Origin of the sequence: Streptomyces boetiae (assembly GCF_031845405.1) — a bacterium.
Taxonomy (GTDB): domain Bacteria; phylum Actinomycetota; class Actinomycetes; order Streptomycetales; family Streptomycetaceae; genus Streptomyces; species Streptomyces boetiae.
Genome location: NZ_JAVREN010000025.1, coordinates 1 through 57091, shown reverse-complemented (window position 1 = coordinate 57091; position 57091 = coordinate 1). Strand labels below are relative to the sequence as shown.

Annotated in this window: 48 protein-coding genes, 1 tRNA gene and 1 pseudogene (1 of these 50 cut by a window edge); 24 read left to right on the top strand and 26 right to left on the bottom strand. The window is 75.7% G+C overall.

The window, feature by feature from the left end; genetic code table 11:
- Positions 1-442 carry the final stretch of a cytochrome P450 gene (locus RM780_RS17455; RefSeq protein WP_311631672.1) on the top strand. Its footprint begins 800 nt before the window's first position, so only the last 442 of its 1242 coding nucleotides appear in the window; its start codon lies beyond the left edge, outside the window; it ends in the stop codon at positions 440-442.
- Between the two features lie 190 nt (positions 443-632).
- On the opposite strand, the gene RM780_RS17450 is transcribed toward RM780_RS17455, so the two are convergent.
- The 4 genes from RM780_RS17450 to RM780_RS17435 all read right to left on the bottom strand — a co-directional run bounded on the left by RM780_RS17450 (position 633) and on the right by RM780_RS17435 (position 7577).
- Complete coding sequence (locus tag RM780_RS17450) at positions 633-2348, bottom strand: allophanate hydrolase (RefSeq protein WP_311631671.1); 1716 nt, start codon at positions 2346-2348, stop codon at positions 633-635.
- 167 nt (positions 2349-2515) lie between these two features.
- Positions 2516-6139, bottom strand: coding sequence for an urea carboxylase (uca, locus tag RM780_RS17445; RefSeq protein ID WP_311631699.1), 3624 nt, complete (start codon positions 6137-6139; stop codon positions 2516-2518).
- 8 nt (positions 6140-6147) lie between these two features.
- Positions 6148-6753 (bottom strand): urea amidolyase associated protein UAAP2, encoded by a 606-nt coding sequence (locus RM780_RS17440; protein WP_311631670.1) that lies wholly within the window; start codon positions 6751-6753, stop codon positions 6148-6150.
- Positions 6750-7577 carry an urea amidolyase associated protein UAAP1 gene (locus RM780_RS17435; RefSeq protein ID WP_311631669.1) on the bottom strand — a complete coding sequence of 276 codons (828 nt, stop codon included), beginning with the start codon at positions 7575-7577 and terminating at the stop codon, positions 6750-6752. Before RM780_RS17435 ends, RM780_RS17440 begins: the two co-directional genes overlap by 4 nt.
- Positions 7578-7760: 183 nt before the next feature.
- On the opposite strand from RM780_RS17435, the gene RM780_RS17430 reads away from it, so the two are divergent.
- Positions 7761-8432, top strand: a complete 672-nt coding sequence (locus RM780_RS17430; protein WP_311631668.1) for a TetR/AcrR family transcriptional regulator — start codon at positions 7761-7763, stop codon at positions 8430-8432.
- Positions 8433-8451: 19 nt separating this feature from the next.
- Here the strand turns inward: RM780_RS17430 and RM780_RS17425 are convergent, their stop codons facing one another.
- Both RM780_RS17425 and RM780_RS17420 read right to left on the bottom strand, forming a co-directional pair.
- Positions 8452-10044: an amino acid permease gene (locus RM780_RS17425; protein ID WP_311631667.1), complete on the bottom strand. Its 1593-nt coding sequence runs from the start codon at positions 10042-10044 to the stop codon at positions 8452-8454.
- 372 nt (positions 10045-10416) lie between these two features.
- Positions 10417-11487: a sulfotransferase family protein gene (locus RM780_RS17420; RefSeq protein ID WP_311631666.1), complete on the bottom strand. Its 1071-nt coding sequence runs from the start codon at positions 11485-11487 to the stop codon at positions 10417-10419.
- A 311-nt stretch (positions 11488-11798) separates the two neighbouring features.
- On the opposite strand from RM780_RS17420, the pseudogene RM780_RS17415 reads away from it, so the two are divergent.
- Positions 11799-12547: pseudogene (locus RM780_RS17415) on the top strand (SDR family oxidoreductase).
- 594 nt (positions 12548-13141) lie between these two features.
- On the opposite strand, the gene RM780_RS17410 reads toward RM780_RS17415, so the two are convergent.
- On the bottom strand, positions 13142-13813 hold the full coding sequence (locus RM780_RS17410) for an AIM24 family protein (protein ID WP_311631665.1): 672 nt from the start codon (positions 13811-13813) through the stop codon (positions 13142-13144).
- Between the two features lie 318 nt (positions 13814-14131).
- On the opposite strand from RM780_RS17410, the gene RM780_RS17405 reads away from it, so the two are divergent.
- The gene (locus RM780_RS17405) at positions 14132-14425 is read left to right on the top strand and encodes a hypothetical protein (protein WP_311631664.1); all 294 of its coding nucleotides are present in this window, start codon (positions 14132-14134) and stop codon (positions 14423-14425) included.
- Between the two features lie 296 nt (positions 14426-14721).
- Here RM780_RS17405 and RM780_RS17400 read toward each other — a convergent pair whose 3' ends face one another.
- Together RM780_RS17400 and RM780_RS17395 are read right to left on the bottom strand one after the other, a co-directional pair.
- Positions 14722-15483, bottom strand: a complete 762-nt coding sequence (locus tag RM780_RS17400; protein ID WP_311631663.1) for an SDR family NAD(P)-dependent oxidoreductase — start codon at positions 15481-15483, stop codon at positions 14722-14724.
- Between the two features lie 36 nt (positions 15484-15519).
- Positions 15520-15891, bottom strand: coding sequence for a DoxX family protein (locus RM780_RS17395; protein ID WP_311631662.1), 372 nt, complete (start codon positions 15889-15891; stop codon positions 15520-15522).
- A 423-nt stretch (positions 15892-16314) separates the two neighbouring features.
- Between RM780_RS17395 and RM780_RS17390 the strand changes: the two genes are divergently transcribed.
- Entirely contained in the window at positions 16315-16662 is a 348-nt protein-coding gene (locus RM780_RS17390; protein ID WP_311631661.1) for an ArsR/SmtB family transcription factor, read from the top strand.
- The gene (locus tag RM780_RS17385; protein WP_311631660.1) at positions 16659-17150 is read left to right on the top strand and encodes an SRPBCC family protein; all 492 of its coding nucleotides are present in this window, start codon (positions 16659-16661) and stop codon (positions 17148-17150) included. The genes RM780_RS17390 and RM780_RS17385 overlap by 4 nt, the downstream gene beginning before the upstream one ends.
- 481 nt (positions 17151-17631) lie before the next feature.
- Here the strand turns inward: RM780_RS17385 and RM780_RS17380 are convergent.
- Together RM780_RS17380 and RM780_RS17375 are read right to left on the bottom strand one after the other, a co-directional pair.
- A tRNA-Pro gene (locus tag RM780_RS17380) sits at positions 17632-17705 on the bottom strand.
- Positions 17706-17780: 75 nt separating this feature from the next.
- Positions 17781-19235 carry a lipase maturation factor family protein gene (locus RM780_RS17375; RefSeq protein WP_311631659.1) on the bottom strand — a complete coding sequence of 485 codons (1455 nt, stop codon included), beginning with the start codon at positions 19233-19235 and terminating at the stop codon, positions 17781-17783.
- A gap of 153 nt (positions 19236-19388) precedes the next feature.
- On the opposite strand from RM780_RS17375, the gene RM780_RS17370 reads away from it, so the two are divergent.
- The 7 genes from RM780_RS17370 (at position 19389) to RM780_RS17340 (ending at position 26491) form a co-directional block, all read left to right on the top strand.
- A complete protein-coding gene (locus RM780_RS17370) occupies positions 19389-20987 on the top strand; it encodes an ABC transporter substrate-binding protein (protein ID WP_311631658.1) in 1599 nt (532 codons plus the stop codon).
- 89 nt (positions 20988-21076) lie between these two features.
- On the top strand, positions 21077-22045 hold the full coding sequence (locus tag RM780_RS17365) for an ABC transporter permease (protein WP_311631698.1): 969 nt from the start codon (positions 21077-21079) through the stop codon (positions 22043-22045).
- A 6-nt stretch (positions 22046-22051) separates the two neighbouring features.
- Positions 22052-22966 carry an ABC transporter permease gene (locus RM780_RS17360; RefSeq protein ID WP_311631657.1) on the top strand — a complete coding sequence of 305 codons (915 nt, stop codon included), beginning with the start codon at positions 22052-22054 and terminating at the stop codon, positions 22964-22966.
- A gap of 44 nt (positions 22967-23010) precedes the next feature.
- Positions 23011-23934: an oligopeptide/dipeptide ABC transporter ATP-binding protein gene (locus RM780_RS17355; RefSeq protein ID WP_311631697.1), complete on the top strand. Its 924-nt coding sequence runs from the start codon at positions 23011-23013 to the stop codon at positions 23932-23934.
- A complete protein-coding gene (locus RM780_RS17350) occupies positions 23927-24661 on the top strand; it encodes an ABC transporter ATP-binding protein (RefSeq protein WP_311631656.1) in 735 nt (244 codons plus the stop codon). Before RM780_RS17355 ends, RM780_RS17350 begins: the two co-directional genes overlap by 8 nt.
- A complete protein-coding gene (locus RM780_RS17345) occupies positions 24658-25326 on the top strand; it encodes a response regulator transcription factor (RefSeq protein ID WP_311631655.1) in 669 nt (222 codons plus the stop codon). The genes RM780_RS17350 and RM780_RS17345 overlap by 4 nt, the downstream gene beginning before the upstream one ends.
- 25 nt (positions 25327-25351) lie before the next feature.
- Complete coding sequence (locus RM780_RS17340; protein WP_311631654.1) at positions 25352-26491, top strand: LLM class flavin-dependent oxidoreductase; 1140 nt, start codon at positions 25352-25354, stop codon at positions 26489-26491.
- 218 nt (positions 26492-26709) lie between these two features.
- Here RM780_RS17340 and RM780_RS17335 read toward each other — a convergent pair whose 3' ends face one another.
- The 8 genes from RM780_RS17335 to RM780_RS17300 form a co-directional block, all read right to left on the bottom strand.
- The gene (locus RM780_RS17335; RefSeq protein WP_311631653.1) at positions 26710-28038 is read right to left on the bottom strand and encodes a carboxyl transferase domain-containing protein; all 1329 of its coding nucleotides are present in this window, start codon (positions 28036-28038) and stop codon (positions 26710-26712) included.
- Positions 28035-29495, bottom strand: coding sequence for an acyl-CoA synthetase (locus RM780_RS17330; RefSeq protein ID WP_311631652.1), 1461 nt, complete (start codon positions 29493-29495; stop codon positions 28035-28037). The genes RM780_RS17335 and RM780_RS17330 overlap by 4 nt, the downstream gene beginning before the upstream one ends.
- Before the next feature lie 39 nt (positions 29496-29534).
- Complete coding sequence (locus RM780_RS17325; protein ID WP_311631651.1) at positions 29535-30305, bottom strand: bestrophin-like domain; 771 nt, start codon at positions 30303-30305, stop codon at positions 29535-29537.
- A 10-nt stretch (positions 30306-30315) separates the two neighbouring features.
- Positions 30316-31032, bottom strand: coding sequence for a hypothetical protein (locus RM780_RS17320; protein ID WP_311631650.1), 717 nt, complete (start codon positions 31030-31032; stop codon positions 30316-30318).
- Between the two features lie 108 nt (positions 31033-31140).
- On the bottom strand, positions 31141-31800 hold the full coding sequence (locus tag RM780_RS17315; protein ID WP_311631649.1) for an N-acetylmuramoyl-L-alanine amidase: 660 nt from the start codon (positions 31798-31800) through the stop codon (positions 31141-31143).
- A 158-nt stretch (positions 31801-31958) separates the two neighbouring features.
- Complete coding sequence (locus tag RM780_RS17310; RefSeq protein WP_311631648.1) at positions 31959-32258, bottom strand: SGM_3592 family protein; 300 nt, start codon at positions 32256-32258, stop codon at positions 31959-31961.
- Positions 32259-32379: 121 nt separating this feature from the next.
- Positions 32380-33354, bottom strand: coding sequence for a TerC family protein (locus tag RM780_RS17305; protein ID WP_311631647.1), 975 nt, complete (start codon positions 33352-33354; stop codon positions 32380-32382).
- 93 nt (positions 33355-33447) lie between these two features.
- Positions 33448-33918, bottom strand: coding sequence for an ATP-binding protein (locus RM780_RS17300; protein ID WP_311631646.1), 471 nt, complete (start codon positions 33916-33918; stop codon positions 33448-33450).
- A 180-nt stretch (positions 33919-34098) separates the two neighbouring features.
- Between RM780_RS17300 and RM780_RS17295 the strand changes: the two genes are divergently transcribed.
- The 4 genes from RM780_RS17295 to RM780_RS17280 all read left to right on the top strand — a co-directional run bounded on the left by RM780_RS17295 (position 34099) and on the right by RM780_RS17280 (position 37227).
- Positions 34099-34923 carry a helix-turn-helix domain-containing protein gene (locus RM780_RS17295; RefSeq protein ID WP_394812999.1) on the top strand — a complete coding sequence of 275 codons (825 nt, stop codon included), beginning with the start codon at positions 34099-34101 and terminating at the stop codon, positions 34921-34923.
- A 3-nt stretch (positions 34924-34926) separates the two neighbouring features.
- Positions 34927-35163 (top strand): DUF397 domain-containing protein, encoded by a 237-nt coding sequence (locus RM780_RS17290; protein WP_311631644.1) that lies wholly within the window; start codon positions 34927-34929, stop codon positions 35161-35163.
- Between the two features lie 282 nt (positions 35164-35445).
- Entirely contained in the window at positions 35446-36291 is an 846-nt protein-coding gene (locus tag RM780_RS17285; RefSeq protein ID WP_311631643.1) for an SAM-dependent methyltransferase, read from the top strand.
- A gap of 141 nt (positions 36292-36432) precedes the next feature.
- On the top strand, positions 36433-37227 hold the full coding sequence (locus tag RM780_RS17280) for an SGNH/GDSL hydrolase family protein (protein WP_311631642.1): 795 nt from the start codon (positions 36433-36435) through the stop codon (positions 37225-37227).
- On the opposite strand, the gene RM780_RS17275 is transcribed toward RM780_RS17280, so the two are convergent.
- Positions 37200-38510, bottom strand: a complete 1311-nt coding sequence (locus RM780_RS17275) for an SWIM zinc finger family protein (RefSeq protein WP_311631696.1) — start codon at positions 38508-38510, stop codon at positions 37200-37202. The two genes, RM780_RS17280 and RM780_RS17275, sit on opposite strands and share 28 nt — an antisense overlap.
- Before the next feature lie 49 nt (positions 38511-38559).
- Positions 38560-41520 (bottom strand): DEAD/DEAH box helicase, encoded by a 2961-nt coding sequence (locus RM780_RS17270; protein WP_394812998.1) that lies wholly within the window; start codon positions 41518-41520, stop codon positions 38560-38562.
- 220 nt (positions 41521-41740) lie between these two features.
- Between RM780_RS17270 and RM780_RS17265 the strand changes: the two genes are divergently transcribed.
- Positions 41741-42805, top strand: a complete 1065-nt coding sequence (locus RM780_RS17265) for a fatty acid desaturase family protein (RefSeq protein WP_311631641.1) — start codon at positions 41741-41743, stop codon at positions 42803-42805.
- Positions 42806-43003: 198 nt separating this feature from the next.
- Positions 43004-43396: a roadblock/LC7 domain-containing protein gene (locus RM780_RS17260; protein WP_311631640.1), complete on the top strand. Its 393-nt coding sequence runs from the start codon at positions 43004-43006 to the stop codon at positions 43394-43396.
- A gap of 84 nt (positions 43397-43480) precedes the next feature.
- Here the strand turns inward: RM780_RS17260 and RM780_RS17255 are convergent, their stop codons facing one another.
- Positions 43481-45994, bottom strand: coding sequence for a DEAD/DEAH box helicase (locus RM780_RS17255; RefSeq protein WP_311631639.1), 2514 nt, complete (start codon positions 45992-45994; stop codon positions 43481-43483).
- A 136-nt stretch (positions 45995-46130) separates the two neighbouring features.
- Between RM780_RS17255 and RM780_RS17250 the strand changes: the two genes are divergently transcribed.
- A complete protein-coding gene (locus RM780_RS17250) occupies positions 46131-46919 on the top strand; it encodes a metal-dependent hydrolase (RefSeq protein WP_311631638.1) in 789 nt (262 codons plus the stop codon).
- Between the two features lie 21 nt (positions 46920-46940).
- Here RM780_RS17250 and RM780_RS17245 read toward each other — a convergent pair whose 3' ends face one another.
- The gene (locus RM780_RS17245; protein WP_311631637.1) at positions 46941-47405 is read right to left on the bottom strand and encodes a PaaI family thioesterase; all 465 of its coding nucleotides are present in this window, start codon (positions 47403-47405) and stop codon (positions 46941-46943) included.
- A 105-nt stretch (positions 47406-47510) separates the two neighbouring features.
- Here RM780_RS17245 and RM780_RS17240 point away from each other — a divergent pair, with 105 nt between their 5' ends.
- On the top strand, positions 47511-48098 hold the full coding sequence (locus tag RM780_RS17240) for a TetR family transcriptional regulator (RefSeq protein ID WP_311631636.1): 588 nt from the start codon (positions 47511-47513) through the stop codon (positions 48096-48098).
- Between the two features lie 124 nt (positions 48099-48222).
- Here RM780_RS17240 and RM780_RS17235 read toward each other — a convergent pair whose 3' ends face one another.
- Positions 48223-50004 carry an ABC transporter ATP-binding protein gene (locus tag RM780_RS17235; RefSeq protein ID WP_311631635.1) on the bottom strand — a complete coding sequence of 594 codons (1782 nt, stop codon included), beginning with the start codon at positions 50002-50004 and terminating at the stop codon, positions 48223-48225.
- The gene (locus tag RM780_RS17230; RefSeq protein ID WP_311631634.1) at positions 50001-51854 is read right to left on the bottom strand and encodes an ABC transporter ATP-binding protein; all 1854 of its coding nucleotides are present in this window, start codon (positions 51852-51854) and stop codon (positions 50001-50003) included. Before RM780_RS17230 ends, RM780_RS17235 begins: the two co-directional genes overlap by 4 nt.
- 133 nt (positions 51855-51987) lie before the next feature.
- Between RM780_RS17230 and RM780_RS17225 the strand changes: the two genes are divergently transcribed.
- On the top strand, positions 51988-52338 hold the full coding sequence (locus RM780_RS17225) for an ArsR/SmtB family transcription factor (protein WP_311631633.1): 351 nt from the start codon (positions 51988-51990) through the stop codon (positions 52336-52338).
- A gap of 49 nt (positions 52339-52387) precedes the next feature.
- On the opposite strand, the gene RM780_RS17220 is transcribed toward RM780_RS17225, so the two are convergent.
- Positions 52388-53986: a phytoene desaturase family protein gene (locus RM780_RS17220; protein ID WP_311631632.1), complete on the bottom strand. Its 1599-nt coding sequence runs from the start codon at positions 53984-53986 to the stop codon at positions 52388-52390.
- Positions 53987-54174: 188 nt separating this feature from the next.
- Between RM780_RS17220 and RM780_RS17215 the strand changes: the two genes are divergently transcribed.
- Positions 54175-56016: an ABC transporter ATP-binding protein gene (locus RM780_RS17215; protein WP_311631631.1), complete on the top strand. Its 1842-nt coding sequence runs from the start codon at positions 54175-54177 to the stop codon at positions 56014-56016.
- A 196-nt stretch (positions 56017-56212) separates the two neighbouring features.
- Positions 56213-57070: an alpha/beta hydrolase gene (locus tag RM780_RS17210; protein WP_311631630.1), complete on the top strand. Its 858-nt coding sequence runs from the start codon at positions 56213-56215 to the stop codon at positions 57068-57070.
- Positions 57071-57091: the final 21 nt, after the last annotated feature.

The following is a 57091-nucleotide window of genomic DNA, read 5'->3' as shown; positions in this document are numbered from 1 at the left end:
CGAGCGCCCCGACCTCCACGCCGCCCTGCGCGCCGACCCCGGGCTGACGGACGCGGCCGTGGAGGAGCTGCTGCGGTTCCTCTCCGTCACCCAGCACGGGCCGCTGCGCACCGCCCTCCAGGACGTGGAGATCGGCGGGCAGGTGATCAGGAAGGGCGAGAACGTGATGATCTCGCTGAGCGCGGCCAACCGCGACCCCCGCCGCTTCGCCGACCCGCACCGGCTGGACCTCGGCCGGGCCAACGCCATGTCGCACCTGGCGTTCGGCTACGGCAGCCACCAGTGCCTGGCCCAGCAACTCGCCCGCACCGAGCTGCGGATCGCCCTGGCCGCACTCCTGCGCCGCTTCCCCGCCCTCCGCCCGGCCGTCCCACCCGGTGAGCTGAGCGTGCGCCCCAACCGCCCCTTCCACCGCCTCCAGGAGCTGCCCGTCGCCTGGTAGGGCCCGCGGGCCGGCGGACCCGCGAGAGGGCCGGGACGGCTCCGGCCGGCCCCGCGGGTGCGCGGTCCACCTCGCGAGGTCCTGCGTGCCGATGGCTGCCCCTCGGCGGCGGCTCGGCCTGGTCGCCCGGGATCGCCCGTTCCTCGCTGGTGCCGACGCAGTCCCAGGGGAGCGGCGCCGCGGTCCGGGGTCAGCGGTTGAGGTAGGCCCGCCAGCCGCCGTAGGAGGTGATGTCGAGGGCGTCGTCGAGGGCCGAGGGCTCGCAGAGGAAGCCGGGGACGGTGGTCGCGTCGGCCAGCGTGACCCGGCCGATCGTCATCGGGCGGGGCAGGGCGCCGGCCAGCTCCCCGAGGCCGGCCGGGGGAAGCTCCCAGATCTCGGTCTCGATGGCGGCGCCGCCCGCGCCGACGTGGACCAGACCGGGCTTGGCGGGCTCGGTGCGCAGCGCGTACAGCCGGTAGACCGGGGCGGTGGCCGTGGTGCGGAGCAACCGGCCGCCGAGGGCGAGGAGCTGGGGGTTGAGCGGCTGGCCGGTCAGGTGCGCGCCGACGACCGCGAGCCGGCTGGGCGGGGGGAGCAGGCCGGCGATGGCGGCCAGCCGGTCGTCGGTGCCGGCCGGGCCGATGAGCATGACGCCGAAGGGGCGGCCGTGCGGCTCCCCGGCCGGGACGGCGACCGCGGCGAGGTCGAAGAGGTTGGTGGAGTTGGTGAACCGGCCGAGCCGGGCGTTGACGCCCAGCGGGTCGGCCGCCACCTCGGCCAGGGTGGGGTGGTCCGGGGTGGTGGGCAGCAGCAGCGCGTCCGCGTCGCCCAGGGCGGCGAGCGCCGTGGCACGCAGGGCGGCGAGCCGGGCCTGGTCGGCGAAGAGGCGGTGGGCGGGGATGTCGCGGGCCCGGCCGATGATCCCCGCGACCACCGGGTCCAGGCCGGGGCCGCCCCGGTCGACGAAGGCACCGACGGCGGTGTACCGCTCGGCGACGAACGCGCCCTCGTACAGCAGGGCGGCGGCCTCGGTGAACGCGGTCAGGTCGACGGCGGCGAGGCGCGCCCCCGCCGCGGCGAGCCGGGCGGCGGCGGCCCGGTAGGCCGCCGCCCAGCCCCGGTCCAGCGGCCCGAGCTGCGCGAGCGGCGGGACGGCGACCCGCCAGGGCCCGGGGGCGCGCCGGGGCGCCGCGCTGCCGGCCGGCCCGGCGGCCAGCGCCAGGGCGAGCCGCGCCTCGGGGAGCGTGCGGGCGAAGACGCTGACGCAGTCCAGGCTCGCGCAGGCCGGCACCACGCCGTCGGTCGGCAGCAGGCCGCGCGACGGCTTGAGTCCGACGATGCCGTTCAGCGCGGCCGGCACCCGGCCGGAGCCCGCGGTGTCGGTGCCCAGCGCCAGGTCGGCGATGCCCAGCGCCACCGCGACGGCGGAACCGGAGCTGGAGCCGCCGGAGATCCGCTCCGGGGCGTGCGCGTTCCGCACCGCGCCGTAGGGGGAGCGGGTGCCGACCAGGCCGGTGGCGAACTGGTCCATGTTGGTGGTGCCCAGGACCAGCGCCCCGGCCGCCTTCAGCCGTGCCACGACGGGGGCGTCGCGGTCCGGCAGGTAGCCGTACGAGGGGCAGCCGGCCGTGGTGGGCAGCCCGGCCACGTCGATGTTGCCCTTGACGGCCAGGAGCCGGCCGGCGAGCGGGAGCGCGGCGTCGCCGGACGTTGCGTCGGCGGTGCGCCCGGACGTTTCCCCGCCGGGGCCGGCGGCGGCTCCACCGTCCGGGTCGCCGGGGTCGCCCGGGCGGCGGGCGTCGAGGGCGCGGGCCTCGGCCTCCAGCTCGGCCTGCGGGCGGAGGCTGATCCAGATCTCGGGACGGCCGGTTTCGGATATGCGCCGGTAGGCGGCGCGGACGCGGTCGAGTGCGCTGGGGAACATGACGGGCTCCTCGGCAGAGGCGGGGACAGGGGAGCGGGCGTGCGGCAGGCGGCCGATGGCCCGGACCGGCCCACGTCCTCCGGACCGGGCTCGCGCGGACAGCGCGTCCAGACGGTCGCGCCGGCGCGTCACGGCGCGTTCGGTACGGGCCTCACGGGCCCCCGGGCTCACCCCGGCGCGCCCGCGGGCGGGGCCAGCACCAGCAGCGGGGTGCCGGCCGCCACCTGGGCGCCGGCCGCCGTCAGGATCTCCGCCACCACGCCGTCGGCGGGCGCGTGCACGGGCGTCTCCATCTTCATCGCCTCCAGCGCGAGCAACGGCTGTCCGGCGCTGACGCGCTCGCCGGGCGCGACGTTCACCTGCCAGACCGAGGCCGCGAACTCGGCCTCCAGCAGCCGCCCGCCCGGCGGCACGGTGACAGCGGCCGGCGGCGCGGCGGGAGCCGCGACCGCCGCCGCTCGGGCGAACTCGCCGGACGCCTCCCAGGCGGCCCGCTCGGCGGCGAACGCCGCCGCCTGCCGCGCCCGGAACTCCGCGATCGAGGCGGCGTTCCCGGCCAGGAAACGCTCGTGGTCGGCGAGCGCGAACGTGCCCTCCTCGATCCGGGGCGCGAACAGGCCCGCCGCCATGTCGGCGCGGAGTTCGAGAAGTTCCTCGGCGCCGACCGGATACCACCGGATCCGGTCGAAGCAGCGCAGCAGCCACGGCCGCCCGTCGCGGAACGCGCCGCGCTGCTGCCAGCCCGACCACACCTGCGTGGTGCGGCCCACGAACTGGTAGCCGCCGGGGCCCTCCATGCCGTAGACGCACAGGTAGGCGCCGCCGATGCCGACGGAGTTCTCGGCGGTCCAGGTGCGGGCCGGGTTGTACTTGGTGGTGACCAGCCGGTGCCGGGGGTCCAGCGGGGTGGCGACCGGCGCCCCCAGGTAGACGTCACCCAGGCCGAGGACCAGGTACTCCGCCTCGAAGACGGTGCGGTGCACCTCCTCGGCCGAGGCCAGGCCGTTGATCCGGCGGATGAACTCGATGTTCCACGGGCACCAGGGCGCGTCGCTCCGCACGCCCGCCATGTACCGGGCGGTCGCCTCCCGGGTGGCGGGATCGTCCCAGGACAGCGGCAGGTGGACGGTGCGGGAGGGCACCACCAGTTCCTCGGCCGGCGGCAGCCCCGCCTCGATGCGGGCGAGCGCGGCCACCAGTGCCTCCTGGGAGAGGGCGTCCGGGTCCGCGAGGTCCAGCCGGATCTGGAGCGAGCGGATCGCGGGGGTGAGGTCGCGCACGCCCGGCAGGCCGGCGGCCGTCACCGCCTCGGTCAGCGCGTGGACCCGCATCCGCAGGGCCAGGTCCAGCCGCATCTCGCCGTACTCCACCAGGACGTTGTCGTCCCCGCCGCGGCGGTAGGTCACGTCCGGGCCGCGCCCCAGCACGCCGCCGTCCACCACGGCGGCGCGGTCCGCGGCCGGTGGGGCGGCGGGGGAACGGCGCAGCGCGGCGGCGGCCCGGTCGGTCACCGGCACGAACCGCACGGTGTCGCCGGGGCGCAGTTGCCCCAGCTTCCAGCGCTGGCCGGTGACGACCGTCGCGGGGCAGACGAAGCCGCCCAGCGACGGCCCGTCGGGGCCGAGCAGCACCGGCATGTCGCCGGTGTAGTCGACGGCGCCGACGGAGTACGGGGTGTCGTGGATGTTGGACGGATGGAGCCCGGCCTCGCCGCCGTCCGCGCGTGCCCAGCGCGGCTTCGGGCCCACCAGCCGGACGCCGGTGCGCGCCGAGTTGAAGTGCACCTTCCACGCCGCGGCGTAGAACGCCCGCATGTCCTCCTCGGTGAAGAACTCCGGTGCGGCGTGCGGGCCTTCGACCACGCCGAGGTGCCAGACGCCGGGGAAGCCGGGCCGTTCCCCGGCGGGTACGGCTGCCGGCGGCGCGCCGGGGGCGGCCGGGCGGGCGTGCAGGACGTCGCCGGTGCGCAGCGCCCGGCCGCCGTGTCCGCCGAAGCCGCCCAGCGTGAAGGTGGCGGCGCTGCCGAGGAACGCGGGCACGTCCAGCCCGCCGCCGGCGAACAGCACGTAGGTGCGCAGCCCGTGGCGGTCCGGCGCGCCGACCGCCAGGGTGGCGCCGGCCGGGACGGTGAACGGCTCCCACTGGGGCGCGGCGGCGCCGTCGACGGTCACCGGGGCGGGCGCGCCGGTCACGCAGACGGTGGTCGGGTGGCTGAACCGCAGCCGTGGCCCCTCCAGGACGCATTCCAGTCCGGGCGCGCCCTCGGCGTTGCCCAGCGCGCGGTTCCCCAGGCGGAAGGAGAGGTCGTCCATCGGCCCCGAAGGGGGCACGCCCACCCCCCAGTAGCCGGTGCGCCCCGGCCAGTCCTGGACGGTGGTGAGGGTGCCGCCGGCCAGCACGTCGACGCGGGGCGTCGGGTCGTGGCAGGTGGCGAGGGTGGCCGTGGAGTGGGTGGCCGCCGCGACGGACGGCTCGCGCAGGGCGGCGCGGACCAGGCCGAGGTTGGTCTCGATGCCGTCGATCCGGGTCCCGGCCAGCGCGCGGTCCAGGGCCGCGAGCGCCCCGGCGCGGTCGTCGTCCCGGACGATCACCTTGGCCAGCAGCGGGTCGTAGGCCGTGGTCACCTCGGTCCCGGTCTCGATCCAGGAGTCGACCCGGAGGCCGGGCGGGGCGCCGGCCGGGAACTCCACCCGGGTGAGCAGTCCGGCGCTGGGGCGGTGGTCGCGCGCCGGGTCCTCGGCGTAGACGCGGGCCTCCACCGCGTGCCCGCGCGGCGGGCCCGGGTCCCGCACCACGGCCGTGTCGCCCTGGGCCAGGCGCAGCATCCACTCGACCAGATCGACGCCGAACACCGCCTCGGTGACGGGGTGTTCGACCTGGAGGCGGGTGTTGACCTCCAGGAAGTACGCCTCGGCGCGGGCGGCGTCGTAGACGAACTCGACCGTGCCCGCCGAGCGGTAGCCGACCGAGGCGCACAACGCCCGGGCGGCGTCGTGGAGCCGGGCGCGGACCGCGCCGGGCAGGCCGGGGGCGGGGGCCTCCTCGACGACCTTCTGGTTGCGGCGCTGGAGCGAGCAGTCGCGGTCCCCGAGGATGACCACCCGCCCCCGGCCGTCGCCGAAGACCTGCACCTCGACGTGCCGGGCCCGTTCCACCAGCCGCTCCAGGAAGACCCCGGCGGTGGCGAACGCCGCACCGGCGGTGCGGCGCACCTGATGCCAGGCGTCGGCGAGCCCGGCCGCGTCGTGCACCGCGCGCATGCCGATGCCGCCCCCGCCGCCGGTGGCCTTGAGCATCACCGGGTAGCCGATTGTCCCGGCGGCGCGCAGCGCGGCGGCCAGGTCCGGCAGCAGCCCGGTGCCGGGAGCGAGCGGGACGCCGGCCGCCTCGGCGGCGGCCCGCGCGGTGTGCTTGGTGCCGAAGAGGTCCAGTTGCCCGGGGGTCGGGCCGACGAAGACGATCCCGGCGGCGGCGCAGCGCCGGGCGAATCCGGCGTCCTCGGAGAGGAAGCCGTAGCCGGGGTGGATCGCGCCGGCTCCGGTGTCCTTCGCGGCCCGCAGGATCAGTTCGGGGTCGAGGTAGGACTCCTTGGCGGGCGCGGGGCCGAGGCGGACCGCCTCGTCCGCGAGCCGGACGTGCGGCGCCGCTCGGTCGGGGTCGGAGAAGACGGCGACGGTGCGCAGCCCGAGCCGGCGCGCGGTGCGCAGCACCCGGACGGCGATCTCGCCCCGGTTGGCGACCAGCACGGTGTCGAAGGCGCCGGCCGCCGTGCCGTTCGGCGCGCCCGTCATCCCGCCGGTCACTCCGCCGCTCCGTCCATGACGGTCAGCTCGATGGCGGTCGGCTCGAAGCCGTTGCAGGGGTTGTTGATCTGCGGGCAGTTGGAGATCAGGACCAGGACGTCGGTCTCGGCCCGGAGGGTGACGCGCAGGCCGGGAGCGGAGATGCCGTCCACGATGCCCAGGGTGCCGTCGGGCTCCACCGGGACGTTCATGTACCAGTTGACGTTGGAGACCAGGTCGCGTTTGCCCAGGCCCCAACGCGCCCCCTCGATCAGGAAGTTGTCCACGCAGGCGTGCTGCGACCAGGTGTGGTGGCCGTATCGCAGGGTGTTGGACTCCTTGGAGCAGGCGCCGCCCAGGGTGTCGTGCCGGCCGCAGGTGTCCTCGGTGACGGTCATCAGCGGGGTGTGCTCGTTCGACATCAGGACGCTGCCGGTGGTGAGGAAGATGTTTCCCTGGGCCAGGACGGTGTCCGGCGCGCTGTAGCGCACGGCGGTGTCCCGGGCGTCGAACACCAGGAAGTCGACGGCCTGGTTGCCGTGCAGGTCGGTGATGGCGAGCCGGCGGCCGGCCGGGACGATCCCCGACCAGGCGGCGCGGGCGGCGACGACGGTGCTGGTCATCGGATCCCCCGGGAGGTGAGCGCTTCGGCGGTGTTGAGGAAGGCGCGGCGGCCCTCCGGAGTGGCGTCCCAGAGCGGGTCGCCCGGCGCGGTGGGCGCGGCGGCCCAGGCCACCATCTCCAGCGGGGTGCAGCGGTACTCGGCGCGCGGATCGAGGGGATGCGGAACGTTCGCGAGCAGCACGATCAGGTCCTGCTCGGCGCGCAGGGTCACCGAGCCGCCGGGGCCGCCCGAGCCGGTGAACGCCAGGGTGCCGTCGTCCCCGACCGTCACGCCCTGGAAGAAGGAGACCGAGGGCGGCAGGTCGCGCGGCTGGAGGCCGTTCTTCGCGGCGGCGAGCTTCAGCAGCTCGCGGCCCGCCGGGGTGGCGGAGTGCGGGGCGCCGTCGCCGTAACGGGCGGCGTTCAGCGCCCGGGCCGAGGTGCCGCACAGCGCGTCGTGCCGGCCGCCGGCCGTGTCGGTGAGCAGCGAGGCGAGGACCCGGCCCTGATCGGACAGCAGCAGCCGGCCGGCCGTGAGGTAGGCGTTCCACTGCACCTTCATCGTGTCCGCGACGTTCAGCCGCTCCCAGGGGCGGCCGTCGGCGAACAGCACGAGGTGCGCGCAGGCGTCGCCCTGCGGGTCGGTCAGCCGCAGCTCGGTTCCGCGGGCGAGCACCCGGTGCGTGTAGCCGCCGCCGGCCACGGTCTCCGCCCAGACCAGGGGACCTGCCGCGTCCGGCGGCGCGGGCAGGTCGGTGGCCGGCACCACCGGCATGGCCTCGGCCCGGGTGCCCGCCTGGGCCCGGGCGTGCTCCCGGGCCCCGTGTGTCGTCGCTGTCGCCATCGCTCACGCCTCCGGCTCCCCGGCGGCGTGCGCTCGGGCGTCCGCCGCCTGCCTCCGTCGAATTTCTGTCGCTTGACAGAATTTAAGGAGCGGGCCGATTCGGGCGCATTGCCCGCCCGTTACGGCCCAGTTACGGGAGCCTGGGCAAGATCGCCGGCCCGGCCCTGTGCGACGATCGATGCCATGGGTTCGACGGGGCGACGGGTAGGCCGGCCGCGCGCGGCGCAGCGGCCGGAGAGCGGACTCTCCGCGCGCGAGGAGCTGCTGAACGCCGCCGCCGCGCTGTTCACCTCGTACGGCTACGCGGCCACCACCACCCGGGCCATCGCGGAGCGCGCGGGCATGCGGCAGGCGACGATGTACCACTACGTCGGCGGCAAGGAGGACCTGCTGGCCGAGCTGCTGGAATCGACGGTGACCCCCTCCCTCGCGCTGGCCGGGCGGCTGCTCGCCGAGGAGGACCGCACGGCCGAGGAGCGGCTGTGGGAGCTGTGCCGCTCGGACGTCGAGCTCCTGTGCGGCGGCGCGCACAACCTCGGCAGCCTGTACCTGCTCCCCGAGGTCAGGGGTGACCGGTTCGCCGGCTTCCGCCGGGTGCGCGCGGAGCTGCGGGAGGCGTACGGCGCGCTCCTCGCCGCGACCGGGCCGGGCGCGGCCCTGGGAAAGGAGGAGCTGGCGCTCCGCACCGACCTGGTCTTCGGACTGATCGAGGGCGTGATCCTGGTCCACCGGTCCCACGCCGCGCAGGCGTCCGACGGGCCGCACGCCGGACGCACGGTGGCCGCGTTCGCGGCGGCGACGGCGGACGCGGCGCTCCGCATCGCGGGAGTCGCCGCGCCGCCCGGCGCGCCCTGACCGCGCCGGGCCGGCCGCGTCAGCCGTGCGCGGCGGGCGCCTCGGCCGGTGCCGTGGCCGGCGCGCCCGGCACGCCCGCCGCGCCGCGGCGGAACAGCAGCCACCCCGCCCCGGCGGCGCCGGTGGCGAGGAGGAACAGCACCGTGAACCACTGGAAGTACCAGTGCCCGCCCGCCGGGTCGTACACCGCGGCGCGCGGCCAGGCCAGGTTGACCGTCATCAGCACGCCGTACGCGGTGGCGAGGACGTTGACCGGCACCCCCCAGCGCCCCAGCGAGAACAGCGGCCGCGCGGCGTCCGTTCCCGTGCCCGCGATGCCCGCCGTGCCCGCGCCGCGTCCGTAGCCGCCGCGCAGCCGCCGCAGCAGCAGCGGGCCGGTCACCATCGCGTACGCCAGGTAGAGCATCGCGACGCAGGTGGTGCCGATGGCCAGGAACGCCTCGGGCGAGGCGAGGTTCAGCAGGCAGATCGCCGCGGCGCCGACGCCCGCCAGCACTGCCGGCCCGGTCGGCATGCCGGTCCGCGGCGAGACCCGCGCCAGCCGCCGCGCGCCGGGCAGCATTCCGTCGCGGGCCATCGAGAACAGCATCCGGGACGCCGAGGTCTGGATGGCCAGGGTGGCCACGACGATGGCGACCACCACGTCCGCGAGCAGCACCCGGCCCAGGCCGTCGCCGAGCGTGCTGGTCAGCACGTAGGACAGCCCCTCGCTGCCCAGCCGGCCGTCGGTGAGGCTCGGCGCGGCCAGCACCCCGCCGAGCAGCAGCAGACCGCCGAGCACTCCGGCCGCGGAGAGCGCGAGCAGGATGGTGCGCGGCGCGGTGCGCCGGGGGTCGCGGGTCTCCTCGCTCAGCTCGCCCGCGCTGTCGAAGCCGATCAGGACGTAGGCCGCGGTGAACGAGCCCACCAGCAGCGCGCCGAGCGCGCCGCCCTCCCCGCCGGTCTCGAAGGTGATGCCGGGGTCCCGCTCGGCGTGCGTGAACAGCAGCACCACGATCAGCACCGCCCCGATGATCTCGGCGGTGACGCCCACCCGGTTGACGGCCGACATCACGCGGTTGTCCAGCAGGTTCACCGCCGTGGTCAGCGCGAGCAGCAGCAGGGCCATGACCGCCGCGTTGGCCGCGCCGTCGGCCGAGGTGGGGTCGGCGTCGGTGCCGATCAGCTGGAAGCCGCTCCAGATGGCGGGCAGCACCACTTGGAGCGCCAGCGCCGCGGCGGCCACCACGACGATCTGGCCGATCACCATGAACCAGCCGGCGAACCACCCGAAGACCGGTCTGCTGAGCCGGGTCGACCACTGGTAGATCGCCCCCGACAGCGGGTAGCGCGCGGCGAGTTCGGCGAAGCAGAGCGCCACCATGAGCTGGCCAGCCAGCACCGCCGGCCAGGTCCAGAAGAAGGCCGGGCCGCCGAAGGAGAAGCCGAAGGCGAAGAACTGGAAGACCGTGGTGAGCACGGAGATGAAGGAGAACCCGGCGGCGAACGAGGCGTACCGCCCCATGGTGCGGTGCAGTTCCTGCCGGTAGCCGAAGCCGGCCAGCTCGGCGGAGTCGCTGGGGCCCTCCCCGGTCGCCGGGGGTGGTATGTCCGTGGGTGTGGTGGCGGTCATGGCAGCCCCTGTCACTGATTTCGGTCGAGTGACAGAAATTAGGGAGAGGCTGTTTCGCCGGCATGACACACCCATGTCGGGACCGGGTCCAATCCCTCCCGCGCCGACGGACGGTGGCTCGCGACGGGCGCTGCCGCCCGGCCCAGGAGCAGTGTCGGAGCCGCAGGGTCAGAAGACCGCGGAGAGCCGAGCCGGAACCGCTTCACCGGGGGAGCGGTCCCGCCGGAGCGCCCACCGCCGGACCCACGCCGGCCAGGCCCACCAGGAGCCCCGCCGTGTCCCTCCCCAGCAGGAGTGCCGGGTGGATCTCGGGCTCGTCGAGACCCGCACCTTCGGCTCGAAGGTCGTCTGTGTCCGCTACTGCCTGGCGCGTCAGCCGGTCCGGTCCGTTGGCCAGGGCGTCAGGGGGCGGTGCGCCGCGGTGAGGGCGGCGGCGCCGGGCGCGCAGGCGCGTTCGAGGGCCCGGCGTTCTTCGGAAGGCAGCCGGGCGGCGGCGCCGCGGTGGGCGGGGCTGAGGCGGGCCGCGGCGTGGTCGAGCCAGTCGCGGGTGGGCTCGGCGCCCAGGAAGCGGGCGAGGGCGGTCAGTTCGCGGCGGGGGTGGTCGAGGAGGTCCTCGTAGGCGAGGGTGGCCCACTGGTCCGCGGGGAGCGCGTTCAGGTGGGCGCTGCCGTCGGTGACGATCCGGGACCACAGGGCGCCGAACCGGGCCAGGGGGATGTCCCGGTCCAGGACGAGCGCGGGGTCGAAGCGGTCGGCGAGCAGCGCGGCGAGGTCGGGCGGCAGCTCGGCCACGTGCCGGGGGGTGAGGTCGGCGAAGGTCGCGACCCCGGCCCGTTCGCGGAGGTCGCGCAGGAGCAGGATGGTGCGGTAGCCGACGTGGCGGCTCATGGACAGGGCGCAGTCGGGACCGTGGCGGTGGAGGTGGACGAACCGCGCGTGGGGGAAGGCCCGGTGCAGGGCGGGGATCCAGGACACGGAGTACCCGGAGCGTTCCACCACGGCGGCGCCGCCGTAGCGGCGCGCGAGCAGGTCGAACAGGGCCTGGTGGTGGGCGGGCGCGGTCCCGGCCGGCCAGGAGGTGACCTCCGCGGCGAGGGCGTCGAGGGCGGCGTCGGGGTCGTCGGTGAGGTGGGGGAGGACCATCAGGCACAGGGCGGGGATGCCGCCGGTCTCGGCGGAGTGGCGGCCGGGGCGGCGGGTGTAGAGGAATTCCGGAAGCGGGATGCCGCTGCGGGTCATGGTGTCGAAGACGGGGTTGGGGGCGGCGAGGATCCGCCAGAACTCCTCACCCGTGAGCGGCCGGTCGGGCAGGGCGTGGCCGGGGTCCCGGAGGGAGGCGAGGAATTCGTTCAGGCTGAGGACGCCCGGGTGGGCGTTCAGCAGCGTGGACAGGGCGGTCGAGCCGCTCCTCCCGGTGCCCACGACAAAGGTCAAGGGGCGCATGCCGATTCCCTTCTCACTGCCTGCCGCATCCGGCTCCGATTCTCCCCGGCCCGGGCGCGGCGCCAAGAGCGCGGCCACGACGGCCGCACGGCCGGCCCCCGGCCTGGGGCTTCGAGGCGGCGCGTGAGCAGGGCGACCAGTTCGTCCCCGCGCGGGTCCGCGTGGCCGGCGCTGTCACCTGGCGGTACCGGCATAGCTTGTGGGCACATCCGGATGTGCTGTTGGCCGCGCTCGGAACGCGCCCCTCAGCGTCGGCCGCGGTCGTTCACGGCCCGGAAACGGGCGGAAAGCGAGCGGAAGGAGTGGCGGGCATGGCCGGGAATACGCTGGAGGGCAAGGCCGCGGTCGTCGGCGGCGGCGCGAAGTACCCGGGCGGCCTGCTCAGCAGGACGTTCGCGGAGGCGGGGGCCAAGGTCGTGGTGCACCACCACACGGGTGCGAAGGAGGCGGAGCAGACGGTCGAGACCATCCGGGAGGCGGGGGAGAGGCGGTGGCCGTGCTGGGCGATCTGGCCCGGGTCGCCGACGTGCGGCGGCTGTTCGACGTGGCGGTGGACACCTTCGGCGGGGCGGACATCGCGGTGAACACCACGGGGATGGTGCTGCGCAAGCCGATCCTCCAGACCAGCGAGGGGGAGTACGACCGCATGTTCGGCATCAACGCCAAGGCGGCCTACTCCTTCATCCAGGAGGCCGGGCGGCGCCTGAACGACCAGGGCAGGATCGTCAGCCTGGGCACCTCCCTCCTGGCCGCCTTCACGGACGGCTACTCGACCTACGCCGGCGGCAAGGCGCCGCTTGAGCACTTCACGCGGGCGCCGGCCAAGGAGTCCGCCGACCGCGGGATCTCGGTGAACGTCGTGGCGCCCGGCCCGGCGGACACGCCCTTCTTCTATCCGCAGGAGACGCCGGAGCGCGCGGAGTTCCACAAGTCACAGGCGCTGGGCGGGCAGCTCACGCGGATCGAGGACATCGTTCCGGTGATCCGGTTCCTCGCGACCGAGGGCTGGTGGTTCACCGGCCGGACGCTGTTCCCCAACGGGGGCTACACCACCCGCTGACCCGCACGCCGCCCGCGCCAGGAGTGACCGCATGAGGCTGGACCTGAACAAGCTCGACCATCTCATCGCGGTCGCCGAGGAGGGCAGCTCCACCCGCGCGGCAACCCGGCTTTACCTCTCCCGGCGTCCCGCTGCCGGAACGCACAGCCACGGGCGTGTCGCTGCTGCCCGCCGGGGCGGGCGCCGGTCGAGGACGTCCGCGTCCTGCACGGCCTCGCCCGCCCGGCGCCGCGCCGCGCCCGCCGCACCGGCCGCGGTGGACAGGAAACCCTCCGCCTGGGCCACACCCCCGCCGTCACGGGGGAAGAGGTCACCGCGCTGCTGCGCCGGTCGGGCCCCGCCGGGCCGGGCCCCGCCATCGATGTCAGCCAGCGCTACCCGCACGAGCTCACCGCCGCGCTCCTGGCCGGCGACCTCGACATCGGCCCGGGCCGGGCTGTTCGACCGCGCCGGGGCGCGACGCGGCGCCGCGACGGCCGGTGGGCGGCCGTCGCGGCGGTGGTGCACTGTTCCGGGCCGTCTGTCCCGTCGCCGGAACGGTCTTCCTCGCCGCCGCGGCCACGGTGACGGCCCGGGCGTGGCTCGGCCGGCCGGTTACTTCTCGGGGGGCGGCGGCGCCTCGCTGGGCTGGACGATGACGAAGCCGTCGCCCTGCAGCATGAGCTGGAACGCCTCGCCCGAACCGCCGCGCAGCATCGACTTGAGGCTCTGGCTGCGGTTGATCGAGGTGTGCAGGTTGCTCGACCAGCCGACGACCGCGTCGGTGTCGACATAGACGGGGGCCTGGGAGGTCACCGGGATGATGATGGGGTCGCCGTCGGCTATGAGGCCGATGCGGCCCTGTCCGGCGAACTGGCAGTTGAAGAGCCCGCCGCCCGCCATCCCGGCCCCGCTCACCATCTTTATGTCGTAGCTGAGCGTGGGATCGAAGCACAGCACGTTGCGGCCATTGATCGTGAGCGCGTCCTGCGGGTCCAGCTCGATGACGAAACAGCTCTGGGCGAGGTGCGCGAACCACACCTCGCCCTGCCCGCGCACGGCCATCAGGGAGAGCCCCTCGCCGGTGACGGCCCGCTTGAGGAAGTTGCCCACCCCCTGGGATTTCGCCTCGAATTGCAGGTTGCCCCGAAAGGCCACCATCGCGCCCTGGCGGGCGTGGCACTCGCCGTTCACGACGTACTTGATCGCCTTGGAGTGCTGCAAGGACATTCCGGCCGCGGTGGGCGGCTGTGCCGTGTACTCGGCCTTGAAAAGATCGCTTCTCACGGACCAGATCCTAAGCGGCCCGCCCGTCCGGGTGACGCGATCCCCCGCGCGCGACGGCGTAGCGCCCCGGACTGGCTGAGTCCAGCGAGCAAGGTCGACAAGCCCGGCGCGATGGCCGGACGGGCGATCCCGAAGCGGGAGCGGCGATTTCCGGAGGAGGTGGCCGACTGCCCGCCGGACTCACGGGTCTGCGGCCAGGGAGACCTGTTGCCGCTTTCCGCCTGCCGGGCCGAGGCTGGGCACGTGCGGGTGCTTCTGCCGTCCCGGTCGTGGCGGAGTACCCGCCCGCCTCCTCCGGCACGTGCCTGAACGCACGGGATGGACCTCGCCCACATCGACTGGAACGGTTACGACGTGGCGGTCGAGGCTTACGCCAGGGACACCCTTCGGGATGGCTGGTGCGCGATCACCCAGATCCGGTACGAGGTGCGGACCGACGGCGCGTGGGCCGGCCACTGGCACGACCGGCAGCCCGCGGTGGACTGCACCGACGGTGACCCAGGGGTGTTCTCGCCGGCCTACCGGTCCCATTACGACACCCGCAATCTCCGCGCCCGCGCCTGCGTCGGGTACTCCGACGGCCCCCCCCACGCGTGCACCGCCCGGACGTAGGGGCCGCCGCTGCCCGGCACACGGGAGACTGCCGCCGGGCGCCCCAGGCGCCCGGCTCCCCCTTGGAAGGGCCGCTGAGCTGGAGATACACCCCCGGCTCAGCGGGCCCCGCGTCGTGCCGAGGCGCCCTCGGTCAGGGTCAGACGGGCGCCCGCCAGGGGGTGCCCGGTGCTCCCCGCAGGGTGCGTTGGCGGGAGTCGGACCCGGGCCGACGGCGCTGGCCCCTTCCCGCCGGGAGCAGCGCGTTCGGGACCGGCAGCCGCAAGCGTCAATGGTCGAGCAGGGCAGGGGCCGGTTCAATCGGCGACGGCGCCGGCGGTGATGTTGATCGACGCGGCGGTGATGGAGCCGGCCTTGTCGGAACAGACGAAGGCGGCGACGTTGCCGACATCATCGAAGGTCGCGGTGCGTCCGAGCATGGTCGGAGCGAGGATCATCTCCGTGATCGCGTCGCGGTCCGGCTCGTCCGCGGGGATGGCCTCGGCGATCCCGCCGGACTGCAGGGTGACGGCGCGGATGCCGCGGGGGCCGAGTTCGGCGGCGAGCTGGCGGCGCAGGGTGTCGATGAGCCCCATGGCGACCTGGAATCCGCCGATGTTGTAGTCGCGGACGGGATCACGGCCGCCGTCACCGCCGAAGAACAGCAGGACGCCGGAGCCCTGGTCGATCATGTGGCGGGCCGCGGCCTGGGTGGTGAGGAACATCGTGCGTGCGGCGTTGACGATGGGGCGTTCGAACAGTTCCAGGCTCATCTCGGCCAGAGGAGTGCCGTGGACGTCGCCCAGGCCGATGGCGTTGAAGCTGATGTCGATGCCTCCGGCACTGTCGGCGACGTGGTCGGCGTGGGCGCTGATCCGGCCTGGGTCGAGGGCGTCGATCGCGGCGGTGTGTACCGTGCCGCCGGCGGCACGGATGTCGCCGGCCACGGCGTCCAGGGCGGACAGGGTGCGTCCGGTCAGGTGGACGGTGGCTCCTTCACGGGCGAAGCCGGCCGCGACGGCGCTCCCGATCGGGCCCGCGCCTCCGTAGATGATGGCGTTCTTTCCTTCGAGCAACACGATGGTCTCCTTCTGAGGCGTGTGGCCGGCAGTGGGTCAGCGGTGGCGGCCGAGCGGGTCGAGAAGGCGCCGCGGGTCCAGTTCGCGAAGGCGCCGCCACGCGATGAAGGCGAAGGCCGCCAGCAGGACCAGGGTGGTGACACCCGCACCGGGGTCATCGACGACGCCGAAATTGACCGCGGTCGCCCCCGCCATGAGCAGGCCGAGGCCGAGGGCGGCGAGACCGGCGATCCATCGCAGGAGCAGTCCGATCGCCCCGGCGACCTCGGCCACCCCCGTGAACACACGGAGCCACTGCCCGGCCCCGATCGTCTCGAACGCCTCGACGGCGACCTCGGTCCCCACCAGCTTGGGAACCGCAGCAGCCAGCAGGAGCAGCGCCGAGAGAACCTGCACGGTCCACGCCACGCGCCCTGTCCAGCGCGCGGACCCGGAGGCGACGGAGGACCCGTCGGAGCCCGCAGTGCCACCGGGCGGGTGATCAGGCCGCATCGGCCATGGCCTTCCCGCTCGGGACGGGGTCGCACCGCTTTCGGGCTCGGCTCGTGTTGGTGGTGGTCACGTCGTCATCCCTTCCTCCGTTGACACCGCTTCTCCAGAACCATCCAGTTCGGGAACTGAGTGGTGCCATAGTAGGGGGCATGCGGTCCGCGTCAAGACTGCGCATCGGGGAAACCGGCGGCCATCGCCGACTGCGCCGCCCCGCGAAGCCGCGCCATCGCTGCCCTCTCCCGCCGCCGGGGGCCGCCCCGGTGGCGTGCGGGGTTGACGGGCTTCGGCCGCGGCCCCAACATCGAACTACTCAGTTCCCGAACCGAAAGGTGCCTGACTATGGCGACCGACCAGCTCAGCCGCACCTTTGCCGCGCTCGCGGACCCGACTCGGCGGGCGATCCTGCTGAGCCTGCGCGAACGGGGCGAGGCCTCGGTCGCCGAACTCGCCGCACCGTTCGAGATGACGCCACGGGCGATCTCCAAGCACATCGGCGTCCTCGAATCCGCCGGGCTGGTGTCCCGTGGCCGCGACGCTCAACGCCGTCCGAGCCAACTGCGCGTCGATCCCCTGATCGAGATCGATGCCTGGCTGGCCGACTACCGCGCGACCTGGGAGCACCGTTTCACCGCACTCGACGCCGATCTGCGGTCCGAGGACGCACACGATCCGCAGGAAATGACATGACCACCAACAGCACACGCCGAGACGCCGACCGCGGGCTCGTGATCGAGATCGAGCAGGAGTTCTCCGCAGCACGCGACCGCGTCTTCCGCCGCTGGACCGAGGCCGACGCGCTCGCGCGCTGGTTCGCCCCGCCCGGCTATGCCACCCTGCACGCCGAGTCCGACCCCCGCCCCGGGGGTCGCTGGCGCCTGGACTTCCGTGCCGAGAGCGGTGACCACCAGTACACAGAGCACGGAGCATTCCGCGAGGTCGACCCGTTCGAACGGCTCGCGCTCACCCTGACCCAGCTTGACGGCGCGGGCGCCCATCCCGAGACACTGGTAACGGTCGCACTCGACGACATCGGCACCGAGCAGGCACCGCGCACCCGGATGCGGTTCACCCAGTCCGGCTACCGGTCACTGTCGTTGCGCAACGACAACGAACAGGGCTGGCAAGGGTGCTTCGCCGCCCTCGCCGCCGACCTTGCGAGCGGTGAGCGGTCATGAACAGCGAGGCGCCCCCGGATCCCCGACGCCTCCCGCGGCACCGCCCTGAGCACCGGACTCGGCCTCACCGATCACTCCGCCCTCCTCCTCCGGGTCTGTCAAACGAGTGGCTCTGGCCTGTCTTCGCTGGTAGCGCTGGGTGCTGATCACTGGAGGAGGATGCGCGGCGGAGTAGGGCGAATCCGGCGCGACCGTGCATCTGTCTCACGATCCGCTTGGTGCGGGGGTCAGTTGACGCGCACTTCCGCCACAAGAAGGCGGCAGTCGCCGAACTGGCTTGCATCCGGCACGGAGTGAAACGTCGAGCACCTGCGGCCCGCGGCCGAGCGGATGGACCAGGTGCTGGACCGCCGGTGAGAGGGCGGGGCACCACAGACCGATTGTGAGAGATTGTGAGAGACAGGGCCTGCGGACACGAGGAAGGCCCCGCCTCACTCGCGTGAAACAGGGCCCTGACCTGCGGCGGAGTCTTCCGCTCCTGTCGGGACGGCGGGATTTGAACCCACGACCCCTTGACCCCCAGTCAAGTGCGCTACCAAGCTGCGCCACGTCCCGTGTGCCTGCCTTCGGGGGGCTGGGCCCCCTCGTTGGCGTGCAAAGGAACCATACCCCATCGGGGGCGGTGCGTGCTCACCCGTCGTGGGGGCGTGGGGGGAGGTGGTCGCCCAGGTCGGTGCGGTGCCACCAGGTGTGGGTGGCGCGCAGCTCGGCCAGGGTGGTGAAGCGGTAGCGGTAGAGGCGGGCGCGGATCCAGGTGGGCGGGTGGTCGGGGAAGGGGTTGACGCGCAGAAGGCGGAGGGTGGCGGGGTCGCCGGCGAGGAGGCGGGTGACGAGAGTGCGCAGCCAGGGGCGGGGGGTGCGGGGGGTGAGCGCGGCGAACCACATCTGCCAGTCGAGGCGGAGGTGGAAGGGGGCGAACTGGCGGGGCAGGCGCCCCGGGTCGCCCGGCTTGCCGTGGAACTCGTAGGCGCGCCAGCGCTCGGGCGGGGCCTGCGGGTCGGGGTCGTCGGTGCCCTCCAGGACGATCTCGTGGCGCTGTCGGGTGACCGTGCCGAAGGCGCCGTAGGAGTTGACGAGGTGCAGCGGGTCGTAGGTGCGGTTCATCTGCTGGCGCGGCGAGAGGAGGTTGCGCACCGGGCGGTGGCTGAGGAACGCCACGAGCGCCGCCGCGGCCAGCAGCAGCGCCGTGAACCAGGCCGGGGCGGCGGGCTGGTGGGGCGGCGGGTCCGGCAGGAGGGGCAGGTGGCGGGCGGCGAGGGCGCCGTCCACGGCGGCCAGGGCCAGGATCATGGTCAGCCAGTTCAGCCAGGCGAAGTTCCCCGAGGCCACCAGCCACAGCTGGGTGACGATGACCACGAGCGCGCACCAGGTGGCCACCGGCTGGGGCAGCAGGAGGCCGAAGGGGACGATCATCTGGGCGACGTGGTTGGCGGCGGCCTCCGCCCGGTGCAGCGGGCCGGGCAGGCGGTGGAAGAACCAGCTCAGCGGGCCGGGCATCGGCTGCGTCTCGTGGTGGTGGTAGAGGCAGGTCAGCCGCCGCCAGCAGCGGTCGCCGCGCCACTTGATCAGGCCGGCGCCCAGCTCCACGCGGAAGACCAGCCACACCACCAGGAGCAGCCCGACGGACGGCGGCGCGACGCTGTCGTTGCCCAGGAAGACCGCGAGGAACCCGGCCTCCAGCAGCAGTGACTCCCAGCCGAAGGCGTACCAGGTCTGGCCGATGTTGACGATCGAGAGGTAGAGGGCCCACAGCGCGGCCCACAGGGCCATCGAGGCCGCCAGCGGGAGGGCGTCCGCGGCCCCGGCCGCCACGGCTGCGGCCAGGGCGGCGCCGAGCCAGGCCGTCCCCGCCAGGAGCCGGTCGGAGTAGCGCCAGTGGAAGAGGCTGGGCGCGCGGCGGAAGTCAACGGCGCGCAGGAACGCCGGGGCGGGCGTCAGCCCGCGCTCGCCGGCCAGCACGCGGAACTCCCGCACGGCGCACAGGAAGGCCACCAGGTAGACCAGCGCCAGGCCGCGCTGCAGGACCAGGCGGCCGAGCCAGGCGTCGGGCGCGGCGGTCCAGTCGGTCCAGGGCGTCCAGTCCATGCGTTCATCCGTATCACCGGGGGCGGCGGGCGGCACCGCGGCGGACCGGGGACGGGCCGCCGTGCCGGCGCCCCCCTGGACAGGGGCCACGCCCCGTCCTGTTTAATTGCGACTCGTTCGCAATAACGTATGCAGTGCAGCGGGAGTGTGCCCATGATTGCCCGGAGGCCCGGACCACGAACGACGATCGGCGCCGGCCTCGCGGCCCTGGCCCTCCTCGCGGGCGGCGCCGCCTGCTCCGCCCCCGGAGGCGAGAGCCGCGGCGACGGCGCCTCCGTCGTCATCGGCATAGCCAACGAGCCCGAGTCCCTCAGCCCGCTCCTGGGCTACGGCCGCGACGGCAATTCCAAGATCTTCGACGGCCTGCTCCGCCACGACGAGGACCTTCAGCTGCGACCCGCCCTGGCCACCGGCCTGCCCGAGGTCAGCGAGGACGGCCTGACCTACACCTACGCCCTGCGCGAGGGCGTCGAGTTCAGCGACGGAACGCCCTTCACCGCCCGCGACGTCGTCTTCACCTACGAGACGATCCTCGACGAGGGCACCAACAACCCCAACCGCGACGACCTCGCCGCCCTGGCGAGCGTCCGCGCCGAGGGCGAGCACACCGTCGTCTTCACCCTGGAGCACCCCTACGCCGCCTTCGCCGACCGCACCGTCCTGCCCATCGCCTCCGCCGAGGCGGCCGGGGGCCAGGACGTCAACACCGGCCCGTACAACACCGAGCCCGTCGGCACCGGCCCCTACGTCGTCACCGGCTGGACCCGCGGCGAGCGCATCACCCTGGAGGCCAACCCCGGCTACTGGGGCGGCGAGCCCGAGGTGGAGCGGGTCACCATGGCCGTCATCCCCGACGACGACGTCCGCGCCACCCGCCTGCGCGCCGGGGACCTGGACGCCGCGGTCCTGCCGCCCAGCCTCGCCGCCACCTTCGAGGGCGAGGACGGCCTGGTCACCCACGCCGCCGAGAGCGCCGACTTCCGCGCCGTCACCCTCCCCACGGACCACCCCGTCACCGGCGACCGCGCCATCCGCCGCGCCCTGGACCTGGCCGTGGACCGCGAGCTGATCGTCGAGAGCGTCCTCCAGGGCGCCGGCCACCCCGCCTACGGGCCCGTGCCCACCGCCGGCCCCTGGTTCGCCGAGGGCACCGAACGCCCCCACGATCCCGAGGCCGCCCGCGAGCTCCTGGAGGAGGCGGGCTGGGAGCCGGGAGAGGACGGCGTGCGGGTCCGCGACGGGCGGCGCGCGGCGTTCACACTCTGGTACCCGGCCGGCGACCGGCTGCGGCAGGAGCACGCCCTGGCGTACGCCTCCGACGCAGCCGAGGTGGGCGTCGACATCACTGTCGAGTCCGGCTCCTGGGAGGTGATCGAGCCCCGGCTGGCCGAGGACGCGGTGCTCTCCGGCGGCGGCAACCCGGCCGACCCCGACTTCGACCTCTACGGCCTGCTGCACTCCGAGCTGGCCGGGGACGGCTGGAACAACATGGCCCACTACGCCAACCCCGCCGTCGACCGCGCCCTGGAGGCCGGCCGCGCCACCGTCGACCCCGCCGAGCGCGAGGCCGCCTACGCCACCGTCCAGCGGGAGCTGTCCGAGAATCCGGGCTACACCTTCCTCACCCACATCGACCACGTCTACGTGATGGCCGACCGCTGGGAGAACGTCACCACCCAGGTCGAGCCGCACGACCACGGCCTCGGCCACGGCCCCTGGTGGAACGTCGAGGACTGGCGGCCCCGCCCGTGACGGGGACGAGAAGCGGGCAGACCCCGGCGGGCACGGGCGCCGGAGCGTCCACGGAGAACGCGGCGGCGCCCGGCCCGCCCTGGGCCGCGATGGCCCGCCTGGCCGCACGCCGGCTGCTGGCCGCCGTCCCCGTCCTGGCCGCCGTCACCCTGGGCATGTTCGCCCTGGCCGCCGCCTCCCCCTTCGACCCGGTGCGGCAGTACGTCGGCTCCGACGGCGTCGGCGCCTCCCAGGAGACCATCGACGCCCTGCGGGCCAACCTCGCCGCCGAGGGCACCTTCGTCGAGCAGTGGTGGGCCTGGCTGCGCTCCGCACTCGCCGGGGACCTCGGCCAGTCCTCCGCCCTCCACCAGCCCGTCGCCGAGGTGGTGGCCGAACGCCTGGGCTGGTCCGCGCTGTTGTGCGGGCTCGCCTTCGTGCTGGCCGTCCCCGCGGGCGCCGCCCTCGGCGTGCTCGCCGCCCGACGCCCCGGCGGCGCGTTCGACCGGGCCGTCACCGCCGTCTCCTTCACCCTCCAGGCCGCCCCGCCGTTCTGGCTCGCCCTGCTGGCCGTCTGGCTCTTCGCCCTCCGCCTCGGCGTCCTCCCGGCCGGCGGCCTCACCGACACCGGCAGCGACGCCGTCACCCCCGGCGCCGTCGCCGAGCACCTCATCCTGCCCGTGGCCGTGCTCGCCGTCTCCCAGCTCCCGTGGTTCGTCCTTTACGCCCGCCAGGGCACCCTGGACGCCCTCCAGGAGGACCCCGTGCGCGGCGCCCGCGCCCGCGGGCTGAGCGAGCGGACCGTGCTGCTCGGCCACGCCCTGCGCTCCGGCCTGCTGCCGCTGCTCACCCTCGCCGGCACCCGGATCCCCGAGCTGATCACCGGGGCGCTGCTGGTGGAGACCGTCTTCAGCTGGCCCGGCATCGCCTCCGCCACCGTCCGCGCGGCCACCGCCACCGACTTCCCCCTGCTGGCCACCCTCACCGTCCTGTCCGCGTGCGCCGTGCTGGCGGGCAACCTCGTCGCCGACCTGCTCTACGGCCTCGCCGACCCGCGCATCGACCTGGACGAGATGTGAACGCCCATGACGACACCCGCCGTTGAACGCCCCGCGCCCTCGGAGGCGCAGGCCGAACGTCCCTGGCGCGCGCGGCCCCGCGCCCGCGCCGCCCGCGGCCGGCGTGCCCTCCGCGTCGGCTCGGCCGCCGCCGTGACCCTGGCCGCCGCCCTCGCCGCGCTCCTCGTCCCGCTCCTGTTCCCCCTCGACCAGCAGGCCGTCGACCTGACCGCCCGCCTCCGGCCGCCCTCCTGGGACCACCCCTTCGGCACCGACGAACTCGGCCGCGACGTCCTGCTGCGCAGCGTCTACGGGCTGCGCGTCTCGCTGCTCGTCGGCCTCGTCGCCGCCCTGGTCGCCAGCCTGCTGGGCCTCCTCGTCGGCTGCGCCGCCGGGGCCCTGGGCGGGCGCGCCGACCGGCTCGTGATGCGGCTGACCGACGCCTTCAGCGCCGTCCCGCACCTGCTGATGGGCATCTTCATCGTCGCGATGTTCCGGCCCGGCATCTGGCCCGTGGTCGCCTCCGTGGGCCTGACCCACTGGGTCTCCACCGCCCGCATCGTCCGGGCCGAGATCCACTCCCTGCGCACCCGCCCCCACATCGACGCCGCCGTCTCCGGCGGCGCCTCCCGCCTGCGGGTCGCCACGCGCCACCTCGCGCCCGCCGTGCTGCCGCAGGCCGCGCTCGCCGCCGTCCTGATGGTCCCGCACGCCATCTGGCACGAGTCCGCGCTGTCGTTCCTCGGCCTGGGCATTCCCGTCCACCAGGCCAGCCTGGGCACCATGATCAACGCGGCGCGCGGCTCCCTGTCCACGGGGGAGTGGTGGCCCACCCTCTTCCCCGGCCTGTTCATCATCCTGCCCTCCCTCGCGCTCGCCGGCCTCGCCGGCGCCTGGCGCGAGCGGATCAACCCCCGCCGCCGCTCGGAGCTGGTGCTGTGAACGCCCCCCTGCTCGCCGTCTCCGGCCTCTGCGTCCGCTTCGAGATGGCCGGCGGCCCGCCCGTCGCCGCCGTCACGGACGTCTCGTTCACCCTCGGGGCCGGCGAGTGCCTGGCCCTGGTCGGGGAGAGCGGCTGCGGCAAGTCCGTCCTGGCCGCCGCCCTCCTGGGCCTTCTGCCCGGCAACGCCCTCACCCGCGGCAGCGCGGTCCTCGCCCCCACCGGCGACGGGGCCCCGGCCGTGGACGTGCTCGCCGCGAGCGAGGCCGAGCTGGCGCGCACCGTGCGCGGCCGGCGCGTCGGGCTCGTCCCGCAGAGCCCCGCCGCCCACCTGACGCCCGTGCGCACCGTCCGCGCCCAGATGGAGGAGACGGTCCGCGAGCTCACCGGCACCCCGCGGCGGGAGCTCCGGGCGGCGGCCGAGGCCGCGGCGGCGCGCGCCGCGTTCCCCGCCGGACACCTCGACCGCCACCCGCACCAGCTCTCCGGCGGCCTCGCCCAGCGCGCCGCCCTCGCGCTGGCCCTGGTCGGCGGCGCCCCGCTGCTGGTCGCGGACGAGCCCACCACCGGCCTGGACCGCGACCTGGTCGAGCACACCGCCGCCGAGCTGCGCCGCCAGGTGGACGCGGGTAACGGCCTGCTGGCCATCACCCACGACCTGAACGCCGCCGAGCGGATCGCGGACCGCGTGGCCGTGATGTACGCCGGGCGGATCGTCGAACTCACCGACGCCGCCGCCTTCTTCGGGCCCCGCGGCCCCCGCCACCCCTACGCCCGCGGCCTGCTCGCCGCCCTGCCCGAGCGGGAATTCGCGCCCCTGCCCGGGCTGCCGCCCGAGCTGGACGCGCTGCCCGGCGGCTGCACCTTCGCCCCCCGCTGCCCCCACGCCACCGAACGCTGCGCCCGGCAGCCGGAGTTCACCGGCGGCCTCGCCTGCCACCACCCCGAACGGGAGGCCGCCCGTGCCTGAGCCGGTCCTCGAACTCCGCTCCGTCACCGCCGGATACCACCGCCGCACCCCCGTGCTGCGCGGGGTCTCCCTCACCCTCGGCGCGGGAGAGGCCGTGGGCCTCTCCGGGCCCAGCGGCTGCGGCAAGTCCACCCTGGCCAGGGTCGCCGCCCTGCTGCACCGCCCCTGGGAGGGGACCGTGCGGCTGGAGGGGCGCCCGGCGCGCGGCTTCCGCTTCCGAGCCCCCCGGGAGCAGCGCACCGCGGTCGGCGTCGTCTTCCAGCAGCCCCGCCTGGCCGCCGACCCCCGCCTCACCCTCGCCGCCCTCATCGCCGAACCCGCCCGCGCCACCGGCCGTTACCCCGAACTGGCCGACCGCGCCGCCGCGCTGGCCGAGGCCGTCGGCCTCAGCCCCGGGCTGCTCGCCCGCCGGCCCCATCAGGTCAGCGACGGGCAGCTCCAGCGCGCCTGCCTCGCCCGCGCCCTGCTGCTGCGCCCCCGGCTGCTGATCTGTGACGAGATGACGGCCATGCTCGACGCGGCCACGACCGCCGCGCTCGTCGCCGTCGTCGAGGACTACCGCCGCGAGCACGGCGCGGCCCTGCTCGCCGCCGGGCACGACCGGGTGCTGCTGCGGCGGTGGTGCGGCACCGTCGTCGACCTGGACGGAACGGTCGTGGACCCGGACGGAACGCGCGTGGACCCCGAGGCGGGGGCCGCCCGACAGCCTCTACGGTGGCGTTCATGACCATCCGCGTCCTCCTCGTCGACGACGACCCCCTGGTCCGCTCCGGGCTGCGGCTGATGCTGGCCGCCGCCGGGGACATCGAGATCGCCGGGGAGGCGGCGGACGGCTCCGAGGTGCTGCCGCTGGTGGCGAGCGCCGCCCCCGACGTCGTCCTGATGGACATCCGGATGCCCGGCGTGGACGGCCTGGCCGCCACCGAGCGGCTGCGCGCGCTGCCCGCCCCGCCCGAGGTGGTCGTGCTCACCACCTTCGACGCCGATGAGCACGTGCTGCGCGCGCTGCGGGCCGGGGCCGCCGGGTTCGTGCTCAAGGACACTCCGCCCGCGGAGATCGTCAGCGCCGTCCGCCGGGTCGCCGCCGGGGACCCGGTGCTCTCCCCGGTCGTCACCCGGCGCCTCATCGACCGCGTCACCGGCGCCTCCCGCGACACCCGCCGTGCCCGGGGCCGCCTGGCCGCCCTGGGCGAGCGCGAGCGGGAGGTCGCCCTGGCCATCGGCCGGGGCAGGACGAACGCCGAGATCGCCGCCGAGCTGTACATGAGCGTGCCCACGGTCAAGACGCACGTCTCCCGCATCCTGACCAAGCTCGGCCTCAACAACCGCGTGCAGATCGCCCTCCTGGCCCACGACGCGCGCCTGGGCGAAGGCGGCGGCGGGGAATCCTGAGCGGGGCCGCGCGGTTGTCGGAGGCGTGGACACGGCACGGGCGGAAGCGGAGACGGAGGAGGCGCGGCTGCGGGCCGCGCGCTGGTCGGTCCTGGACCGGGCGCTGATCCGCAGGGGGCAGCCGCCGGGGGAGACGCTGCGCGAGACGGTCGCCTTCGCCCGGCAGGCCGAGGCCCTGGGCGCGCACCGCTTCTGGGTGGCCGAGCACCACGGCGTGCCCGGGGTCGCCGGGTCGGCGCCCACGGTACTGGCCGCCGCCGTCGGCGCCGCGACCTCCCGCATCCGGGTGGGCACCGGCGGCGTGATGCTGCCCAACCACCGCCCGCTGGTCGTGGCCGAGCAGTTCGGCGTCCTGGAGTCCCTCTTCCCCGGCCGCGTGGACATGGGCCTGGGCCGCTCGGTCGGCTTCACCGGCGCGGTGCGGGCCGCGCTGGGCGCCGAGAAGGAGGCGGCCGACGCCTTCGGCGAGCAACTGACCGAGCTGCTCGGGTACTTCGCGGGCGGCGGCCCGGTGCGCGCCCTGCCCGCCGAGGGGCTGCGGGTGCCGGCCTTCGTCCTGGCCGTCGGCTCGGGCGCGGACCTCGCCGCCGAACGCGGCCTGCCGCTGGTGATGGCCCACCTGGCCGACGAGCGGCGGATGCTGGACACCCTGGACCGCTACCGTTCGCGTTTCGTCCCCTCGGAGCACTCGGCGCACGGCGAACGCCCGTACGTGATCGTCGCGGTGAACGCCGCGGTCGGCGCGACGCGGGAGGAGGCCGCGCTCCTCCAGATCCCGGAGGCGTGGGCGACGGCCGTCTCCCGCACGCAGGGCGTCTTCCCGCCGCTCGACCCGCCGGGCGAGGTCCTGGCCCGGGAGATGAGCGAGCGCGAGCGCCGCTACTTCGAGGAGGCCAGGGCCGGGCACCTCCACGGAGACGAGGCGCAGACGCGTCGCACGCTGGCCGGCCTGCTGGAGCGCACCGGGGCGGACGAGCTGCTGGTCACGCTCAACGCGCACTCGGCGGCGGGCCGCCTCGACTCCTACCGCCGCCTGGCCCGGATCGCCGGGCTGACGGGCGCGCGCCCCGGCCCGGAGGCCGGGACGTCCGGGCCGGGGCGCCCGGAATGGAGCCGGGGTGCGGGCCGCCCCCGGCCCGCCGTGCGCGCGGCCGGCGCCGCCTGAGCCGCGGCTCCCGTCGCCTGAGCCGCGGCTCCCGCCGACCGGCCGGACGCGTCGACTCCCGCCCATTCCCGGGAGTTCCTCGGCGCCCCCGGGCGGGCCCACGGGAGCGCGAGCCGGGCGGTGCGCAGGTGGCGCCCGCCCCCCGGGGGGGCACCGTTGGGGGCCCCCCCCCGGGGGGGGCGCAACGCTGTGCCGGGCACCCGTCGCCGGGCGCGTGGTCAGGGCGAGACGATGCCGCGCGCGACGCCCAGGTCGACCAGGTCCTGGGGGCGCAGCCGGAGCTGCTCGGCCGTGGCCGGGACCTGCTCGGGGCCGCGCTTGAGGATGGAGACGGCCAGCTCGGGGGCCACCACCGAGTAGTAGCTGTCCGGGGTGACCCAGGTGCGCCCCAGGGAGGTGAGCGCGATGGCGCCGCCCGAGCCGCCCTCCCCGATCAGCAGCGTGGTCACCGGTATCCGGCAGCCGGCGAGGGTGGTGATCGCCTCGGCGATGGCCGGTCCGACGCCCTCCCGCTCGGCCTCCGCGTCGTTCGCCGCCCCGGGGGTGTCGACCAGCGTCAGTACCGGGATGCCCAGCCGGTCGGCCAGGCCTACCAGTCGTATCGCCGCCCGGAACCCGGCCGGGGTGGTCGCCGTCCCGCACTGCGCGACGTACGCCACGCTGCGGCCCTCGTGGAGGCCGAAGCCCGACAGGATGCCGGGGTCCGTGCCGCCCAGCGGCTCGCGTTCCGTGAAGTACGCCTCCAGGTAGGCGCGGGCGCGCGGCCGGTCCGGCTCCCTGGCCCGCAGCACCGCCTCCCAGCCGCCGCGCGGGGGGTCCGCCGCGCGCAGGGCGCGCGGCGGCGGCACCGGCCCCGGGGCCGGGCGGGTCAGAAGCGACAGCCAGCGGGCGACCGTGGCCCGCAGCTCCCCGGGCTCCACGATCCGGTCCACGCGCCCGGCGGCGAACTGGCCCTCCGCCGTGTAGGCGCGGGGGTCCGCCCCGGCCGGGCGGACGCGCGAGCCGGCGAAGCCGACCTGGGCCCCCGGCAGCGCCACCCGCACGTCCGCCCCGGCGCCGAGGGTGGCCCAGCCGCCCCCGGTCACCGGCCCGGCCAGGACCGCCACGTGCGGCAGGCCCGCCGCGCGCAGCCGCACCATCTGCCGGGCTATCCGCTGGAGTTGAGTGAGGGCGAACATCCCCTCCTGCATCCGGCTGCCGCCCGAGGCGATCAGCGAGACCACGGGCAGGGACAGCTCCCGCGCGGTGATGAACGCGGTCTCGATCCGCTCCCCTGTGCCGGCCCCGATCGAGCCGCCGAGGAAGCCGAACTCGAACGCCACCAGGACCGCCTCCGTGCCGCCGGCGTCCGCGGTTCCGCACACCACCGCCTCGGTCTCGCCGGTGCGCTCCCTGGCCCTGGCCCGCGAGGCGTCGTACCCGCTCCAGCCGATCGGGCCGTCGGGGCCGCCCGAGGAGTCGTGCCGCGGCAGCTCGCGGAACCCGGTGGACACCGCGTCGATCAGCTCGCGGGCCGTGGCCGCGGGGCCGGTCGCCGCGGCCGTCACGCCAGCTCCCGCTTGAGGACCTTGCCCATGTCGTTGCGGGGCAGCGCGGTCAGGAAGCGGACCTCGCGGGGCCGCTTGTGCGCGGCGAGCTGCCGGGCGACGTGCGCGGTCAGCTCCTCGGCGCTCGGGGGCGCGGCGCCGTCCCGGGGCACGATCCAGGCGACGATCCGCTCCCCGAGGTCGGCGTCGGGCGCGGCGGTGACGGCGGCCTCGGCGACGCCGGGGTGGGCGAGCAGGACGTTTTCCACCTCGCCGGCGCCGACGCGGTACCCGCCGCTCTTGATCAGGTCGGTGGACCTGCGGCCCACCAGGCGGTAGTGGCCGGCCGGGTCCACGACGGCCATGTCGCCGGTGCGGAACCAGTCGCCGTCGAAGGCGGCGGCCGTGGCCTCCGGGCGGCCGAGGTACTCGGTGAAGAGGTTGGGGCCGCGCACCTGCACCTCGCCGACGGTCTCGCCGTCGGCGGCATCCAGCGCCTTCCCCGCGTCGTCCACCAGCCGCAGCTCGACGCCGGGCAGGGGAACGCCGACCGTGCCGGTGGCGGGCGGGCCGTCGGCGCGGACGCTGGTGTTCATCAGGGTCTCGGACATGCCGTACCGCTCGATGACGCGGCGGCCGGTCAGCGCGAGGATCCGTTCGTGGACGGGCAGCGGCAGCGGGGCCGAGCCGGAGACCAGCAGCCGGGCGCCGCCCAGGGCCGCGGCCAGGCGGGGGACGGCCGGGGCGGCCTCGGCCAGCCGGTGGTACATCGTCGGCACCCCGAACAGCATGGTGCCGCCCTCGGCCAGCGCCTCGGCGACGTCCTCGGGGGAGAACCGCCCCAGGTGGTGGGCCGTGCCGCCGCGCCGCAGGGGGCCGAGCACGCCGAGGACCAGGCCGTGCACGTGGAAGAGGGGCAGTCCGTGGACGACGACGTCCTCGGCGGTCCACTGCCAGGCGTCGGCCAGCGCGTCCAGGGTGGAGGCCAGCGCGCGGCGGGGGAGCACGACGCCCTTGGGCGGGCCGGTCGTCCCGGAGGTGTAGACGATCAGGGCGGGGTCGCCGGGGGCCGCCGTGTCGAGCCCGGCCGCGTCCGGGGCGGGGACGGCGGCCGGCGCGCCGCCGGCCTCGGCGCCGACGTCGATTCTCGGCAGGGCGGCCAGCGGGGCGGGGAGGGCGGCCCCGGCAGGGGCCAGGACGGCGGAGGGGGAGCTGTCGGCGACGATGTGCGCCAGTTCCTTCGGGCCGCTGCCCGGGTTGACGGGGATCGCGGGGACGCCGGCCAGCAGGGCCGCGACCACCGCGACGGCCGTGTCGATCGAGGGTGTGGCCCAGACGGCGACGCGCTGCCGCCCCGCCAGCGGCCGGGCCAGGGCGCCGGCCGCCGCGCGCAGGTGGGCGTAGCTGAGTATCTGGTCCCCGAAGCGCAGCGCGGGACGGTCCGCGGCGGTCTCCAGGGCCGGAAACAGAGGGCTCATCTGCCTCATGCTAGAGCCTGGGTCCCGGGCCACCGCGGGTCACTCCCGGCCGGCGGCCTGCGGGAAGAACGCCAGGTACGCGTCCGTGGCGTCGCCCAGGCCGCGGGCGAAGGGGTCGTCGAAGTACCAGACGAGGAAGAGCAGGAAGGCGATCAGCGCGCTGAAGAGCCCGGCCAGCGCCAACTCCCGCGGGGAGCGCTGGATCTGGAGCGCGAAGACCATCCCCACGCACACGGCCGCGCCCGCGATCAGCCCGAGCCACACCACGGGCGGCATGGTCGGCCCGGCGCTCTGCCCGCGCCCGACGCGGGCCTCGTCCGCCACGGCCACCTGCTGCACCAGGCCCTGGTACGCCTGCACCTCGGGGACCGTTCGCGGGTCCTGGGCCACCAGGGTGCCGCGCAGGCGGCCGAGCAGCTCCTCGCCGCGGTCGGTCAGCTCCCCCCGCGCCACCATGTGGTCCCACTCCTCGCCCACGACGTGGGCGACGTAGGCGGCGAGGTCGGCCCGGACGGCGTCGCGCCCCTCCGCCGGGAGCGCCCGCGCCTGCTCGTCCATCTCGTGCAGGGCCTGCGCCTCCTGGCGCACCCACTCGTCGGCGGCGCCGCGCTCCTCCCAGACCCCGGCGATGGCCAGGCCCAGGACGATGGCGTAGACCACGCCGATCATCATCGTCATGTACTCGATGACGTCGGGCGTCTCGGACGGGTCGTCGGACTCCCCGGCGCGGCGCTGCCGGAGCACGGCGGCGAGCAGGACGACCGCGCAGGTCGCCACCACGACGATGGCCAGGACGAGCCAATCGGACACCGGAACCTCCTCAGCGTGCGCCGGAGCCTGAGCCGGAGCGGGAACGGGGACGCAGCGCGGCGGCGGCCAGCACCGCGGGGGCGACGATCAGCAGCGTGCGTGTGACCAGCGAGCCGCCCCCGCCGGGCGGCGGCCCGCCGTCGGGCAGCGGCGGGGCGGGCAGGGCGGCGGGACTGGGGGCGGGCGCCGGGTCGGCCGGGGGCTCCGGCTCCGGCGGCCCGGGGGCCGGGTCCGCCTCGGGCGGGGGCGCGGGGGAGGGCTCCTCGGCCACGGGCGGCGGAAGGGCCGGGGCGGTCGCGGGCGGGGCCGGCTGCGGGCTCGCCGGGGGCGCCGGGGCCGGGGTGGGCGACGGGCTGGGTGAGGGCGAGGGTGAGGGCGTGGGTGAGGGCGTGGGGGAGGGCGACGGGGTCGGCGCGGGAGGGGCCGGGGTCGGGGAGGGCTCCGGCGGGGTGGGCTCCGGCGGCGGGCAGGGCGGAACCGGGGGCAGCGGCGGGTGCGGGGGCACGGGAGGCAGCGGCGGGAGCCACGGGTGGGGCGGCCACGGGTGCGGCGGCACGGAGTGGCAGGGCGGCGGCCACGGCCAGTGGGCGGCGGAGGCGGCCCCGGCGTCGGCGCCGCCCGCCACGGCCGCCAGGCCCAGCGCGGTGACCGCGACGGCGAACGCGGCCGCCGCGGCGCGGACGGCCGCCGCACGTGCCCCTCTTGCCCCTCGCTGCCTCGTGGTCACGGGGCGATCCTGCGCCCGCGCCGTGGCCGGCATGAGGCCGTGCGGCGAGGTTCGCCGGATTGGATGAAAACCGGCCGGCGAAGGATTAGGGGGCGAACGCCGGGGATATCACATGGCGTTGACGTACGCCATGTACCGCTCCCAGTCCCACAGCGGGCCGGGGTCGGTGTGGGTGGCGCCGGGGACCTCGTTGTGGCCGATGATCCACGTGCGGGTCCGGGGGATGGCGTACCGGTCGCACAGGTGGGCCGTCAGCCGCGCCGAACTCCGGTACAGGGCCTCGGTGAACCACGCGGGCTGGTCGACCCAGCCCTCGTGCTCGATGCCGACGCTGCGGGTGTTGTAGTTCCAGTTGCCCGCATGCCAGCCGATGTCCCGTTCGCGCACGCACTGCCCGACGCGACCGTCGGCCGAGCCGACCACGTAGTGGGCGGAGACGTCGGAGGAGGCGCGGGCGAAGATCCGCAGCGTGTCCTCGTAGGTCTCCTGGGCGACGTGGATCACCACGAAGTGCACCGGGTGGGAGGAAGGGCGGGTCGCCACCGTGTAGTTGGACGGGTCGGCCGGGGCCCACTCAGCGAGCGGGTAGTCGGCCGACCGGGGCCGGACGGGGCCCCCGGCGCGGGGCGCGGCGAACGCCGGGGGGCGCGCGGAGCCGGGGGCGGCCTGGGCCGCGGAGGCGGTCAGCGTGGCCGCGCCGGTGGCCAGCGCGGCGCCGCCGCGCAACAGGGCGCGGCGGGAGGTCGGGACGTGACGGGCGGACGGCATGTGGCACTCCAGGTGGGGAGACGTCACAGGCGGGCACGGACGCCCGCGGCGACGTGGGCGCGCGGGCAAGGGCGTTGCCCCGTGGGGGAGTTGAGCTCTGTCCATGCTGACGGCCCGTCAGCCGCCTGCCAAGTGTGCCCCCGGCGGCGCGCCGGGGATCAGCCGCCGCCCTGCCCGTCCTTGCCCCTGCGGCGGAACCAGCGGCGCACGCCGGAGCGGCGCCGGCCCGAGGAGTGGATCCAGCCGGCGGGCGGCTCATCGGAGCGCCAGGGCTGGGGGGCGGGCGCGCCCCGCTTCCAGCGCTCGCTGAGCATCCGCGTCCTGGCGGCCGGCTCGCGCACCTCGGCGCCGCGCACGAACTCCTCGTCCAGCACGAGGCCGTCCCAGTTCTCGTCGCCGCCCGGCCCGGCTCCGCTCTCGCGCCGGGGTTCGTCCTGGCCCGTCGGCTCGGTGCTCACCGCTGCCTCCCCTCCTGAGTGCCGGGGCCCGCGGCCCCGACGGTGGAACGCCCGGGCGGGCCGGCGGGTTCCTTCTCCCGCGCCGGCCGAGTGTCCCGGGCGCCCACCGTACCGAAGGGGCTCAGGCCCGCGGGGCGGCGGAGGCCGCGGCCTCCTCCTGCTTGCGGGAGGCCCGCAGGCTGGTGAGGGTGGTGACGATCAGCACCGCGCAGATCACGCCGAGCGAGACGGGCGTGCTGATCTCCGGCACGTGGACGCCGGACTCGTGCAGGGCGTGCAGCACCAGCTTCACGCCGATGAAGCCGAGGATGATCGACAGGCCGTAGGAGAGGTGGACCAGCTTCTGGAGCAGGCCGCCGATGAGGAAGTACAGCTGGCGCAGGCCCATCAGGGCGAAGGCGTTGGCCGTGAAGACGATGTACGGGTCCTCGGTCAGGCCGAAGATCGCGGGGATGGAGTCCAGCGCGAAGAGGATGTCGGTGCTGCCGATCGCCAGCATCACGATCAGCATCGGGGTCATCAGGCGGCGGCCGTTCTCCCGGATGAACATCTTCGTGCCGTGGTACTGGTCGGTGGCCGGGAAGCGGCGCTCGACCAGCTTCAGGAAGCGGTTCTCCTCGTACTCCTCCTCCTCGTCCTTGGAGCGGGCCTCCTTGATCAGCTGCCAGGCGGTCCAGATGAGGAAGGCGCCGAAGATGTAGAAGACCCAGGAGAAGTTCGCGATCAGGGCGGCGCCCGCTGCGATGAAGCCGGCCCGCAGCACCAGGGCGATCAGCACGCCCACCATCAGCACGCGGGCCTGGTACTGTGCGGGCACCGCGAACTTGGTCATGATCAGCACGAAGACGAAGAGGTTGTCCACGCTCAGCGACTTCTCGGTGACGTAGCCCGCGAAGAACTCGCCGGAGGGGCCGCCGCCCTCCATGATCAGCAGCCCGATGCCGAAGAGGACCGCCAGCGCGATCCAGATGACCGTCCACGTCCCGGCTTCGCGCAGCGACACCTCGTGGGGCTTGCGCCCGAAGAAGAAGTCGACGGCGATCAGCGCGCTGAGCACTCCCACCGTGAGCACCCACATGGTCAACGAGACGTCCACTGTTCCTCCGGTCCTGCAGGCTCTGCCGATTACCAAGCAAGTGTAATGGGATGGTAAAGAGCCCGCTGTTCGGTCCGGATAAGGAGGCCCGTCTCACGCTCCGGGCGCGCCCCCGGAGGGGCCGGCGAGCGGCAGCTCGGCCCACACCACGTGCCCCCCGGCCGTGCCGGGGCGCACCCCCCAGCCCCGCGCCAGGGCGTGCACCAGCAGCAGCCCGCGTCCCCCCTCGTCCTCGGCGCCCGCCCGCGCCGGGCGCGCCTCGGGGCCGCGGCCCGCGCCGTCCACCGCGACGCGCAGCAGTGACCCCGTGATCCGCAGCTCGCAGCCGACCGTCTCGCTGTCCGTGTGCCGCAGGGCGTTCGTCACCAGCTCGGAGATGATCAGCTGCGCGTTCTCCGAGGCGTGCGCGGGCGCGCGCCACTCGCTCAGCTGCCGCCTCGTGCGTCTTCGCGCCTCCGCCGCCGCGGTCTCCGCGGCGGGCAGGCGGAACGAGACCCGCCCGCCCGGCGCGCCCGCCGCGGACCGCTGCTCCGGCAGCCGGGGTGCGTAAGGGAAGAAAGCCACCGTCCCACTCTGCGGGCTGCTCCTCTCATCCGGCAAGAGCCAGCCTGCAAATGACAGAAAGCCCGATGACAACCTGTTGCGCGCGTCGGTGACATGGCAGACTGCCAAGGGACAAACGGGAGTTGAGGGGATCAGCGGGTGGCGAATGGGCCGGCGGGCGGTGCGGCGACGGTGCTGCGGCTGGTGCTGGGCAAGCGCCTTCAGGACCTGCGCGAGGCCGCGGGGCTGACGTTCGAGGAGGCCGCCCGCGCCCTGGACGTCACCCACGCCACCATCCGCCGGATGGAGAAGGCGCAGGTCGGCCTCAAGGTCCCCTACGTCGAGAAGCTGCTGCGCAGCTACGGCGTCACCGCGCAGGAGGACCTCGACGCCTTCCTGGAGCTGGTCCGGGAGGCCAACCGGCCCGGCTGGTGGCACCGTTACCGCGACGTGCTGCCCGAGTGGTTCAGCGCCTTCGTCAGCCTGGAGGCCGAGGCCGACCAGATCCGCGCCTACGAGCCGCACTACGTGCCCGGCCTGCTCCAGAGCGAGGCGTACGCCACCACGGTGCTGCGCGCCGGGATGCCGCACGCGCCCGCGGCCGAGGTCGAGCGCCTGGTCGCGCTGCGGCTGGCCCGGCAGGAGGTGCTGGCGCGCAAGCAGCCCCCCCTGCTGTGGGTGGTGATGGACGAGACCGTCCTGCGCCGGCCCATCGGCCGCCCCCACGTCATGCGCGCCCAGATCACCCGGCTCATCGAGCAGACCGCGCAGCCCCACGTGCGCGTGCAGGTCATGCCGTTCTCCGCGGGGCCCCATCCGGCGATGTACGGCCCCTTCCACCTCTTCCGGTTCCCCCTCGCCGAGCTCTCGGACGTCGCGTGCGCGGAAAGCCTGGTCGGCGCCGCGTACTTCGATCAGCGCGACGACGTGTCGGCGTTCCGGGAGGCCCTGGACCGCATGTGCGCGCAGGCCGCGCCCGTGCACCGTACCGAGGCCATCCTCAGTGGCATTCGCAAGGAGCTCTGATCCATGGATCGCATCTACAACGGCATGCCCGCCAAGCACCTCGGCACCGAGGGCTGGCGCAAGCCGTGGAGCGGCGGGAACGGCGGCAGTTGCGTCGAGGTCCTGCCGCTGGGCGACGGCCGCGTCGCCGTGCGCCAGTCCGACGACCCGGACGGCCCGGCGCTCATCTACTCGCACTGCGAGATCGAACGGTTCATCCGGGGAGTGAAGTCCGGAGCGGCGGACTTCCTCCTCGTCTGAGACCCCAGGCCACCCCCGCGGGAGGACGCGGCGCGGTGCCCGCCCACGGGGGGGTGGACACCGCGCCGCGGCCGGTCCCGGCGCGGGACCGGACACGAGGGACCGGACACGAGGGACCGGACACGAGGGACCGGACACGAGGGACCGCACACGAGGGACCGGACACGAGGGACCGGACACGAGGGACCGGACACGAGGGACCGGACACGAGGGACCGGACACGAGGGACCGCACACGAGGGACCGCACACGAGGGACCGCACACGAGGAAGAGGGAAGAGCGTTGAACGACGCGAGCGAGGCGACGCACGTCCAGGACCCGGGCGAGGAGGGCTTCAGCGCCGAGCAGATCGACACCTCCCGGCCGCACCCGGCGCGGATGTACGACTACTGGCTCGGCGGCCAGGACAACTACGAGGTGGACCGCCGGGCCGCGGACGGCGTGGCCGCGCTGCTGCCCGACATCTACCCGGCCGCCCGCGAGAACCGCGGCTTCCTGCACCGGGCCGTCCGGGCGGTGACCCGGCGCGGCATACGCCAGATCATCGACGTGGGCACCGGCATCCCCACCTCGCCCAACACCCACGAGGTCGCCCGCGCCGTCGACCCGGGCGTGCGCGTCGCCTACGTGGACAACGACCCCATCGTCAGCGCCTACGCCGGCGCCAAGCTGACCAGCACCGGCAACGCGGCCTTCGCCCTGGCGGACGTCCGCGACCCGCGCGCCATCCTGGGCCACCCGGCCGTCGCCGGGCTCATCGACTTCGGGCAGCCCGTCGCCCTGCTGCTGGTGGCCCTGCTGCACTTCGTCCCCGACGAGGCCGACCCCGGCGGGCTGGTCGCCGCCCTCACCGAGCCGCTGCCGCCCGGCAGTTGCGTGGTCATCAGCCACGGCACCACCGACTTCCACGACGCCGAGCGCCTGGCGGCCGTGGAGAAGGTCTACGAGGGTGCCGCCGCCACCCTCACCCTGCGGCCCCGGGAGCGGATCCTGGACTTCTTCCAGGGCTGGGACCTCCTCGAACCCGGCCTGGTCCAGCCGCCGTTCTGGCGCCCGGAGAAGCCCGTGCCGGACGACCCGGTGCTGCGCGGGCTCGGCTTCTGGTCCGGGGTGGCCGTCCGGCCCTGACCCTGGGCCCGACCCCCCGGAAGGCGTCACCCGAGGCGCGGTCCGTCGTTGCTGAGGGTGAGCACGGACGCGGCCGGCGCACCGACGCCGGGAGCGCCCGCGGCTCGCGTCCCCCCACGGGTTGTGTTCCGGGAGGTTCCCATGAAGCCCCGCCCCCTCGCCTCGGCAGCCGCCACCGCGGCCCTCGTCCTCGGCGTCCCCGCCCTGCTGCCCTCGCCCGCCGCCGCCGCCTCCGGCGCCTACGTCGCCCTGGGCGACTCCTACGCCGCCGGCGTCGGGGCGGGCGACTACGACCCGGCCAGCGGCGACTGCCGCCGCAGCGCCGTGGCCCACCCCGCCCTGTGGGCCGAGGCCCACGACCCCGCTTCCTTCGAGTTCACGGCCTGCTCCGGGGCCCGCACGCAGGACGTGCTCGCCTCGCAACTCGGCCCGCTGGACCGGGAAACGGCCCTGGTGAGCGTCACCGCGGGCGGCAACGACGCGGGCTTCGCCGACACCATCCAGACCTGCGTGCTGCGCGGCACCGACGCCTGCCTGACGGCGCTGGCCGCCGCCGACGAGTACATCCGCGCCGCGCTGCCCGCCGCCCTCGACGCGCTCTACGCCGAGATCGTGGAGCGGGCGCCCAACGCCGAGGTGGCGGTGCTGGGTTATCCGCACCTCTACGAGCTGGACGGCGGCTGCCTGCTGGGCATCAGCGAGGAGTCGCGGGCCGTAATCAACGCCACGGCCGACCTGCTGAACGAGACGATCGCCAAGCGCGCCGCCGACCACGGCTTCGCCTTCGGCGACGTCCGCCCAGCCTTCGACGGGCACGAGATCTGCTCCTCCGACGAGTGGCTGCACAGCGTCACCCTGCCGGTGGGCGACTCGTACCACCCCACGGCAGAGGGCCAGGCGGAGGGCTACTACCCCGTGCTGGACGCGGTGGCCTGATCCCCGCCCGCGCTCCCGGCGGCCTCCGCCGCCGCCTCGCGGGCGGCGGTCAGGGCGGCCCCCGGGTCGCGCTCGGGCCCTCCGGCCGGCCACCACCGCCCGCCCTCCTTCCGGAACGGCCACCACCGGCCGTCCGCGCCGCAGCGCAGCTGCACGCCCTCGCCGACCACGGTCCAGCGGTGCCCGCCGCCGCGCAGCACCGGCCGGCGCTCCTCGCCCGCCCACGCCCCCGCCAGCCGCGCCACGGCCCAGGCCGGGGCGGGCGGCGCGTCCTCCGCGAGCACCTCCAGGGCCGCCGGGCCGCCCGCCCGCCACGCGGCGGCGGCCCGTTCCAGCTCCCCGGGGCCGCGCCCGCAGGCGCGGGCCAGCCGTCGCGCGACCGCCTCCGGTGGGCCACCCGCCGCGAGCCGCACGGCGTCCCGCCACACGGCGTCCTCCCCGGCCGGCCCCGGGGCCCCGCCCCCGGCCCCCGACCCCCGCAGGGCCCCCGCCAGCAGGCGGGCCGCGCGGGCCGCCGCGTCCCCCGCCAGGAAGGCCAGGGCCTCCACGTCCAGCCAGTCCGGCGGCGGCGCGCCGCCCTCCCAGGACGGCGCCCGCCCCGGGCGTTCCACCGCGTCCGGCGGCGCGGGAAGCGGCGGCAGCCCGGCGGCTGCCCGCGCGTACGCCCCGGCGGCCGGAATCCCGAGCGGAGGCGCGGGCGCCTCCTGAGCGCCCTCCCGCGCGGCGGTTCGCCGTTGCAGCGCCTCCATCAGCTCCCGCTCGGCCCGCCCGCGCAGCAGCAGGAGCAGGAAGGGGTCCTCGTCCAGCAGCCGGCCCACCTGGTAGGCGAGCGCGGCGGTGTGCGCGCAGTGGTCCCACTCGCCGCACTCGCACTCCGGCTCCAGGTCCCCGATGCCCGGCAGCAGCTCCACGCCTGCCGCCGTCGCGTCCTCCACCAGGCGCTCGGGCAGCTCCCCGTCGAGCAGCGCGGCCAGGTGCCCGCCCTCGCGCGCGGTGGCGTCCAGCAGCCGGTCCCACTCCCGCGCGGAGAACGTCCGCAGCAGCACGTCCGCGCGGTGCCCCGTGGCGTCCGCGTCCCGCACCACGGCGGTCAGCCGGCCCGGGCGCACCGAGACCGCGCCGACCGCCCCGGCCCGCGCCCTGCGGCGTCCCTCGCGCAGCCGCGCGCCGTCCAGCGCGCTCTCCTCCAGGGCCCGCAGCCAGGAACGCCCCCACCAGGTCTCCGCGAACCCGCGCCCCCGCGCGGGCGGCAGCGCCCGGAAGACCAGCTCCCGCTCCGCCATGGCCGCCGAACCTCCGTCCTCCGGATTCGAGTTGGCGCTCACCGCCCGGTCACCGCCCGTCCGCGCGCAGGGCCACCAGCTCGGCCAGCTCCGCGTCCGACAGCTCGGTCAGCCCCGCCTCGCCCGCGCCCAGCACCGACTCGGCCAGCTCCCGCTTGCGCCGCAGCAGCTCCGCGATCCGGTCCTCCACGGTCCCCTCGCTGATCAGCCGGTGCACCTGCACCGGGCGCTCCTGCCCGATCCGGTGGGCGCGGTCGGTGGCCTGCGCCTCCACCGCGGGGTTCCACCAGCGGTCGTAGTGGACGACGTGCTCGGCGCGGGTGAGGTTCAGGCCCGTGCCCGCCGCCCTGAGCGAGAGCAGGAACACCGGCGCGCGCCCCTCCGCGAAGTCCCGCACCAGCTCCTCCCGGCGGGCCAGGGGCGTTCCGCCGTGCAGCAGCAGGCTGGGCACCCCGCGCTCCGCCAGGTGCCGCTCCAGCAGCCGGGCCATCCGCACGTACTGGGTGAAGACCAGGGTGGCCGCGCCCCCGGCGAGGATCGTCCCCAGCAGCTCGTCGAAAAGCTCCAGCTTTCCCGAACGCCCGGCCAGCGGCGCGTCCTCCTGGCGCAGGTACTGGGCGGGGTGGTTGCAGATCTGCTTCAGCGCCGTCAGCAGCCGCACCACGCCGCCGCGCCGGGCCGCGCCCCGCGTGCCGGCCACGGCGGCCAGGCCCTCGCGGACCGCAGCACCGTACAGCCCGGCCTGCTCGGGGGTGAGGGCCACGGCCCGGTCGGTCTCGGTCTTGGGCGGCAGCTCGGGGGCGATCCCGGGGTCGGACTTGCGGCGGCGCAGCAGGAACGGCCCGACCAGGCGGGCCAGGCGCGCGGCGGCGGCCGGATCTCCGCCCTCGGCCGGGGCGGCGTGGCGGCGGCGGAAGGCGGCGCGCGTGCCGAGCAGGCCGGGGGTGGTCCAGTCCAGGAGGGCCCACAGCTCGGAGAGGTCGTTCTCCACCGGGGTCCCGGTCAGGGCGACCCGGGCCCGGGCGGGGACGGCGCGCAGCGCGCGGGCGGTGGCCGAGGAGGCGTTCTTCGCGTGCTGGGCCTCGTCGGCGGCCACCAGGGACCAGTCGGCCGCGGCGGCCAGGCGCGCGGCGTCCTGGCGCAGCGTGCCGTAGGTGGTGAGGACGAACGCGCCACTCGGCAGCCCGGTCAGGTCGCGCCGGCCCCCGTGGTGGCGGCGCACGGGGGTGCCGGGGGCGAACGCGGCGATCTCGCGCTCCCAGTTGCCCAGCAGCGAGGCGGGGCAGACGACGAGCGTGGGCCCGGCGGTGGCGGGGCCGGCCTGGTGGCGCAGGTGGAGCGCGATGAGGGTGACGGTCTTTCCCAGGCCCATGTCGTCGGCCAGGCAGGCGCCCAGGCCCAGCGCGGTCCTGCGGTGCAGCCAGGCCAGGCCGCGCAGCTGGTAGCCGCGCAGGGCGGCGGCCAGGCCGGGGGGCGGCGCGACCGTGCCCTCCGCGTCGCCGGTCCCGGCCAGCAGGTCGCGCAGGTCGCGCAGCCCGCCCTCGGCCGTGACCTCGACACGCTCCCCGGCCTCCTCGGTGCTGCCGGCCAGCGCGGCGCCCAGCGCTTCCGCGACGGTGACCTTGCGCTCCCGGTGCCGCGCGGCGCGGCGCAGCTCCCCTGGGTCGGCCAGGGCCCAGCCCTCGCGGAGCCTGACCAGGGGGCGCCCGGCCTCGGCGAGCCGGTCGAGGTCGGCGCGGCTCAGCTCCGTGGAACCCAGCGCCACGCGCCAGTCGAACGACAGCAGTCCGCCGGTCGCCGGGGTGCCGCCGGCCGCCCCTGCCCCGGCCGTTGCCGCGCTGAGGGCGTCCGGGGCGTCCGTGTCCGCCGCGGGGCCGCCGACCACGGCGCGGACGGTCAGCCCGCGCGCGAACTCCCGCGGCCACTCCACGCCCAGGCCCGCCGCCTCCAGCGCCCGCCCCACCGGAGCGCTCAGCAGCGCGCCGAGGTCCTCCTCGTCCAGCTCCAGGCGGTCCGGGACGGCGGCGGTCAGCAGCGGGGTCAGCGGCTCCCACGCGGTGGCGGCGCGGCGCAGGGCCAGCAGCGCGTCGGCGCGGGCGCGCGGGCCGAACGTCCGCGCGGCGGCGGAGGTGCCCGCCCAGACCTCGGCGGCGTCGGCGGCCAGGCCCGGGTCGGCGGCGGCGCGCAGCCGCAGGACGGCGCGGAAGCGGGGCGGGGCGCCGTCCGGGCCGCCGTGCCCGTGCGCCTCCACGCGCAGCGACAGGCGCACGCCCGCGTCGTGCCCGGCCGCCACACCCTCGGCCCAGGGCCGCAGCCCGTGTGCCGACAGGGGGGCCGGGGAGGCGAACGCGCCCGCCCCGGCCGCGTGTCCGGCCGCGGGCGTGCGCGGCAGGACGTCGGCCACCGCGTCCAGGAACGCCCGCAGCAGCGCCTCGGGCCGGGGCAGCAGGGGGCCGCCCTCGCCGGCCCGGCCGTCTCCTCCGTCCCCTCCGTTCTCGGACCCCTGCACCGGGACGGCGTGCCCCTCGGGCGGCAGCGCCGCGGCCAGGGCGCGCAGCCGCTCGGCGTCCGCGGGCTCCAGCGGGCCCATCCGCCAGGCGTCGTGCCCGGCGGGGCTCACGCCCGGCAACAGCCGCCCGCGCGCGGCCAGATGAAGGGCGCCCAGCGCGGCGGCGCCCCAGCAGGCCGCGGCCGGGTGGGCGCCCGCGCCGGGCGCCCCGGCCCGCGCGAGCAGGGGCAGGGCCTCGGCCACCGGCAGCAGGAGGGCGGGCACGGCGTGCACCGCCGCCCCGCCCGCGCCGTCGGGAACGGCCACCTCCAGGACTGCCTCCCTGCCGGGCCGGGCGGGGAGCGGGCCGCCGTCCGGGCGCCAGAACGCGACGCGGGAGGCGCGGGGCGGGTCGGCGGGCAGGAACACGGCCGCGCAGGCGGCCGGCGGCGCCGGGAGACCGGCGGTCGCGGCGCCCCCGGCCGGGGCGGGGCTGGGGTCAGGCACGGGGATGCGGTTCACGCGCGGCCGACTCCTCAAGTTTGACTAGCGGGCGACCGCCGAGGGTACTGCACCGCGGCCCGGACGCGAAACGCCCGCCGCCACTACCCGGTTCGCCCCCGCGGCGGTAGGGGGGCTGGGTACACCTTCCGTCCGGGTGCTGTGGCCATGGCCCCCCGGCCGCCCGATTCCTAGGTTGGCAGGAAGAGCTCAGTCCTTGCCCCCGACCCGGGAGACCACCATGCCCCAGGCCACCGCCCCGCCTACCGCCGCTCCGCCGGCCGCCGCCGCACCGTCCGGCGAGTTCGCGCCGCTGCTGCGGCAGATCCGGGGCCAGGGCCTCCTCCAGCGGCGCCGGGGCTGGTACGCGGCCGGCATGACCGTCAACGCCCTGGCGCTCGCCGCCACGCTGGCGGCCGTGGTGGCCCTGGGCGACCGGTGGGCCACGGTGGCCCTGGCCGTTCCCCTCGCGCTGCTGTGGACCCGCACCGCGTTCTTCGGCCACGACGCCGGCCACGCGCAGATCGCCCGCACCCGCCGCGTCAACCGCCTCCTCGGGCTGGTTCAGGGCAACCTCCTGCTGGGCATGAGCTCCGCCTGGTGGAACGACAAGCACAACCGGCACCACGCCAACCCCAACCACCTCGACAAGGACCCCGACGTGGGCGTCGGGGTCCTTGTGTGGGCCGAGCACCAGGCGGCCCGCCGCACCGGCTTCGGCCGCTGGCTCACCCGCCACCAGGCGCGCCTGTTCTTCCCCCTCCTGCTGCTGGAGGGCATCGCGCTGAAGGTAGCCAGCGTGCGGATGGTCCTCTCGCGTGAGGGCTGGGAGCGCCAGGGCGGCCGGGCCAGGGCCGTGGAGGCCCTGCTGCTCGTCGTGCACGCCGCCGGCTACGCCGGGCTGCTGCTGACCGTCCTCTCCCCGGGCAAGGCCGTGGTCTTCGCGCTCGTGCACCACGCCCTCTTCGGCCTCCACCTGGGCGCCGTCTTCGCCCCCAACCACAAGGGCATGGCGATGCCGGGCCAGGACGGGGAGCGCTGGGGGCACCTGCACCGCCAGGTCCTCACCTCGCGCAACGTCCGCGGCGGCCCCGTCACCGACTGGCTGATGGGCGGCCTCAACTACCAGATCGAGCACCACCTCTTCCCCGGCATGCCCCGCTACCACCTGCGGCTGGCCCGACCCCTGGTCCGCCACTACTGCCGCGAGGCGGGCGTCTCCTACGCCGAGACCGGCCTGCTCGACTCCTACCGGCAGGCCCTGGCCCACATGCACCGGGTCGGCGCGCCCCTGCGCGAGGGCTGACCCGCGCCGCAACGGCCCACCGCCGGTGGAACGGCCGCCCGCGCCGCTCCCGCCCGGCCCCCGCGCCCCGGTGGCGCGGCCGGCCGGGCCGCCCGGTACGGTCGCTTCCGGATAGCGGTAGCGCACAGGTGGTTGCCGACAGCCTCTTCGTGGGGAAGGCTGACACAGCAGTCGCCTTACGAGAAGGGGGAGCTGGGGATGGCACTGAGCACCACGCTCGACTGGCTGCTGGACGACTTGGCGCAACGGCTGCCTCGCGTGCGGCACGTCCTGCTGCTGTCGAGCGACGGGCTGGTGACCTCGGTCAGCCGCGGGCTGAAGCGGAGCAGCGCCGAGCACCTGGCGGCCGTGTCCTCCGGCCTGCACAGCCTCGCCAAAGGAGTGGGCGACCACTTCGCGGTGGGCGGCGTCCGCCAGACGATGATCGAGTTCGACGACGGGGTGCTCTTCGTCACGGCCGCCGGGGACGGCAGCTGCCTGTGCGTGCTGGCCGGGGCCGACGCCGACATCGGCCAGATCGGGTACGAGATGACCCTCCTGGTCAACAAGGTCGGCGAGCACATGGGCCTGGCCGCCCGCGACACCCCCTGACGGGCCGGGCCCCCGCCCGGCCCGCCCCGCCCCGCCGCCCCGGACGCCCCCGCCGATCCGTGCGAACCGGTCATTCCCGGCGCCTCACAGCGGCCCGACGCCCGTGATCTTGATCACGGCCCGGCCCTCCGCGTCCGAGGCGGTGAGGTCCACCTCCCCCGAGATGCCCCAGTCGTGGTCGCCCTCGGGGTCGGCGAAGGTCTGCCGGACCCGCCACAGCCCGTCCGCGGGCCGCTCCTCGATGTGCAGCAGCCGCGGCCCGCGCGCGTCGGGGCCGGTGCCCAGCTCGTCGTACTCCTGCCAGTACGCCTCCAGCGCGGTTGCCCACGCCTCCGCGTTCCAGCCCGACTCGCCGTCCAGCTCCCCCAGTTCGGCCGTCCGGCCCAGGGCGGCCAGCTCCACCCGGCGGAAGAGGGCGTTGCGCACCAGCACGCGGAACGCCCGGGCGTTGGCCGTCACGGGACGCACCTGGTCGGCGCGGTCCTGCGCCTCGGTGGCGTCCTCGGCCTCGGGGTTGGCCAACTGCTCCCACTCGTCCAGCAGGCTGGAGTCCACCTGCCGCACCAGCTCGCCCAGCCAGGCCGTGATGTCCTGGAGGTCCTCGGACTTCAGGTCGTCGGGCACGGTGTGCTCCAGCGCCTTGTAGGCGCCGGCCAGGTAGCGCAGCACGATGCCCTCGGTGCGCGCCAGCTCGTAGGCGGAGACGAACTCCCCGAAGGTCATGGCGCGTTCGTACATGTCGCGTACCACCGACTTGGGGGAGAGCGGGTGGTCCCCGACCCACGGGTGGCTTTTGCGGTACACCCCGTAGGCGTGGAAGAGAAGTTCGGCCAGCGGCTGCGGGTGGGTGATGTCCATCAGCCGCTCCATCCGCTCCTCGTACTCCACCCCCTCGGCCTTCATCTCGGCCACCGCCTCGCCGCGGGCCTTGTTCTGCTGGGCCGCCAGGATCTGGCGCGGGTCGTCCAGCGTGGACTCCACCACCGACACCATGTCCAGCGCGTAGGAGGGCGAGGCCGGGTCCAGCAGCTCGAAGGCGGCCAGGGCGAACGTCGACAGCGGCTGGTTGAGCGCGAAGTCCGCCTGGAGGTCCACCGTCAGCCGCACGAGCCTGCCCTGCGCGTCCGGCTCGGGCAGCCGCTCCACGATCCCGCCGTCCAGCAGGGAGCGGTAGATGGCGATGGCCCGCCGGATGTGCCGCAGCTGCTGGCGGCGCGGCTCGTGGTTGTCCTCCAGCAGCCGGCGCATCGCGGCGAAGGCGTCGCCCGGCCGCGCGATGACGGCCAGCAGCATCGCGTGCGTCACGCGGAAGCGGGAGGTCAGCGGCTCCGGCTCGGCCCCGATCAGCCGCTGGAACGTCTCCTCGCTCCAGTTGACGAAGCCCTCCGGCGGCTTCTTGCGGACCACCTTCCGCCGCTTCTTGGGGTCGTCGCCCGCCTTCGCCAGCGCCCGCTCGTTCTCCACCACGTGCTCCGGGGCCTGGGCCACCACCAGGCCCGAGGTGTCGAACCCGGCCCGCCCCGCGCGCCCCGCGATCTGGTGGAACTCCCGCGCGCGCAAGACCCGCACCCGGCTGCCGTCGTACTTCGTCAGCGCCGTGAACAGCACGGTGCGGATGGGGACGTTGACCCCCACGCCGAGGGTGTCGGTGCCGCAGATCACCTTCAGCATCCCCGCCTGCGCCAGCTTCTCCACCAGCCGCCGGTACTTGGGCAGCATCCCCGCGTGGTGCACGCCGATGCCGTGCCGCACGTACCGCGAGAGGTTGCGGCCGAAGCGCGTGGTGAAGCGGAAGTTGCCGATCAGCTCCGCGATGCGGTCCTTCTCCTCGCGGGTGCACATGTTGATGCTCATCAGCGCCTGTGCCCGCTCCACGGCCTGCGCCTGCGTGAAGTGCACGATGTACACCGGCGCCTGCCGCGCGCCCAGCAGCTCCGTGATCGTCTCGGTCAGCCCGGTGGTGCGGTACTCGTAGCTCAGCGGCACCGGCCGGGTCGCCGAACGCACCACCGAGGTGGGCCGGCCCGTTCGCCGCGTGAGGTCCTCCTCGAAGCGGCTGACGTCGCCCAGCGTGGCCGACATCAGCACGAACTGCGCCTGCGGCAGCTCCAGCAGCGGGATCTGCCAGGCCCAGCCGCGGTCCGGCTCGGCGTAGAAGTGGAACTCGTCCATCACCACCTGGCCGACGTCCGCCTCGGCGCCGTCCCGCAGCGCGATGGAGGCCAGCACCTCGGCCGTGCAGCAGATCACGGGCGCGTCCGCGTTCACGGAGGCGTCGCCGGTGAGCATGCCGACGTTCTCGGTGCCGAAGAGCTTGCACAGGTCGAAGAACTTCTCCGACACCAGCGCCTTGATGGGGGCGGTGTAGAACGTCACCTCGTCCCGGGAGAGCGCGGCGAAGTGCGCCCCGGCCGCGACCAGCGACTTCCCCGAGCCGGTCGGGGTGGACAGGATGACGTTGGCGCCCGAGACCACCTCGATCAGGGCCTCCTCCTGCGCGGGGTAGAGGGAGATCCCCCGCTCCAGCGCCCACGACGAGAAGGCGTCGTAGAGCGCGTCGGGATCGCTGTCGGCAGGCATCTGATCGATGAGAGTCACCGGTCCATACTGCCCGCAACCGGCGCCCCGCCCGCAACCGGCCGCCCCGGCGAAGATCGCGAGGCGCTACGCTGTGCGGTCACCGGGCCCCAACGGCCCGCGCACGACGGCACGATGGGGCACGGGGGGCACGACGATGATGGGTCCGGCGCACTCACTCTCCGGGGCGGCGGCCTGGCTCGGCCTCGGCGCGGCGGCGGCCGCCTGGGACCGGCCGATGCCCTGGACGGTGCTGGTCGCCGGGACGCTGATCTGCGCGGGCGCGGCCCTGGCCCCGGACCTCGACCAGAAGTCCGCGACCATATCCCGGGCCTTCGGGCCCCTGTCGAAGCTGCTGGCCGCCGCCATCGACAAGCTCTCCGAGGCCGTCTACAACGCCACCCGCGCCAAGGGCGAACGCCGCCGCACCGGCGGCCACCGCACCCTGACCCACACCTGGATCTGGGCCGTGCTGGTCGGCGCCGGGTTCTCCGCGGCGGCCGTCGCCTGGGGCCGCTGGGCCGTCCTCGTCATCCTCTTCGTGCACGTGGTGCTCGCGGTGGAGGGCCTGCTGTGGCGGATGGCCCGGGTCTCCAGCGACGTCCTGGTCTGGCTCCTGGGGGCCACCAGCGCCTGGCTGCTGGCCGGGGCGCTGAACGAGCCCGGCGGCGGCGCGGACTGGCTCGCGGACGGCCGGCCCTACCTGTGGCTGGGCGTGCCCATCGTGCTGGGCTCGGTGGTGCACACCCTCGGCGACGCGCTCACCGTCTCCGGCTGCCCGATGCTGTGGCCGCTGCCCATCGCCGGCAAGCGCTGGTACCCGCTGGGCACGCCGCGGTTCATGCGCTTCCGGGCCGGGGCCTGGGTGGAGAACCGCGTGCTGATGCCGGCGTTCATGCTGCTGGGCGCGGCGGGCGGCGTGGGGGCCGTCGTCCTGGCGGCCTGAGGCCGCCGCGCCTCGGGGCCGCTACGGCCTCGGCGCCCCGGATCGCAGCACCGTCCCCTGGGCCACGGCGCACAGCACGGCCTCGCCCGTCCCGTCGACGGCGAACAGCTCGCAGCCGCACACCGCCTGGCGCGCGCCGGCGTGGATCACCCGGGCCTCGGCCCGCAGCGTGCCCGCCCGGGCGGGGCGCAGGTACTGGAGGCCGAGGCCGCCGGTCAGGATCGCCGGCCCGAGCACGCTCCCGGCGGCGAAGGTGAGGGCGTTGTCCGCCGCGTACGCCAGGACGCCGCCGTGGGCGAACCCGTTCTGCTGGCGCAGGTCCTCGCGCAGCTCGACCTCCAGCGTCGCGGTGCCCTCGCCGAAGGCGGCGAGCCGGGCGCCCAGCAGGCGGCTGAAGGGCTGGGCCGCCAGCACCTGCCGGGCCAGGCCGAGGTCGAGCGTCGCCGGGGCGGTCACCGGCCCGCCGGTGCCGTTGGTGGTGGTCATGGCGCCTCCTTCCTCCCGCGGCCTTCGGGGCCCTTCGCGGGAGCAGCCGGGAAGCATTCTAGAATACGGATTCGCCAAAAGGGAGGGGCCGCCTAGACTGCCCCCGTGGGCCGCCGACCGAAGTTCGCCGAGGACGACTTCCTCGACGCCGCGCTGGGCATCGCCGTGGCCCGGGGTGCCCCCGCGGTCACCATCGCGGACGTGGCCGCCGCGGCGGGCGCCCCGGTCGGCTCCGTCTACCACCGCTTCGCCTCGCGCGACCTGCTGCTGGCGCGGCTGTGGGTGCGCAGCGTGCGGCGGGTCCAGCGGGCGTTCCTCGACGCGCCGCCCGGCGGGGACGACCCCGGCCTGGCGGCCGAGCGGGCCGTCGCCCTGGCCCTGCGCTGGGTCGCCGAACACCCGGGCGAGGCAAGGCTGTTGCTGCTCCACCGCCGCGAGGATCTGGTGAGGCGCTGGCCCCGGGAGCTGGGCGAGGAGCTGGCCGGGCTGAACGACGCCGTGGCCGACGCCCTGCGCGGCCACGCCCGCGCGCTGTACGGGCGGGCCTCGAAGGAGGCGGTGGAGCGTGTCACCTTCGCGCTGGTCGACATCCCCTACGCGGCCGTCCGCCGCCGCCTGGCCTCCGGCGAGCCGCTCCCGCCCACGCTGGAACGCATGGCGGTGGCCGCCTGCCGCGCGGCCCTGGCGGACTGACCGGCCGTCGGCCGCGGCCGTTCGCCCCGCGTGCGGGCCGGCCCGGCCGTGCGCCGGGCCGTGCGCCGGGCGACGGCGCCGCCGGGGCCGTTCCCCCGAGGGACCCCAAGGGAACGCGCCCGGCTCAGCCGTGCCAGGAGCGCCAGAGCGCGGCGTAGGCGCCGTCGGCGGCCACGAGCTCGTCGTGGCTGCCGAGCTCGCTGATGCGGCCGTCCTCGACCACGGCGATCACGTCCGCGTCGTGGGCGGTGTGCAGCCGGTGCGCGATGGCGATCACCGTGCGCCCCTCCAGCACCCGCGCCAGGGAACGCTCCAGGTGGCGCGCCGCCCGCGGGTCGAGCAGCGAGGTGGCCTCGTCCAGCACCAGCGTGTGCGGGTCGGCCAGCACCAGCCGGGCCAGCGCGATCTGCTGGGCGCGGGCCGGGGAGACCGTCACCTTGCCCGAGCCGACCTCCGTGTCCAGCCCCTCCGGCAGCTCCCGGGCCCAGCCGTCCGCGTCCACCGCGCCCAGCGCCGCCCACAGCTCGGCGTCCGTCGCGCCCGCGCGGGCCAGCAGCAGGTTGTCGCGCAGCGGGCCGACGAAGACGTGGTGCTCCTGGTTGACCAGCGCCACCTGCTCGCGCACCCGCTCGGCCGTCATGCCGGCCAGCCGCGTCCCGCCCAGCGTCACCCGGCCGGTCCTGGGCGCGTAGATGCCCGCCAGCAGGCGGCCCAGCGTGGACTTGCCCGCGCCCGAGGGGCCCACCAGCGCGACGCGGGCGCCGGGCGGCACGTCCAGGGAGACGCCGTGCAGCACGTCGCTGCCCGCCAGGTACCCGAACCGCACGCGGTCGGCGTTCAGCCGGCGCCCCCGCGGGGTCAGCGATGCGTCGCCGCCCTCCTCCTCCACCTCGTGCACGCCCACCAGCCGCGCCAGCGAGACCTGCGCGACCTGCAGCTCGTCCATCCAGCGCAGGATCATCCCCACCGGCTCGATCATCATCTGGGCCAGCAGTGCGCCCGTCGTCAGCTCGCCGACGGTCATCCAGCCCTCCAGCACGAACCAGCCGCCCAGCAGCAGCACGCCGCTGACGATCGTCGCGTGGTAGACGTTGATCACCGGGATCAGCACCGAGCGCAGCCAGAGGGTGTACCGCTCCCACCGGGTCCACTCGGAGACACGGCGGTCGGAGAGCGCCACCCGCTGCCGCTCCAGCCGGTGCGCCTCGATCGTGTGCCCCGCGTCCACGGTCTCCGCCAGCGCGGCGGCCACGGCCGCGTACCCGGCGGACTCCGAGCGGTAGGCCGAGGGGGCCCGGCGGAAGTACCAGACGCACACCGGCAGCAGCAGCGGCAGCGCGAGGAGCACCGCCAGGCCCAGCGGCGGCGCGGTCACCACGATCCCGGCCAGCAGCAGCGCCGCCCACACCGCGGCGATGGCGATCTCGGGCAGCGCCTCGCGCATCGCCTTCGACAGCCGGTCGATGTCGGTGTTGATGCGGGCCAGCAGGTCGCCGGTGCCCGCGCGCTCCAGCACGCCCGGGGGCAGGCCCACCGAGCGGACCAGGAAGTCCTCCCGCAGGTCGGCCAGCATCCGCTCGCCCAGCACCGCGCTGCGCAGCCGGACGAGCCGGATGAAGCAGGCCTGCACGGCCAGGGCGAGGGCGAAGAACGCCACGGTGCGGGCCAGGTGCAGCTCCCGCTCGCCGTCCGCCAGGTCCTCCACCACCCCGCCCAGCAGCGCGGGGCCGGCCATCGAGGCCACGACGGCGATGGCGTTCGCGCCGATCAGCAGGGCGAACGGCCGCCGGTGGCGGCGCAGCAGCCCGCGGGTGTAGCGGCGCACGGTCTCCCGGCCGGCCACCGGCAGCGTGGTGGCGTGCTCGGTGGCGGCGGGGTCGAATGCGGGGGGCGGGACCCCGATCATGCGGTCTCCTCGGCGAGTTGGGCGGCGGTGCGGCCCGGAACGGCGGGCCCGGCCGGGCCCGCCGGGCGGGGCTCCGGTTCGCGGGTCACCACGGCCCGGTAGGCGGGGGCGGTGCGCAGCAGCTCCCGGTGTGTGCCGGTCGCGACCGCGGCGCCCTCGTGGACGAACGCCACCAGGTCGGCCCGGTCCAGCAGCAGCGGGCTGGAGGTGAACACCACGGTGGTGCGCCCGGCGCGCAGCCGGGCCAGGCCCTCCGCGACGCGCGCCTCGGTGTGGGCGTCCACGGCCGAGGTCGGCTCGTCGAGGACCAGCACGGGCGGGTCGGCCACCAGCGAGCGGGCCAGGGCCAGCCGCTGCCGCTGGCCGCCGGAGAGCGAACGGCCGCGCTCGGTGATCCGGGTGCGCATCGGGTCGCCGCTGCCGTCCGGCGCGGCCTGCGCCAGCGCCGCCAGCACGTCCTCGCACCGCGCGGCCGACAGCGCCTCGTCCGGCTCCACCCGGCCGGAGCGGGGAACGTCCAGTAGCTCGCCGAGCGTTCCCGACAGCAGCACGGGGTCCTTGTCCTGCACCAGCACGGCGGCGCGCGCCGCGCTCCGGGGCACCGCCTCCAGCGGCACCCCGCCCAGGCGCGCCGAGGGGGCCTCCTCCTCCCGGGCTGCGTGCCCGCCCAGGCGCTCGGCCAGCCGCTCCGCGTCGTGGGGGTCCCCGCAGACCACGGCCGTCAGCAGGCCGGCCGGGGCGAGCAGGCCGCTGGCCGGGTCGGCCAGGTCGCCCTCCGGCGGCAGAGCCCGGCCGTCCTCACCGGAGCCGAAGCCGGAGCTTGCGCCGGCCGCCGGCCGTTCCGCCGCGCCCGCCTCCCGGCGCAGGGCCAGGACCCGCACCGCGCGCCGGGCCGAGGGCCGCGAGAAGGTGAAGGCCATGGCCGTCTCCTCGAACAGCCGCAGCGGGAACAGCAGGAAGGTCACCGCCCCGTAGACCGCCACCAGCTCGCCGGGCCCGATGCGGCCGTCCAGCGCCATCCGCGCGCCCTGCCACACCACGACGATCATCAGCAGCCCGGGCATGACCACCTGCACGGCCGCGATCAGGGACCACATCCGGGCGCTGCGCACCGAGGCGGCGCGCACGTCCTGCGAGGCCCGCCGGTAGCGTTCGAGGAACAGCTCCTCGCCGCCGATGCCGCGCAGCACGCGCAGCCCGGCGACCGTGTCGGAGGCCAGCTCGGTGGCCCGGCCCGAGGTGGTGCGTTCCGCGTCCGCGCGCCGGGTCGCGGCGGGGAGCAGGGGCCACACGCTCAGCGCCACCGCGATCACGCCGCCGAGCACGACGAGACCGAGCTGCGGCTCGTGGACGATCAGCCCGGCGCAGACGGCGAGGCTGACGAGCACGGCGGCCAGGAAGCGGGAGAAGGACTCCACGAACCAGCCGATCTTCTCCACGTCGCCGGTGGAGACCTTGACCACCTCGCCCGCCGCCACCCGGCGGGTCAGCACGCCGCCCAGCTCGGCGGTGCGGCGGGCCAGCAGTTGCTGCACACGGGCGGCGGCGGTGATCCAGTTGGTGACCGCGACCCGGTGGAGCATGCCGTCGGCCAGGGCCATCAGCAGCGTGGTCGCCAGGAGCAGCAGCCCGATCAGGCCGAGGCGGCGGCCCGAGCCGTCCACCACGGCGTCGATGGCCAGGCCCAGGGCCAGCGGCAGGGCCGCGACCGTGATCATGTGCAGCGTGCCCCAGGCCAGGGCCTTCGCCTGGCCGCCGAGCTGCCGGCGGAACAGCCAGACCAGGAACCGGAGTCCGGACCGTACGTCGGGCTCCCCGGGGTCCTCGTACGGGAGATCGCGAATCTGCATGGCATCCCAGGATCGTTCGGGCGGAACTGGGCAACCTCGCAAGGGTCACGGTCCCGGGCGCCGGAGTTCAACGGGTTTTCCGCCCAGGGCGGCGGTGTGCACGGCGCGCCCGGACGGCCGTAGCATGCCGGACATGGGACATGGGGCGGAGCGCCGCGGGGCCCCGGCGGCCAAGCTCGACGCCGAGAGCGCCGCGACGGTCGCCGCCACGCTCCAGGCGCTGGCGACGCCCTCCCGGCTGCTGATCCTGGCCCGGCTGCGCGAGGGACCGCTGCCGGTCACCGCGCTGGCCGAGGCGGTGGGCATGGAACAGTCCGCCGTCTCCCACCAGTTGCGCCTGCTGCGCACCCTCGGCCTGGTCACCGGCACCCGCGAGGGGCGGCGCATCGTCTACAGCCTGCACGACAACCACGTCGCCCAGCTGCTGGACGAGGCCGTCTACCACAGCGAGCACCTGCGCCTGGGCCTGCGCGACGAGCCGTGACGCCCCGCGCGGCGCCGCCCGTTCAGCGTCCGAGGGCCGCCACGCCCGTTCAGCGCCCCAGGGCCGCCATGGCGGCATTGTGCCCGGGGATGCCGCTCACCCCGCCGCCGCGCGGCGCCCCGGCCCCGCACAGCAGGACGTTCGCGTGCCGCGTGCCCACGCCCCACCGCCCGGCCTCCTCCTCGGCGTCCTCGGCGTAGGGGAACGCCAGGTCGCGATGGAAGATGTGGCCCCCCGGCAGCCGCAGCTCCCGGTCCAGGTCCAGCGGCGTCCTGGCCTCCAGGCACGGCCGGCCCTCCGCGTCCAGCGCCAGGCACTCCCGCAGCGGCTCCGCCAGGTGCGCGTCCAGCGCCTCCAGCGTGGCGTCCAGCAGCTCCGCCCGCATCGCGTCGTTGTCCTCGGCGAACAGCCGCGCCGGGGTGTGCAGCCCGAAGAGCGTCAGCGTCTGGAACCCGGCCGCGGCCTGCGAGGGCCCCAGGATCGTGGGGTCGGTCAGCGAGTGGCAGTACACCTCGCTCGGCGGGGTCGCCGGCCGCCGCCCCGCCGCCGCCTCCAGGTAGGCGGCCTCCAACTGCCGGTATCCCTCGGCGACGTGGAACGTCCCGGCGAAGGCCTCGCGGGGATCGGCGTGAGGGTCCCGCAGCGCCGGAAGGCGCCGCAGCAGCATGTTGACCTTGAACTGCGCCCCCTCCGGGGCCCGCGCCTCCCGCGGCCCGGGAACCTCCGGCGTGGCCGCCTCGCCCAGCAGCCCGGCCAGCTCCCGGGGCGCGGCGTTCACCAGCACGTGCCGCGCCGCGGCCAGCCCCTCCTCGCCCGCCGCCGTCCGGAAGGCCACCTCCGCCCGGGTGCCGTCCGTGGCGATGCCCGTCACCTCGTGCCCGGTCCGCAGCTCCGCCCCGGCGGCCCGCGCCGCGTCGGCCAGCGCGGTGCTCACCGCGCCCATCCCGCCCACCGGCACGTCCCAGTCGCCGCTGCCCTGGCCGATCACGTGGTACAGGAAGCACCGGTTCTGCCGCAGGGACGGGTCGTGCGCCCGGGCGAACGTTCCGATCAGGCCGTCCGTCAGCACCACGCCGCGCACCAGGTCGTCCTCGAAGGCGGCCTCCACCGCCTCGCCCAGCGGCCGTTCGAACAGCGCCTCCCAGGCCGCGTCGTCGTCCACCAGGGCCCGCAGCCCGGCGCGGGTGGGCAGCGGCTCGGTGAGCGTCGGGAAGACCCGGGCGGCCACCCGCCCGGTCATCGCATAGAACCGCTGCCACGCGGCGTACTCCCGCTCCGAGCCCGTCAGCCGCGCGAACGCCTCCCGCGTCCTGCCCTCCCCGCCCCCGATCAGCAGGCCCGTCGGACGGCCGCCGCGCACCGTCGGCGTGTACGAGGCGAACGCCCGCTTCCGCAGCGCCAGCGGCAGCCCCAGGTCCCGGATGATCCGCTGCGGGAGCAGGCTCACCAGGTAGGCGTAGCGCGAGAGCCGCGCCGTCACGCCGGGGAAGGGCGAGCCGGAGACGGCGGCGCCCCCGGGGTGCGGGAGGCGTTCGAGGACCAGCACCGAGCGGCCGGCGCGGGCGAGGTAGGCGGCGGCGACCAGGCCGTTGTGGCCGCCGCCGACGATCACGGCGTCCCAGGCGGCGGGGGAGAGGCGGGCGGGCATGGCGCCTTGGTAACACGGCGGGCGGCCCCCGGCCAGTGCGGGCGGTCCCGGTGTCGGCGCGGCCTCGTAGGCTGGAGGGTCGTCACCACTCCGCGACCCTCACCACCCCGCAGTCCTCACCCCCGTAGCCGTTACCCCGCGCGGGCCGTACCCGGCCCGGCCGCGCCCGCCGCGCCCCGAAGGAGCCCATGCCGCACCCCACCCACCCCTGGTCCCCGGCGGACGAGCCGCCCGCCGAAGCACGGGAGCCGGCCCCGATACGCCGCGTCCTGCGCCTCTTCCGCCCCTACCGGGCCCGGCTGGCCGTCGTCGGCCTGCTCGTCGGCGCCTCCTCGCTGGTCGCCGTCGCCACGCCCTTCCTCATCCGCGAGATCATCGACACCGCCCTGCCCGAGCGCCGCACCGGCCTGCTGGTCCTCCTCGCGCTCGGCATGGTCGCCACGGCCGTCACCAGCAGCGTCTTCGGCGTGCTCCAGACGCTGATCTCCACCACCGTCGGCCAGCGGGTCATGCACGACCTGCGCACCGCCGTGTACACGCGCCTCCAGCAGATGCCGCTGGCGTTCTTCACCCGCACCCGCACCGGCGAGGTCCAGTCCAGGATCGCCAACGACATCGGCGGCATGCAGGCGACCGTCACCTCCACGGCCACCTCCCTGGTCTCCAACGTCACCGCCGTCACCGCCACCGTCGTCGCGATGCTGGCCCTGGACTGGCGGCTGACCCTCGTCTCCCTCGCGCTGCTGCCCTGCTTCGTCTGGATCGCCCGCCGCGTGGGCCGGGAGCGGAAGCGGATCACCACTCAGCGGCAGAAGCAGATGGCCGCCATGGCCGCCATGGTCACCGAGTCCCTGTCCGTCAGCGGCGTCCTGCTGAGCCGCACCATGGGCCGCGCCGACGCCCTCACCCGCGACTTCGCCGCCGAGTCAGCCCGCCTGGTCGGCCTGGAGGTGCGCGCCAGCATGGCCGGGCGCTGGCGGATGGCCACCATCGGCATGATCATGGCCGCCATCCCCGCGCTGCTGTACGCCTCGGCGGGGGCCCTTCTCGAACTGGGCGGCACCCCGCCCTCCATCGGCACTCTCGTGGCCTTCGTGACCCTCCAGCAGGGGCTGCTGCGGCCGGCCGTCTCGCTGCTGTCCACCGGCGTGGACGTGCAGGCCTCCCTCGCGCTCTTCCAGCGCATCTTCGAGTACCTCGACCTGCGCCCCGGGATCACCGAGCGCCCCGAGCCGGTCGACCTGGAGCGGGCGCGCGGCGAGATCCGCTTCGAGAACGCCGGCTTCGCCTACGAGGGCGCGGCCGGACCCGCGCTCACCGGCATCGACCTCACCGTCCCCGCCGGGGGCTCCCTCGCCGTCGTCGGCGCCACGGGCGCGGGCAAGTCCACCCTGGGCTACCTCGTCCCGCGCCTGTACGACGTCACCGAGGGCCGCGTGACGCTGGACGGCACGGACGTGCGCGACCTCTCCTTCGCCTCCCTGGCCGCCGCGGTGGGCGTCGTCTCCCAGGAGACGTACCTCTTCCACGCCACGGTGGAGGAGAACCTGCGCTTCGCGAAGCCGGAAGCCACCGAGGAGGAGATCGAGGCCGCGGCCCGCGCCGCCCGCATCCACGACCACATCGCCGCCCTTCCCGACGGGTACCGCACCGTGGTCGGCGAGCGCGGGTACCGCTTCTCCGGCGGCGAGAAGCAGCGCCTGGCCCTGGCCCGCGCCATCCTGCGCGACCCGCCGGTGCTGGTCCTCGACGAGGCCACCAGTGCGCTGGACACCAGAACCGAGGAGGCCGTCCAGCGTGCCGTCGACGCCCTGTCCACCGGGCGCACCACCCTCACCATCGCCCACCGCCTCTCCACCGTCCGCGACGCGGACCAGATCGTCGTCCTCGACGGCGGCCGGATCGCCGAGCGCGGCACCCATCAGGAGCTGATGGCCCTCGAGGGCCGGTACGCCGCCCTCGTGCGCCGGGACACCGAGGCCAGGGAGACGATCGGGCGACGCCCCGAGCCTGTCCCGGGAACGTACTGAGCCGGCGAACGTCCCGGGCCGCGGAACGTCCCCGGCTGGGCGTCGCCCCGGCCTGGGCAACGTTCTGACCTGCGGGAACGCTCCCGGCCCGGGGTCGCGCGACGGGCGCGGCCGGACGTTTCCCGGCTCCCCTAAACTGTCCGAACGGTCGTGCTACTATCTCGTCAACCGCCGCCGACCGAGGGGGAGTCCGGAGATGGACCTCAGGGCCGCACTGATCCGCAGCACGCTCGACGGGACGGCCCGCGTCGCCCCGCGCCTGGCCGGCCGGATGGCCGGCGCGCTCTTCGCCCGGCCGGTGGCCCGGGCCTCCCAGCGCCCCGAGGAGGAGCCGGTGATGCGCCGGGCCACCCGCACGGAGCTGGTCCTCGACGGCCGCCGGGCCGTCGTTCACCAGTGGGGCGACGGCGTGCGGCCCGTGCTGCTGATGCACGGCTGGCAGTTCCGCGCCTCCCGCTGGAGCCCCCTGGTGACGGCTCTGACCGAGCGCGGCTACAGCCCCGTGGCCTTCGACGCCCCCGGGCACGGCGAGTCGCCCGGTCGTTCGACCACGATCGTGGAGTACCGCGCCATCGCCCGGCGGCTGCATCGGGAGCACGGCCGTTTCGCCGCCGTCGTCGGCCACTCGGTCGGCGGCCTGGCCGCGTACTACGCCGTCCGGGGCGGCGTGGAGGCCGACCGCCTCGTCGCCATCAGCGCCCCCTCCGGCATGGACACCATCGCCGAGGGCTTCCGCCTCGGGCTCGGCGTGGGCCCGTGGCTGCGGCCCGCGCTGCGCCGCCGCGTCGAGGAGATGTTCCCCGACGAGCCCGGCCTGTGGGACGGCTTCAACGCGACCCACCGCCCCGAGCAGCTCGCCCTGCCGATGCTGATCGTCCACGACGAGGAGGACGACATGATCCCGGCCGGGGAGTCCCGCCGGGTCGCGGCCGTTTACGGCGACCGGGCCGACCTCCTGATCACCCGCGGCCTGGGCCACCGCCGCGTCCTGGCCGACCCCCGCGTCGTCGAGGCCGTCCTGGACTTCGCCGCCGCGACCGACCCCGTGGCCTGAGGTCCCGCCCGGCGCGGAGGC

What these genes read in the sequence shown, in the direction of transcription:
- RM780_RS17345 (WP_311631655.1), top strand. Translation starts at nt 24,658, where the DNA reads ATGACCATCCGCGTCCTCCTCGTCGACGACGACCCCCTGGTCCGCTCC.
- RM780_RS17250 (WP_311631638.1), top strand. Translation starts at nt 46,131, where the DNA reads ATGATGGGTCCGGCGCACTCACTCTCCGGGGCGGCGGCCTGGCTCGGC.
- RM780_RS17420 (WP_311631666.1), bottom strand. Translation starts at nt 11,487, where the DNA reads ATGCGCCCCTTGACCTTTGTCGTGGGCACCGGGAGGAGCGGCTCGACC.
- RM780_RS17385 (WP_311631660.1), top strand. Translation starts at nt 16,659, where the DNA reads ATGACCACCAACAGCACACGCCGAGACGCCGACCGCGGGCTCGTGATC.
- RM780_RS17370 (WP_311631658.1), top strand. Translation starts at nt 19,389, where the DNA reads ATGATTGCCCGGAGGCCCGGACCACGAACGACGATCGGCGCCGGCCTC.
- RM780_RS17215 (WP_311631631.1), top strand. Translation starts at nt 54,175, where the DNA reads ATGCCGCACCCCACCCACCCCTGGTCCCCGGCGGACGAGCCGCCCGCC.
- uca (WP_311631699.1), bottom strand. Translation starts at nt 6,139, where the DNA reads ATGACGGGCGCGCCGAACGGCACGGCGGCCGGCGCCTTCGACACCGTG.
- RM780_RS17375 (WP_311631659.1), bottom strand. Translation starts at nt 19,235, where the DNA reads ATGGACTGGACGCCCTGGACCGACTGGACCGCCGCGCCCGACGCCTGG.
- RM780_RS17330 (WP_311631652.1), bottom strand. Translation starts at nt 29,495, where the DNA reads ATGAGCCCTCTGTTTCCGGCCCTGGAGACCGCCGCGGACCGTCCCGCG.
- RM780_RS17390 (WP_311631661.1), top strand. Translation starts at nt 16,315, where the DNA reads ATGGCGACCGACCAGCTCAGCCGCACCTTTGCCGCGCTCGCGGACCCG.
- RM780_RS17230 (WP_311631634.1), bottom strand. Translation starts at nt 51,854, where the DNA reads ATGCAGATTCGCGATCTCCCGTACGAGGACCCCGGGGAGCCCGACGTA.
- RM780_RS17315 (WP_311631649.1), bottom strand. Translation starts at nt 31,800, where the DNA reads ATGCCGTCCGCCCGTCACGTCCCGACCTCCCGCCGCGCCCTGTTGCGC.
- RM780_RS17290 (WP_311631644.1), top strand. Translation starts at nt 34,927, where the DNA reads ATGGATCGCATCTACAACGGCATGCCCGCCAAGCACCTCGGCACCGAG.
- RM780_RS17430 (WP_311631668.1), top strand. Translation starts at nt 7,761, where the DNA reads ATGGGTTCGACGGGGCGACGGGTAGGCCGGCCGCGCGCGGCGCAGCGG.
- RM780_RS17280 (WP_311631642.1), top strand. Translation starts at nt 36,433, where the DNA reads ATGAAGCCCCGCCCCCTCGCCTCGGCAGCCGCCACCGCGGCCCTCGTC.
- RM780_RS17225 (WP_311631633.1), top strand. Translation starts at nt 51,988, where the DNA reads ATGGGACATGGGGCGGAGCGCCGCGGGGCCCCGGCGGCCAAGCTCGAC.
- RM780_RS17265 (WP_311631641.1), top strand. Translation starts at nt 41,741, where the DNA reads ATGCCCCAGGCCACCGCCCCGCCTACCGCCGCTCCGCCGGCCGCCGCC.
- RM780_RS17260 (WP_311631640.1), top strand. Translation starts at nt 43,004, where the DNA reads ATGGCACTGAGCACCACGCTCGACTGGCTGCTGGACGACTTGGCGCAA.
- RM780_RS17210 (WP_311631630.1), top strand. Translation starts at nt 56,213, where the DNA reads ATGGACCTCAGGGCCGCACTGATCCGCAGCACGCTCGACGGGACGGCC.
- RM780_RS17245 (WP_311631637.1), bottom strand. Translation starts at nt 47,405, where the DNA reads ATGACCACCACCAACGGCACCGGCGGGCCGGTGACCGCCCCGGCGACG.
- RM780_RS17425 (WP_311631667.1), bottom strand. Translation starts at nt 10,044, where the DNA reads ATGACCGCCACCACACCCACGGACATACCACCCCCGGCGACCGGGGAG.
- RM780_RS17435 (WP_311631669.1), bottom strand. Translation starts at nt 7,577, where the DNA reads ATGGCGACAGCGACGACACACGGGGCCCGGGAGCACGCCCGGGCCCAG.
- RM780_RS17235 (WP_311631635.1), bottom strand. Translation starts at nt 50,004, where the DNA reads ATGATCGGGGTCCCGCCCCCCGCATTCGACCCCGCCGCCACCGAGCAC.
- RM780_RS17450 (WP_311631671.1), bottom strand. Translation starts at nt 2,348, where the DNA reads ATGTTCCCCAGCGCACTCGACCGCGTCCGCGCCGCCTACCGGCGCATA.
- RM780_RS17275 (WP_311631696.1), bottom strand. Translation starts at nt 38,510, where the DNA reads ATGGCGGAGCGGGAGCTGGTCTTCCGGGCGCTGCCGCCCGCGCGGGGG.
- RM780_RS17365 (WP_311631698.1), top strand. Translation starts at nt 21,077, where the DNA reads ATGGCCCGCCTGGCCGCACGCCGGCTGCTGGCCGCCGTCCCCGTCCTG.
- RM780_RS17405 (WP_311631664.1), top strand. Translation starts at nt 14,132, where the DNA reads ATGGACCTCGCCCACATCGACTGGAACGGTTACGACGTGGCGGTCGAG.
- RM780_RS17355 (WP_311631697.1), top strand. Translation starts at nt 23,011, where the DNA reads ATGGCCGGCGGCCCGCCCGTCGCCGCCGTCACGGACGTCTCGTTCACC.
- RM780_RS17220 (WP_311631632.1), bottom strand. Translation starts at nt 53,986, where the DNA reads ATGCCCGCCCGCCTCTCCCCCGCCGCCTGGGACGCCGTGATCGTCGGC.
- RM780_RS17440 (WP_311631670.1), bottom strand. Translation starts at nt 6,753, where the DNA reads ATGACCAGCACCGTCGTCGCCGCCCGCGCCGCCTGGTCGGGGATCGTC.
- RM780_RS17360 (WP_311631657.1), top strand. Translation starts at nt 22,052, where the DNA reads ATGACGACACCCGCCGTTGAACGCCCCGCGCCCTCGGAGGCGCAGGCC.